54 protein-coding genes (2 of these 54 only partly in view) are annotated in these 55,692 nt (G+C 66.5%); 34 read left to right on the top strand and 20 right to left on the bottom strand.

The window, feature by feature from the left end; all coding sequences use genetic code 11:
- From yccS to ACSFBF_RS10920, 6 genes are all read left to right on the top strand, one after another.
- Positions 1–2,115: the 3' portion of a YccS family putative transporter gene (gene yccS, locus ACSFBF_RS10945; protein ID WP_435466780.1), read on the top strand. The gene continues 114 nt to the left of window position 1, outside the view; the window shows 2,115 of its 2,229 coding nt (coding positions 115–2,229); its start codon lies off the left edge, out of view; the stop codon is at positions 2,113–2,115.
- A 79-nt stretch (positions 2,116–2,194) separates the two neighbouring features.
- Complete coding sequence (locus ACSFBF_RS10940) at positions 2,195–2,560, top strand: hypothetical protein (RefSeq protein WP_435466778.1); 366 nt, start codon at positions 2,195–2,197, stop codon at positions 2,558–2,560.
- Positions 2,561–2,738: 178 nt separating this feature from the next.
- Complete coding sequence (locus tag ACSFBF_RS10935; RefSeq protein WP_435466776.1) at positions 2,739–3,437, top strand: Bax inhibitor-1/YccA family protein; 699 nt, start codon at positions 2,739–2,741, stop codon at positions 3,435–3,437.
- Between the two features lie 30 nt (positions 3,438–3,467).
- A complete protein-coding gene (locus ACSFBF_RS10930) occupies positions 3,468–4,010 on the top strand; it encodes an Rrf2 family transcriptional regulator (protein ID WP_093057401.1) in 543 nt (180 codons plus the stop codon).
- Between the two features lie 236 nt (positions 4,011–4,246).
- Positions 4,247–5,380, top strand: a complete 1,134-nt coding sequence (locus ACSFBF_RS10925; RefSeq protein ID WP_435466774.1) for an efflux RND transporter periplasmic adaptor subunit — start codon at positions 4,247–4,249, stop codon at positions 5,378–5,380.
- 13 nt (positions 5,381–5,393) lie between these two features.
- On the top strand, positions 5,394–8,519 hold the full coding sequence (locus ACSFBF_RS10920) for an efflux RND transporter permease subunit (RefSeq protein ID WP_435466772.1): 3,126 nt from the start codon (positions 5,394–5,396) through the stop codon (positions 8,517–8,519).
- A 5-nt stretch (positions 8,520–8,524) separates the two neighbouring features.
- Here ACSFBF_RS10920 and ACSFBF_RS10915 read toward each other — a convergent pair whose 3' ends face one another.
- Positions 8,525–9,427: a DMT family transporter gene (locus tag ACSFBF_RS10915; RefSeq protein WP_435466770.1), complete on the bottom strand. Its 903-nt coding sequence runs from the start codon at positions 9,425–9,427 to the stop codon at positions 8,525–8,527.
- 136 nt (positions 9,428–9,563) lie between these two features.
- Here ACSFBF_RS10915 and ACSFBF_RS10910 point away from each other — a divergent pair, with 136 nt between their 5' ends.
- Positions 9,564–10,007, top strand: coding sequence for an Lrp/AsnC family transcriptional regulator (locus ACSFBF_RS10910; RefSeq protein ID WP_435467403.1), 444 nt, complete (start codon positions 9,564–9,566; stop codon positions 10,005–10,007).
- Between the two features lie 3 nt (positions 10,008–10,010).
- Here ACSFBF_RS10910 and ACSFBF_RS10905 read toward each other — a convergent pair whose 3' ends face one another.
- The gene (locus tag ACSFBF_RS10905; RefSeq protein ID WP_435466768.1) at positions 10,011–10,637 is read right to left on the bottom strand and encodes a TetR/AcrR family transcriptional regulator; all 627 of its coding nucleotides are present in this window, start codon (positions 10,635–10,637) and stop codon (positions 10,011–10,013) included.
- A gap of 134 nt (positions 10,638–10,771) precedes the next feature.
- Between ACSFBF_RS10905 and ACSFBF_RS10900 the strand changes: the two genes are divergently transcribed.
- Positions 10,772–11,998, top strand: a complete 1,227-nt coding sequence (locus ACSFBF_RS10900; protein ID WP_435466766.1) for an ABA4-like family protein — start codon at positions 10,772–10,774, stop codon at positions 11,996–11,998.
- Here ACSFBF_RS10900 and ACSFBF_RS10895 read toward each other — a convergent pair.
- The 3 genes from ACSFBF_RS10895 to ACSFBF_RS10885 form a co-directional block, all read right to left on the bottom strand.
- Positions 11,983–12,747 carry a sulfite exporter TauE/SafE family protein gene (locus ACSFBF_RS10895; protein ID WP_435466764.1) on the bottom strand — a complete coding sequence of 255 codons (765 nt, stop codon included), beginning with the start codon at positions 12,745–12,747 and terminating at the stop codon, positions 11,983–11,985. The genes ACSFBF_RS10900 and ACSFBF_RS10895 overlap by 16 nt on opposite strands.
- Before the next feature lie 67 nt (positions 12,748–12,814).
- Positions 12,815–13,729 (bottom strand): LysR family transcriptional regulator, encoded by a 915-nt coding sequence (locus ACSFBF_RS10890; protein WP_435466762.1) that lies wholly within the window; start codon positions 13,727–13,729, stop codon positions 12,815–12,817.
- 10 nt (positions 13,730–13,739) lie between these two features.
- Positions 13,740–14,393 carry a MarR family winged helix-turn-helix transcriptional regulator gene (locus ACSFBF_RS10885; RefSeq protein ID WP_435466760.1) on the bottom strand — a complete coding sequence of 218 codons (654 nt, stop codon included), beginning with the start codon at positions 14,391–14,393 and terminating at the stop codon, positions 13,740–13,742.
- Between the two features lie 171 nt (positions 14,394–14,564).
- Between ACSFBF_RS10885 and ACSFBF_RS10880 the strand changes: the two genes are divergently transcribed.
- From ACSFBF_RS10880 to ACSFBF_RS10820, 13 genes are all read left to right on the top strand, one after another.
- Positions 14,565–15,590, top strand: a complete 1,026-nt coding sequence (locus tag ACSFBF_RS10880; protein WP_435466758.1) for an ABC transporter substrate-binding protein — start codon at positions 14,565–14,567, stop codon at positions 15,588–15,590.
- A 43-nt stretch (positions 15,591–15,633) separates the two neighbouring features.
- Positions 15,634–16,731 carry an ABC transporter ATP-binding protein gene (locus ACSFBF_RS10875; protein ID WP_435466756.1) on the top strand — a complete coding sequence of 366 codons (1,098 nt, stop codon included), beginning with the start codon at positions 15,634–15,636 and terminating at the stop codon, positions 16,729–16,731.
- Complete coding sequence (locus ACSFBF_RS10870) at positions 16,728–17,579, top strand: ABC transporter permease (RefSeq protein WP_435466754.1); 852 nt, start codon at positions 16,728–16,730, stop codon at positions 17,577–17,579. Before ACSFBF_RS10875 ends, ACSFBF_RS10870 begins: the two co-directional genes overlap by 4 nt.
- Positions 17,576–18,367: an ABC transporter permease gene (locus tag ACSFBF_RS10865; RefSeq protein WP_435466752.1), complete on the top strand. Its 792-nt coding sequence runs from the start codon at positions 17,576–17,578 to the stop codon at positions 18,365–18,367. The genes ACSFBF_RS10870 and ACSFBF_RS10865 overlap by 4 nt, the downstream gene beginning before the upstream one ends.
- Positions 18,368–18,421: 54 nt before the next feature.
- Complete coding sequence (locus ACSFBF_RS10860) at positions 18,422–19,246, top strand: polysaccharide deacetylase family protein (protein ID WP_093057392.1); 825 nt, start codon at positions 18,422–18,424, stop codon at positions 19,244–19,246.
- Complete coding sequence (locus tag ACSFBF_RS10855) at positions 19,243–19,992, top strand: SDR family NAD(P)-dependent oxidoreductase (protein ID WP_435466749.1); 750 nt, start codon at positions 19,243–19,245, stop codon at positions 19,990–19,992. The genes ACSFBF_RS10860 and ACSFBF_RS10855 overlap by 4 nt, the downstream gene beginning before the upstream one ends.
- 13 nt (positions 19,993–20,005) lie before the next feature.
- Positions 20,006–20,758: an SDR family NAD(P)-dependent oxidoreductase gene (locus tag ACSFBF_RS10850; protein WP_435466747.1), complete on the top strand. Its 753-nt coding sequence runs from the start codon at positions 20,006–20,008 to the stop codon at positions 20,756–20,758.
- 21 nt (positions 20,759–20,779) lie between these two features.
- Positions 20,780–22,156 carry an amidase gene (locus tag ACSFBF_RS10845; protein WP_435466745.1) on the top strand — a complete coding sequence of 459 codons (1,377 nt, stop codon included), beginning with the start codon at positions 20,780–20,782 and terminating at the stop codon, positions 22,154–22,156.
- 164 nt (positions 22,157–22,320) lie between these two features.
- Positions 22,321–23,112, top strand: coding sequence for a fumarylacetoacetate hydrolase family protein (locus ACSFBF_RS10840; RefSeq protein ID WP_435466743.1), 792 nt, complete (start codon positions 22,321–22,323; stop codon positions 23,110–23,112).
- Positions 23,113–23,186: 74 nt separating this feature from the next.
- Entirely contained in the window at positions 23,187–23,459 is a 273-nt protein-coding gene (locus tag ACSFBF_RS10835) for a hypothetical protein (RefSeq protein ID WP_093057387.1), read from the top strand.
- A 94-nt stretch (positions 23,460–23,553) separates the two neighbouring features.
- Complete coding sequence (locus ACSFBF_RS10830; RefSeq protein ID WP_435466741.1) at positions 23,554–25,749, top strand: TonB-dependent siderophore receptor; 2,196 nt, start codon at positions 23,554–23,556, stop codon at positions 25,747–25,749.
- A 138-nt stretch (positions 25,750–25,887) separates the two neighbouring features.
- Positions 25,888–26,286 (top strand): hypothetical protein, encoded by a 399-nt coding sequence (locus ACSFBF_RS10825; protein ID WP_435466739.1) that lies wholly within the window; start codon positions 25,888–25,890, stop codon positions 26,284–26,286.
- Between the two features lie 42 nt (positions 26,287–26,328).
- Positions 26,329–26,922 carry a response regulator gene (locus ACSFBF_RS10820; RefSeq protein WP_435466737.1) on the top strand — a complete coding sequence of 198 codons (594 nt, stop codon included), beginning with the start codon at positions 26,329–26,331 and terminating at the stop codon, positions 26,920–26,922.
- On the opposite strand, the gene ACSFBF_RS10815 is transcribed toward ACSFBF_RS10820, so the two are convergent.
- Positions 26,867–27,100: a hypothetical protein gene (locus tag ACSFBF_RS10815; RefSeq protein ID WP_435466735.1), complete on the bottom strand. Its 234-nt coding sequence runs from the start codon at positions 27,098–27,100 to the stop codon at positions 26,867–26,869. The two genes, ACSFBF_RS10820 and ACSFBF_RS10815, sit on opposite strands and share 56 nt — an antisense overlap.
- A gap of 86 nt (positions 27,101–27,186) precedes the next feature.
- Positions 27,187–27,966 carry a response regulator gene (locus tag ACSFBF_RS10810; protein WP_435466733.1) on the bottom strand — a complete coding sequence of 260 codons (780 nt, stop codon included), beginning with the start codon at positions 27,964–27,966 and terminating at the stop codon, positions 27,187–27,189.
- Positions 27,967–28,215: 249 nt separating this feature from the next.
- Here ACSFBF_RS10810 and ACSFBF_RS10805 point away from each other — a divergent pair, with 249 nt between their 5' ends.
- Together ACSFBF_RS10805 and ACSFBF_RS10800 are read left to right on the top strand one after the other, a co-directional pair.
- Positions 28,216–30,405, top strand: coding sequence for an ATP-binding protein (locus ACSFBF_RS10805; protein ID WP_435466731.1), 2,190 nt, complete (start codon positions 28,216–28,218; stop codon positions 30,403–30,405).
- A gap of 222 nt (positions 30,406–30,627) precedes the next feature.
- Complete coding sequence (locus ACSFBF_RS10800; protein ID WP_097198154.1) at positions 30,628–31,149, top strand: pilin; 522 nt, start codon at positions 30,628–30,630, stop codon at positions 31,147–31,149.
- Positions 31,150–31,157: 8 nt separating this feature from the next.
- On the opposite strand, the gene ACSFBF_RS10795 is transcribed toward ACSFBF_RS10800, so the two are convergent.
- From ACSFBF_RS10795 to ACSFBF_RS10785, 3 genes are all read right to left on the bottom strand, one after another.
- Positions 31,158–31,514 (bottom strand): hypothetical protein, encoded by a 357-nt coding sequence (locus tag ACSFBF_RS10795; protein WP_435466729.1) that lies wholly within the window; start codon positions 31,512–31,514, stop codon positions 31,158–31,160.
- A 38-nt stretch (positions 31,515–31,552) separates the two neighbouring features.
- Positions 31,553–32,062, bottom strand: a complete 510-nt coding sequence (locus ACSFBF_RS10790) for a hypothetical protein (RefSeq protein WP_435467401.1) — start codon at positions 32,060–32,062, stop codon at positions 31,553–31,555.
- A 68-nt stretch (positions 32,063–32,130) separates the two neighbouring features.
- Positions 32,131–32,424 carry a hypothetical protein gene (locus tag ACSFBF_RS10785; protein ID WP_435466727.1) on the bottom strand — a complete coding sequence of 98 codons (294 nt, stop codon included), beginning with the start codon at positions 32,422–32,424 and terminating at the stop codon, positions 32,131–32,133.
- A 195-nt stretch (positions 32,425–32,619) separates the two neighbouring features.
- On the opposite strand from ACSFBF_RS10785, the gene ACSFBF_RS10780 reads away from it, so the two are divergent.
- The 7 genes from ACSFBF_RS10780 (at position 32,620) to ACSFBF_RS10750 (ending at position 41,221) form a co-directional block, all read left to right on the top strand.
- Complete coding sequence (locus tag ACSFBF_RS10780) at positions 32,620–33,090, top strand: type IV pilin protein (RefSeq protein ID WP_435466725.1); 471 nt, start codon at positions 32,620–32,622, stop codon at positions 33,088–33,090.
- A complete protein-coding gene (locus ACSFBF_RS10775; protein ID WP_435466723.1) occupies positions 33,036–33,710 on the top strand; it encodes a GspH/FimT family pseudopilin in 675 nt (224 codons plus the stop codon). The genes ACSFBF_RS10780 and ACSFBF_RS10775 overlap by 55 nt, the downstream gene beginning before the upstream one ends.
- Positions 33,711–33,742: 32 nt before the next feature.
- On the top strand, positions 33,743–34,171 hold the full coding sequence (pilV, locus tag ACSFBF_RS10770) for a type IV pilus modification protein PilV (protein ID WP_435466721.1): 429 nt from the start codon (positions 33,743–33,745) through the stop codon (positions 34,169–34,171).
- Between the two features lie 8 nt (positions 34,172–34,179).
- Entirely contained in the window at positions 34,180–35,364 is a 1,185-nt protein-coding gene (locus ACSFBF_RS10765) for a PilW family protein (protein WP_435466719.1), read from the top strand.
- Entirely contained in the window at positions 35,358–35,972 is a 615-nt protein-coding gene (locus tag ACSFBF_RS10760) for a pilus assembly PilX family protein (RefSeq protein WP_435466717.1), read from the top strand. Before ACSFBF_RS10765 ends, ACSFBF_RS10760 begins: the two co-directional genes overlap by 7 nt.
- Positions 35,969–40,039: a pilus assembly protein gene (locus tag ACSFBF_RS10755; protein ID WP_435466715.1), complete on the top strand. Its 4,071-nt coding sequence runs from the start codon at positions 35,969–35,971 to the stop codon at positions 40,037–40,039. The genes ACSFBF_RS10760 and ACSFBF_RS10755 overlap by 4 nt, the downstream gene beginning before the upstream one ends.
- Before the next feature lie 504 nt (positions 40,040–40,543).
- Positions 40,544–41,221: a hypothetical protein gene (locus ACSFBF_RS10750; protein WP_435466713.1), complete on the top strand. Its 678-nt coding sequence runs from the start codon at positions 40,544–40,546 to the stop codon at positions 41,219–41,221.
- Positions 41,222–41,230: 9 nt separating this feature from the next.
- Here the strand turns inward: ACSFBF_RS10750 and ACSFBF_RS10745 are convergent, their stop codons facing one another.
- Together ACSFBF_RS10745 and ACSFBF_RS10740 are read right to left on the bottom strand one after the other, a co-directional pair.
- On the bottom strand, positions 41,231–43,357 hold the full coding sequence (locus ACSFBF_RS10745; RefSeq protein ID WP_435466711.1) for a type IV pilus secretin PilQ: 2,127 nt from the start codon (positions 43,355–43,357) through the stop codon (positions 41,231–41,233).
- Positions 43,358–43,513: 156 nt separating this feature from the next.
- Positions 43,514–44,674 carry a porin gene (locus tag ACSFBF_RS10740; protein WP_435466709.1) on the bottom strand — a complete coding sequence of 387 codons (1,161 nt, stop codon included), beginning with the start codon at positions 44,672–44,674 and terminating at the stop codon, positions 43,514–43,516.
- Between the two features lie 231 nt (positions 44,675–44,905).
- On the opposite strand from ACSFBF_RS10740, the gene ACSFBF_RS10735 reads away from it, so the two are divergent.
- From ACSFBF_RS10735 to ACSFBF_RS10720, 4 genes are read left to right on the top strand one after another with little or no spacing between them, the layout of a single operon-like run.
- The gene (locus ACSFBF_RS10735; protein ID WP_435466707.1) at positions 44,906–45,979 is read left to right on the top strand and encodes a hypothetical protein; all 1,074 of its coding nucleotides are present in this window, start codon (positions 44,906–44,908) and stop codon (positions 45,977–45,979) included.
- Between the two features lie 18 nt (positions 45,980–45,997).
- The gene (locus ACSFBF_RS10730) at positions 45,998–46,759 is read left to right on the top strand and encodes a nuclease-related domain-containing protein (protein WP_435466705.1); all 762 of its coding nucleotides are present in this window, start codon (positions 45,998–46,000) and stop codon (positions 46,757–46,759) included.
- 4 nt (positions 46,760–46,763) lie between these two features.
- Positions 46,764–47,453 (top strand): response regulator, encoded by a 690-nt coding sequence (locus ACSFBF_RS10725; RefSeq protein ID WP_093057365.1) that lies wholly within the window; start codon positions 46,764–46,766, stop codon positions 47,451–47,453.
- A 35-nt stretch (positions 47,454–47,488) separates the two neighbouring features.
- On the top strand, positions 47,489–49,873 hold the full coding sequence (locus tag ACSFBF_RS10720; protein WP_435466703.1) for an LPS-assembly protein LptD: 2,385 nt from the start codon (positions 47,489–47,491) through the stop codon (positions 49,871–49,873).
- A 22-nt stretch (positions 49,874–49,895) separates the two neighbouring features.
- Here the strand turns inward: ACSFBF_RS10720 and ACSFBF_RS10715 are convergent, their stop codons facing one another.
- The 8 genes from ACSFBF_RS10715 to ACSFBF_RS10680 all read right to left on the bottom strand — a co-directional run.
- Positions 49,896–50,738 carry an ABC transporter substrate-binding protein gene (locus ACSFBF_RS10715; protein WP_435466701.1) on the bottom strand — a complete coding sequence of 281 codons (843 nt, stop codon included), beginning with the start codon at positions 50,736–50,738 and terminating at the stop codon, positions 49,896–49,898.
- Positions 50,739–50,796: 58 nt separating this feature from the next.
- Positions 50,797–51,531 carry an amino acid ABC transporter ATP-binding protein gene (locus ACSFBF_RS10710; RefSeq protein ID WP_093077570.1) on the bottom strand — a complete coding sequence of 245 codons (735 nt, stop codon included), beginning with the start codon at positions 51,529–51,531 and terminating at the stop codon, positions 50,797–50,799.
- Positions 51,532–51,584: 53 nt separating this feature from the next.
- The gene (locus tag ACSFBF_RS10705) at positions 51,585–52,343 is read right to left on the bottom strand and encodes an amino acid ABC transporter permease (protein ID WP_435466699.1); all 759 of its coding nucleotides are present in this window, start codon (positions 52,341–52,343) and stop codon (positions 51,585–51,587) included.
- Positions 52,344–52,364: 21 nt separating this feature from the next.
- Positions 52,365–53,066, bottom strand: a complete 702-nt coding sequence (locus ACSFBF_RS10700) for an amino acid ABC transporter permease (protein ID WP_435466697.1) — start codon at positions 53,064–53,066, stop codon at positions 52,365–52,367.
- 37 nt (positions 53,067–53,103) lie between these two features.
- Positions 53,104–53,856 (bottom strand): SDR family oxidoreductase, encoded by a 753-nt coding sequence (locus ACSFBF_RS10695; RefSeq protein WP_435466695.1) that lies wholly within the window; start codon positions 53,854–53,856, stop codon positions 53,104–53,106.
- Between the two features lie 165 nt (positions 53,857–54,021).
- A complete protein-coding gene (locus tag ACSFBF_RS10690; protein ID WP_435466692.1) occupies positions 54,022–54,786 on the bottom strand; it encodes a LamB/YcsF family protein in 765 nt (254 codons plus the stop codon).
- Between the two features lie 21 nt (positions 54,787–54,807).
- The gene (locus ACSFBF_RS10685) at positions 54,808–55,203 is read right to left on the bottom strand and encodes an acetyl-CoA carboxylase biotin carboxyl carrier protein (RefSeq protein WP_435466690.1); all 396 of its coding nucleotides are present in this window, start codon (positions 55,201–55,203) and stop codon (positions 54,808–54,810) included.
- A 272-nt stretch (positions 55,204–55,475) separates the two neighbouring features.
- Positions 55,476–55,692, bottom strand: the 3' end of a protein-coding gene (locus ACSFBF_RS10680; RefSeq protein WP_435466688.1) for a 5-oxoprolinase subunit C family protein. The gene runs 767 nt beyond the window's last position; 217 of the gene's 984 nt are visible here — the last part of the coding sequence; the start codon falls outside the window, past its right edge — the gene reads right to left on this strand; the stop codon is at positions 55,476–55,478.

Genomic DNA, 55,692 nt, shown 5'->3' with positions numbered 1-55,692 from the left:
ACCGACCATCCCGATGCGGTGATTCCGCTGTTCCTCGGTGCCATCGCCAGCGCGCTCGCCGAGACCGACGACAGCTGGCGCGGCCGGCTGCGCGCGCAGGTGGTCACGCTGGGCTGCTTCGCGGCCATCGCGTTCGCGGTCGAGGCGGCGTTCGGCTTGCCACTGCTGTTCATCACCGGGCTTGCGCTCGCGGCCTTCTGCCTCACGATGCTCGGCGCGGTGGAAGCACGCTACAAGGCGATCGCCTACGCGACGCTGATCCTCGCGATGTACGCCACGCTCGGCATCGAGAACATGGGCGCGCACGGCGTGGCGCATCGCGGGCGCGAGCCCTTGCTGCTGCTGGCGGGTGCTGCGTGGTATGGCGTGTTCTCGGTGCTGTGGTGCGCGGCCTTTCCGGCGCAGCCTGTGCAGGCGCGGCTGGTGGCGCTGTTCACGGTGCTGGGCAATTTCGTGCGATTCAAGGCTTCGCTGTTCGAGCCGCTGCGCGGCATCGACATCGAGCGCAAGCGGCTCGCGCTGGCACAGCTCAATGCCGATGTGGTGGCGGAGATGAACGCGGCGAAGGAAAGCATCTTCCTGCGCATCGGCGCGCGTGCGCCGACCGGGCGCCTCTCGCGCTACCGCGGGCTCTACCTGATCGCACAGGACGTGCACGAGCGCGCCAGCTCCTCGCACGACGACTACAACGCGCTGGCCGACGCCTTCTTCCACAGCGACCTGCTCTACCGCTGCCAGCGCGTGCTGGGCCTGCAGGGGCTGGCCTGCCAGCGGCTGGCCGATTCGATCGCGCGGCGCGAGCCTTTCGAGGTGGGCACGGAGACGGTGCAGGCGCTGGCCGATCTGCGCAGCGCCATCGAGCACGAGCGCGCGCGGGCCGACACGCCCGGGCGGCTGGCGCTGCTGGCGTCGGTCGAGGCGCTGGCGCGCAATCTCGCGCTGCTCGACGGACAACTCGCAGGGGCCAGCCAGCCGTCGGCGCGCGCGGGCCGCACGGAGATGGGCCTGTTCGACCGCTCGCCGCGCTCATGGCGCGATGCGGTCGAGCGCGTGCGGCGCCAGCTCACCACGCGCTCGCCGCTGTTTCGCCACGCGCTGCGGCTGTCGGTGGCGCTGGTGGTGGGCTATGGCGTAATGCGCGCCATCCACCCGGCGCAGGGCTACTGGATTTTGCTGACCACGCTGTTCGTCTGCCAGCAGACCTACGGCGACACCATTTCGCGCATGGGGCAGCGCATTGCCGGCACTGCGCTCGGCGTGGTGGCCGGGTGGGCGCTGCTGCAGCTGTTTCCGCAGCCGCTGGTGCAGTCGGTGATCGCGGTGGTGGCGGGCGTGCTGTTCTTCGCGACCCGCACCACGCGCTACCTGCTGGCCACCGCCTCGATGACGCTGCTGGTGCTGATGTGCTTCAACCAGGTCGGCGACAGCGGCGTGCTGCTGGTGCCGCGGCTGGTCGACACCGCCATCGGCAGCGCCATTGCCGGGCTGGCCGTGCTGCTGGTGCTGCCGCACTGGCAGGCGCGGCGCATCAACGAGCTGGCCGCGGCCGCCATGCGCGGCCATGCCGGCTATCTGCGGCAGATCGTCGGGCAGTACCGCACCGGCGCGCGCGACCACCTCGACTACCGGCTGGCGCGGCGCAACGACCACAACGCGGATGCGGCGCTGTCCACGGCCGTGTCGGACATGTTCCGCGAGCCGGGCTACGTGCGGCCGCGCGCGGGGGTGGCGCTGCGCTTCCTGATCCGCTCGCACACGCTGCTGAGTTACCTCTCGGCCCTGGGCGCCCACCGCGCGGCGTTGCCTGACTCGGCGCAGATGGCGGTGCTGCGCACGGCAGCCGAAGGGGCGATCGCGGCACTGGAAGGGCTGGCGGCCGGGCTGGAAAAGGGCCTGATCGAAGCAACGGGCGATGCAGCCGCGGAATCGGCCACGCGCGCCGCGCTGGCCCAGGCCGTTGCCGTCAGCGTCGAGAACGGGGACGGCGGCGACCCGCAGGCGCGAACTTTCCACACCGAACTCGGTCTGATCTGGCTGCAGATAGACGCGTTGCGCACCCACGCACGCGAATGGCTGCAGCCCGAAGGCAGCGAAACCACGACCGCGCCAGCCTGAGCGAACATCCATGCGATCCGGTCGGTTGAAAGCGCCCGCCGCGAACACCCCACGGCGCGGCAGGTAAGATTACCCCTACATGTCCCGCTGGTTTGTCGCCACTGTCCTGTCCATCATGCTGTCCTGCTACGGCTTTGCCGTGCTCGCACACAGCGTGATTGGCGGTGGCCATTCGCACGACGAACAGCAGGAATCCGCCGCGCTGATAGTCAGTGCGGACTTCTCCGGTGCGGCGCCAGCAGGCGATGCCGACAAGGCATCGGACGACTCCCTCTCCGTCGACGAAGCCGGCTCCGAACACGCCGAACTGGTCGACGCACGCAACGGCACCCCCGTGCTGCTGCGCTTCACGGAACAGCCGCCGAAGCTCGGCCTGACCACCTCCGTCGCGCCGTTCCTCGCGCGACCCAAGCGGCCACCCCGCGCCGCGTCCTTCGTCGCCTAGGCCCCCAAAGGCTTAGCGCGACCGGGAGCCGCCACGGCTCCCGCCCTTTCGATCCGGGCTCTCCGCCATCCGGCGGCACCCGCATCGCAGCAACGGCATCTCTCATTTCCGGCCCTGTGCCCCTTGCATGCGCCATTGCGTGCAGCCAGCACCGGTCCAGCTTCAAGGAATCAACACAATGAACAACAGTCCCTCCACCTATCACGACGGCTTCAACCTCCCACTCGCCTCGGCGCAGGAGCGCAACCGCGTGCTGCGCAACACCTACTGGCTGCTCGCGCTGTCGATGGTGCCCACCGTGCTCGGCGCCTGGATCGGCGTTTCCACCGGCTTCTCGCGCGCCATGTCGCCGGGCATCGGCCTGATGGTGTTCCTCGGCGGCGCCTTCGGCTTCATGTACGCCATCGAGAAGACCAAGGAATCGGCCGCCGGCGTGCCGGTGCTGCTGGCCTTCACCTTCTTCATGGGCCTGATGCTGTCGCGCCTGGTGGGCTCCGTGCTCGGCCTGGCCAACGGCGCCAGCCTGGTGATGACGGCGTTTGCCGGCACCGGCGCGATCTTCTTCGGCATGGCCACGCTGTCGTCGGTCATCAAGCGCGACCTCTCGGCCATGGGCAAGTGGCTCTTCATCGGCGCGATCCTGCTGCTGGTGGCGGGCATCGCCAACTTCTTCATCCAGTCGAGCGCGCTGATGATGACGCTGTCGGTCGCGGCCATCGGCATCTTCTCGGCCTTCATCCTGCACGACCTCAAGCGCGTGAAGGACGGCCTGGAGACCAACTACATCTCCGCCACGCTGGGTGTGTATCTCAGCATCTACAACGTCTTCCAGTCGCTGCTGGCCCTGCTGGGCATCGCGGGCGGCCGGGACGAGTAATTCCCCACGAAGGAAGGAAAGGAACATCCCATGCGCCTCACCACCAAGGGCCGCTTCGCGGTCACCGCGATGATCGACATCGCCCTGCACGGCCGTTCGGGCCCTGTCACGCTGGCCTCCATCAGCCTGCGCCAGCGCGTGTCGCTGTCGTACCTGGAGCTGCTGTTCGGCAAGCTGCGCCGCGCCAGCCTGGTCGAATCGACCCGCGGCCCCGGCGGCGGCTATTCGCTCAGCCGCAAGGCAGCGGAGATTTCGGTGGCCGACATCGTCCTCTCGATCGAGGAACACGATGCCGAATCCACCCGCCGGCGCGACGCCGACGCGCCGGGCGAGACCGGCCGCTGCGAAATCGACGAACTCTGGGCCACCGTGAACTTGCGGGCGGTCGAGTTCCTCAAGTCGATCTCGCTGCAAAGCCTGGTCGACGAGCAAAAGGCCAAGGGCGTGCAAGCCGCGGTGCGGACCGAGACTCGGCGCACGCCGACCGGCCAGCCGGCCACGCGCAAGCCTTTTGTGGTCGACGCGCCCAACTCGGTGTTCGCACTGGGACGGCGTCAGCAAAGCGCCAGCTAGCTCCGAGCCAGCCAACGCATCGCGGCCCATGCGGCAGGGCCCGCCGCCACGGATCGATGTGGCGGCGGGCTCGCGCCTGCATGGGCTTTTGTCGTTGGTTTTCCCTCCGGGAAACCTCAGGAATCCTTCATGTTGCGATGCAGCGCGAAGGCACAATGCACCATAACAGTGCAAAACAATGTATGTGCGCGATCCGGACGATTCCGGCTCGCGCCGCACCGCGTTCCCGAACAGTCATGACCTTCAAGCTCCTGCTCCCTCTTTCCCTGCTCGTGCTCGCCGCATGCGGCGCCAGGCAGGCCCCCGACACCGACGCCGCGCCGCCCGAAGTCGGCGTGATGGCATTGCACGCGAGCGACGTGCCGGTGCTTACCGAACTCCCGGGCCGCACGGCCGCATTCCGCGTGTCCGAGGTGCGGCCGCAGGTGAATGGCATCGTGCGCAAGCGCCTGTTCGAGGAAGGCAGCATGGTCCGCGCGGGCCAGGTGCTGTACGAGATCGAGCCCGGCCCGTTCGAGGCGGCGCACGAACAGGCACAGGCCGCGCTCGCCACTTCGCAGGCCAGCATCGCGAGCCTGCGCGGCAAGGCCGAGCGCTTCGGCGAACTGGTAAAGGCCAACGCCGTGAGCAGGCAAGAGCATGAAGAGGCCCAGGCCGCACTCGTGCAGGCCCAGGCTGGCGTGAAAGCCGCGCAGGCGGCCGTGAAGGCGGCGCGCATCAACCTCGAATTCACACGCATCGTCGCGCCCATCGCGGGCCGCATCGGCCGCTCCAGCGTGACCGAAGGCGCGCTGGTGGTGCAAGGCCAGGCGACGGCGCTGGCAACCATCCAGCGGATCGACCCGATCTACGTCGACGTGGTGCAGTCGAGCCTCGAACTCACGCGGCTCAAGCGTCGCTTCATCTCGGGCGACATGGCGCCCGCGAGCACGCGCGTGAGCCTGCGCACGGAAGACGGCCTGCCCTACCCCCATGCCGGCACATTGAAGTTCACCGAAGTGGGCGTCGATGCCGCGACCGGCTCGGTCACGCTGCGCGCGGAATTCCCGAATCCGCAGGGGCTGCTTCTGCCCGGCATGTACGTGCGCGCGCAGGTCGAGGCCGGCGTGGAGCGGCAGGCCATCCTCGCGCCGCAGCGCGGAGTGGCGCGTAACGAAAAGGGCGAGCCGACCGCGCTGGTGGTGGGCGCGGGCGACAAGGTCGAGCTGCGCGCGCTCGAAGTGCGCAGCGCGGCGGGCGACCAGTGGATCGTGACCAGCGGGCTGCGCGAAGGCGACCGGCTCGTGGTCGACGGCCTGCAGCGCGCGCATCCGGGCGACAAGGTGAAGCCGGTGCCGGTGTCGGCTGCAACGCCCTCTTCGGCAGATTGAGAAGGCGCACCCCGTGATCGCCAACTTCTTCATCCAGCGGCCCGTTTTCGCCTGGGTCATCGCCATCCTCATCATGCTGGCCGGCGGCGTGGCCATTCGCACGCTGCCGGTGTCGCAGTACCCGGACATTGCACCGCCCACCGTCGTGGTCTCCGCCAACTACCCCGGTGCCTCGGCGCAGGCGGTGGAAAGCAGCGTCACGCAGGTCATCGAGCAGCAGTTGAAGGGCATCGACGGCCTGATGTACTTCAAGTCGACGAGCAGTGCGGCCGGCTGGGCCGAGATCAACGTCACCTTCCGCCAGGGCATCGACCCCGACACCGCCCAGGTGCAGGTGCAGAACAAGGTCAGCCAGGCCACGAGCCGCCTGCCGCAGGCGGTGCAGCAGCAGGGCGTGACGGTCGCGAAGTCGCAGAACAACTTCCTGCTGATCGTGGCGCTCTACGACCAGACCGACCGCCGCACCGACACCGACGTGGCCGACTGGATGGCCAGCAACCTGCGTGACCCCATCAGCCGCGTCGACGGCGTGGGCTCGGTGCAGGCCTTCGGCGCGGCGTATGCGATGCGCATCTGGCTCGACCCGCACCGGCTCGCGAGCTACCAGCTGATGCCTTCGGACGTGACCGCCGCCGTCGCCTCGCAGAACACGCAAGTGTCGGTCGGCGAAATCGGTGCGCGGCCCTCGTCCGCGAAGCAGCAGCTCAACGCCACCGTGACGGCACTGTCGCGGCTGCAGACGCCCGAGCAGTTCCGCGACATCGTGCTGAAGACACAGCCCGACGGCGCCGTGGTGCGCCTGGGCGACGTGGCGCGCGTGGAGATGGGCAGCGAGTCGTACTCCGAGACCACGCGCCTGAATGGCCACCCCGCCGCCGGTGCCGCCGTCATGCTGGCGCCGGGCGCGAACGCGCTGACCACTGCCAACGCAGTGAAGGCGCGCATCGCCGAGATGGAGTCTTCGTTGCCTGCCGGCCTGCGCGTGGCCTACGCGGAAGACACGACGCGCTTCGTGAAGATCTCGATCAAGTCGGTCATCAAGACGCTGCTCGAGGCCATCGCGCTGGTGGTGGTCGTGATGTTCCTGTTCTTGCAGAACTGGCGCGCCACGGTGATTCCGGCCATTACCGTGCCGGTGGTGCTGCTGGGCACCTTCGGCGTGCTCGCGGCTTTCGGCTATTCGATCAACGTGCTCACGCTGTTCGGCATGGTGCTGGCCATCGGCCTGCTGGTGGACGACGCCATCGTGGTGGTGGAGAACGTCGAGCGCGTAATGCACGAAGAGGGGCTCGATGCGAAGGCCGCCACCATCAAGTCGATGAAGGAAATCACCGGCGCGCTGGTCGGCATCGCGGTGGTGGTGTCGGCGGTGTTCCTGCCGATGACCTTCTTCGGCGGCTCGGTGGGCGTGATCTACCGGCAGTTCTCGGTGACGATCATCGCGTCGATGGCGCTGTCGGTGGTGGTGGCCATCGTGCTGATTCCGGCGCTGTGCGCGCGCTTCCTGAAGGCCGGCGTGCCGCCGCGCACGCGCGGCTTTCTCGGCGCCTTCAACCGGCACTTCGACGCGGCGCAGGGCCGCTACGTGGGGCTGCTGGGCCGCATCCTGCGCAAGCCGCTGCGCTTTGCGGCCGTGTATGCGGCCATCGTGGCGGGCATGGGCCTGCTGTATCTCGGACTGCCCGGCGGCTTCCTGCCGGAGGAAGACCAGGGCAGCGTGATGGTGCAGCTCACGCTGCCGGCCGGCGCCACGCAAGGCCGCACCGACGAAGTGAACCGCGCGGTCGAAAAACACTTCCTGGAAACCGAGAAGGACACGACCGACACCATCTTCACGATCTCGGGCTGGAGCTACGGCGGCTCTGGGCAGAACATGGGCATGGCCTTCGTCTCGCTCAAGGATTGGTCGGAACGCAAGGATGCTGACAAGCGCGCCCACGCCATCGTCGAACGCGCCGGCACCGCGCTCGCGAAGCAGCAGCGCGACGCCGAGGTCTACGGCATGGTGCCGCCGCCCATCGAGGGGCTGGGCGAATCCAACGGCTTCGAGTTCTGGCTGCAGGACACCTCGGGCATGGGATCGCAGCGGCTGGTGCAGGCGCGCGAATCGCTGCTGCGCGACGCGAAGAAAGACCCGCGCCTGCAGTCCGTGCGCGCCAACAGCGTGGCCGGCACGTCGCAGCTGCAGATCGACATCGACCAGATCAAGGCCTCGGCCCTGCGGCTGTCGCTGGACGACGTGAACACCACGCTGGGCATTGCCTGGGGCGGCAGCTACGTCAACGACTTCATCGACCGTGGCCGCGTGAAGCGCGTGTACGTTCAGGCCGACGCGCCCTACCGCTCGGCCCCCGACGACATGCGGCAATGGTTCGTGCGCGGCAGCATCGGCGCGATGACGCCGTTCTCGGCCTTCGCCACCACGCGCTGGTCGCAGGGCACATCGCAGCTGGAGCGCTACAACGGCCTGCCCGCAGTGCAGATCCAGGGCTCGGCCGCGCAGGGCACGAGCTCGGGCACGGCGATGGCGGCTGTCGAAACCATCGCGAAGAAGCAGCGCGGCACGGGCCACGCATGGAGCGGGCTGTCTTACCAGGAGCGGCTGTCGGGCGGACAGGCGCCATTGCTGTTCGCGCTGTCGATCCTCGTGGTGTTTCTCTGCCTGGCCGCGCTGTACGAGAGCTGGTCTGTGCCGTTCTCGGTGATGCTGGTGATTCCGCTCGGCGTGCTCGGCGCGGTGATCGCGGCGGCGCTGCGCGGACTGTCGAACGACATCTACTTCCAGGTCGGCCTGCTCGCGACCATCGGGCTGTCGGCGAAGAACGCGATCCTGATCATCGAGTTCGCAGAAGCCGCGCTGCGCCGTGGCGTGCAGCTTCTTGACGCGGTGGCCGAAGGCGCGCGCCTGCGGCTGCGGCCGATCCTTATGACATCGCTGGCCTTCCTGGCCGGCGTGATACCGCTGGCGCTGGCCACCGGCGCGGGCTCGGCGAGCCAGGTGGCCATCGGCACGGGCGTGTTCGGCGGCGTGCTGGCCGCGACGGCGTTGGGGATCTTCTTCGTGCCGCTGTTCTATCTGCTGGTGAAGCGGGCTGCGGCCCGGCTCTACAGGCGGGGTGGCGTCGTGACGGCGTCCTGACTCGGTCAGCGCTCGTCGGTGGCAGGCGAGCGCTTCGGCACGCCCGGCAGGGTCCATCCGAAGGTCATGCCCGCCGCGGCGATCAGGATGGCCGCGGCACCCACCACTTGCAATGCGCCCAGCCGCTGGCCGAAGGCGACGTAGTCGACGCCGATGGCCACCAGCGGATAGATGAACGACAGCGCGCCGGCCACGGGCGTCGACAGCTTCTGCAGCGCCCCGTACAGCAGCACGAACACCAGCCCCGTGTAGACCACGCCCATGGCCAGGTGCACGCCCCACGTGGCCGCATCGGTGGGCAGCGTCTTCAGCTGCGCGAACGGCGCGAGCATCACGATGCCCACGCAGACCTGGATCAGTGCGATGAGGTGCGGCGCAACGCCGTCGAGCTTCTTCGCGACGAGGGCCGCCACCGCGTAGCAGAAGGCCGCGCCCAGCGCCATCAGCACGCCGATGAAGTAGGACGAGCCACCGGCACCGCCCCCGGACTTGGCCTGCGCCACCAGCACCACGCCAGCGAAGGCGATGCACAGCCACACGGCCTTCATCGCGGTCAGCCGTTCCGACAGCAGCAGCGCACCGAGCGCGACCAGCATGAACGGCTGCGTGTTGTAGACCGCCGTAGCGATCGAGATCGATGCGTGCGAGAAGGAGGCAAAGATCAGCACCCAGTTGACGACCAGCGCCACGCCGCCGAATGCAGCCAGTGCAAACTGGCGCAGCGTCAGGCCGCGCCGCAGCAGCCCCAGCGCGAGGCACACAACCAGCAGCGAGGCCGCGCCGAACACGCAGCGCCAGAACAGCAGGTCGGGCAGCGGCTGTCCGGAGCGCACGACGAACCATCCGATGGTTCCGGAAATCACCATGGCCGCGCTCATCTCCAGCGCGCCGCGAAGCTGTGTCTGCATGTCTGTCTCGAATGGCAGAAAGGAAGGAGCAAGCGTGCCACGTCTGGCGCGGATTGGATATGCTTTGAATAAGGCAACTACCGCTGATGGCCTTTCAAAACAAGCCATCGTGGCCCATTCACCGGAGATCGGCAACATGCTCGACGCAATCGACGAAACCATCGTTCAGGCATTGGCAGGCAACGCGCGGATGTCGCTGAAAGAACTGGCCCACCACGTGGGGCTGTCGTCGCCCAGCGTGTCCGAGCGGCTGCGACGGCTCGAAGAGCGCGACGTGATCCGCGGCTACACGCTGGACGTGAACCTGAAGGCGCTGGGCTACCAGTTCCAGGCCATCGTGCGCATCCGCCCATTGCCGGGGCAACTGCAGGCGGTGCAGAAGCTGATCGAGGCCACGCCCGAGTTCTGCGAGTGCGACAAGGTCACGGGCGAAGACTGTTTCGTCGCGCGGCTGTTTTTGCAATCGCTCGAACAACTCGACGGCATTCTCGACCGCATCGCGAACAAGGCCGAGACCAACACCTCCATCGTGAAGGCGCAAACGATCCGCAGACGGCTGCCGCCCTTTCCGGCTCAGTGAAGGTCAGGGCCAGAACTGCTTCAGTATTTCCGGCAGCATGCTCTCGACAAAATCGTTCGTGCACGCGTTGCCGGCCTGCTCGCCAAACTTCTCGTCCAGCGCAAGATGCGCAAAGCCGTGTACGACGGACCAGGCGCCCAGCGCAGCGGCCTGCATCGCGCGGCTCGGTGGCTTCTTGCTGCTCCAGCCGTTGTAGTCGCGGACTGCCTGCTCCAGTTCGGCGAATGCCGCATCGCCGGCCACCTGCAGGCGGAGATCTTGCGTCAACCGGTCCTTGCGGAACATGAGCTGAAAGCGCGCCGGGTAGGCCAGCGCGAACCGCACATAACCCATGCCCTGCCCGCGCAAGCGACGCGCGGGGTCGGTGCCACCCGTTTCCGTGCCGGCGCGCAGGCAGCGCGTGAGTTCCTCGAAGCCCAGGATCGCCACCTCGGTCAGCAGACCGGCCGCGCTGCCGAAGTGATGCATGGGCGCGGCCGCCGATACGCCGGCGCGCCGCGCCGCCTCGCGCAGGGTGAAGCCCTCGATGCCGCGCTCGGCCAGCAGGGCTTCGGTAGCCCCGATCAGCGCCGCGTGCAGATCGCCGTGGTGGTAGGGCGCGGGGGCTTCCTCTGTTTTCTTTGCCGCCATGGCTGGTTGCTGCTTTCGGTCTTCAAAGGGTGGACTCTACCTTCTAAAGAATCTGCTGGCGCTTTTATCTAAACACTGTCAAGATTATGCCATGCCAATCCTGGCGAGCCCCATTTCTTACTGGAGGCCCTTGTATGTTCGACTCACTTTTCAGCGCAGGCAGCACCATCGCCCTCCCGGCCTGGGCGGCGCTCGGCGCAGCCCCATGGCTCGGGCGTGCCAAGCCGGTCATCTGGGCAACGACAGGCCTCGTCATTCCCGTCGGCCTGGGGCTGGCGTACTGGTGGCTGATGGCGACGTACTGGTCCGTGGCCGGTGGCGGCTACAGCTCGCTGTCGGCGGTGCATGCGCTGTTCCAGCATCCGGGCCTGCTCACCGCCGGATGGTTCCACTACCTCGCCTTCGACCTGTTCGTGGGCACATGGATCGCACGCGAAGGAGAGCGCGCGGGCATCGCGCCGGTGCTGCTCATTCCCTGCTTCGCCCTCACCTTCCTGTTCGGGCCTGTCGGCCTGCTGGCCTTCCTGGCGCTGCGGGTTGCGCCCGCATGCATGGCGCTGGCGCGCGAAGTGCATCGGCGGCAACCGCAGTTGACTTGGTTCGGCGGCCTGCTGCTCGCGGTGATGGTGCCAGCCCTCGTGGCTGCATGGCTCGATCCGCGCACGCTGAACGGCGTCGGCGTATGGGTCAAGCCGCTGAAGTTCATGGCTTCGGTCAGCCTCTACGCGCTGACCACCGCATGGCTGCTCGGCGACCTGCCGCGCGAGCGGCGCGGTGGCCGCATCGAACGCACCATCGTCGCGGTGGTGATCGCCATGGGCGTCTTCGAGGTCGGCTACATCACGCTGCAAGGCGCCCTCGGGCAGGCCTCGCACTTCAATGAAGACTCGACCTTCCACATCGTCATGTACAGCCTGATGGGCGTGGGTGCGCTGTCACTCAACGCCACGGCATTGCCGCTCGCGTGGCTGTTCGCGCGCCACGGCGATGCGCTGGCAGCGCCTTACCGGCTGGCCGTGGTGCTGGGGCTGGTCCTGACCTTCGTCGCCGGAGCGGGCGCGGGCATCGCGATCAGCCAGCACGGCGGATCGACCATCGGCGCCATCGCAGGCGGCGCAACGCTCCCCCTGTTCGGCTGGTCAGCCACCGGCGGAGATCTGCGCGTGCCGCACTTCCTCGGCGTGCACGCACAACAGCTGCTGCCGCTGGCGGGTGCGCTCATCAGCGTGTCGCTCATGCCATGGGGCCGTGCGGCAGTCTGGCTCCTGACGGGCCTCTACGCGGGGCTGATTCTGCGGATGTTCAGTCTGGCCTATGCGGGCGTGCCGCTGATTCCCCTCGGCCTTCAGGCCGCGGCATAGCGGTAGATCAGGAAGGTGCCCGAGCACAACACGGCGAGCGCCACCACCCTGAGAAACTGCTCCCGCGACAGGCGCAGCGTGATGCGCCGGCCGACCGCGGTGCCCACGAGCATGGCCGGAAACAGCAACGCCGCCAGCCACAGGATCGACGTCTGCGCGTACACGCCGGCCAGCAGGAAGAGCACGGCCCGCGTGAGCGTGCTGAGCCCGATCAGCGTCGATTGGGTCACGCGGACCTGCTCCTTCGCCGCGATACGCCCCGACAGGTAGATCGCATAGATGAAACCACCGCTGCCGAACATCGCCGAGAAGATGCCGCCCACGAAACCGAAAGGCACGGCCGCGCGCGGCGACAGGCGGGACACGGGCTTGATGCCGCTGAGCGAATACAGCGCATAGGCCACAGCAAAGATGCCCAGCGCCAGCAGCATCACCTGCGGCCGTCCGAGCAGCAGCAACGCCGCTCCGACAAGGCTGCCCAGCGCCAATACCGGCACCAGCCGCCGCAGCTCGCCAGTGTCAGCCGAACGCGCGTCGCGGCTCACGTTGACCACGGCTGCGAAGAAGTCGAGCAGAGCCAGAAGCGGCACGACGCTCGCCACCGGAATGAAGTTGGCCAGTACCGGCCCCGCAATCAACGCGGTGCCGAAGCCCGCAATGCCGAAGATGACGTAGGCGGCGACGACGCCCGCGCAGACGATGGCGAACTGCAGGGGCGTGACTGGCAAGGCACCGAAGAAAGAATCCATGCCTACGAATCTAGGGACTTCGGGCCTTGCACGCCAATGCCGAATGGGGCGCCCTTCGATCTCGAAATCAGCTGGATCCGCCGCGCGGCGCCTGCATGGCGGTGCGCAGCGAACCGACCAGGTCTTGCGCAAGCCGCGTGGCATCGTCCGCGCGCCACAGCACCAGCACGGTGGTGCTGACATCGTCGCCGTGCAGCGCAAGCAGCTTCACGCCCTCGGGCGCCATGCGTCCCATCGACTCGGGCACGATCGCAATGCCGAAACCCGCCTGCACCAGCGCCAGCTGCGACCATTTGCGCGAACGCACCTGCGCGCCCGTCGGATGATAGCCCTGTGCGCGACACAGCTCGGCCACGCGATGGCTCAGGCCGCCGCGTTCAAGATGCGGTGTCGCAACGAAGGGCTCGTGGCGCAGTTCGGTGATAGCCACGTGCTCCCGGCTGGCCAAAGCATGCGCGGCCGGTACGGCCACCACCAGCGGCTCGGAGAAGAGCGGCGCCTGCCGCACGCCTGGGTAGCGGCGCAGCACTGGTTCACGCGCCAGGCCGACGTCGGCGTCGCCTTGTTCGATGTCCAGCGCCTGATGCTCCGACGCGCGCTGCGACACCTCGATGGAAACGCCCGGATGGCGCTGCGCATGGTCCTTCAGGCATTCGAGCAAGCCATGCGTCAAGGGCACCGAGCTCGAATGCAGCAACTGCACCGTGCCCTCGATGCCGCGCTGCGCATGACGCGCGCCGACGGCCGCGCTCTCGAGGGCCGCAAGAATGCGCCGCGCGTCGGCGTACAGCGAACGGCCCGCGGGCGTCATCTCCAGATGCCGCGCATCGCGCTCCAGCAGCGGCACCTGCAGATCGCGCTCCATCTCCTTGACCTGCCGGCTCAGGGCCGACTGCGCAATGAAGAGGCGCTCGGCCGCAAGGCTGAAGCTGCCCGCATCGACGATGTCGACGAAATAGCGCAGCTGCTTGTGCGTGAGCATGGCGGGTCGGTCAGTCGCTCTTCGTGCGCAAGGCCTGGCCGGGCTCGGGGCCAGTCTCGGGCGCATTGCCCGTCATCATCTGGCTCAGCAGGTTCGAGAGCACGTCGCGCTGCGGCGCATCGAACATGCGCAGCAAATGCAACTCGGCCGCCGCGTGCCGCGGCATCGCTTCATCGGCCAGGCGAATGCCCTTTGCGGTGAGCTTGACCAGCACGCCGCGCCCGTCGTTCGGATCGATCGAGCGCTTGATCCAGCCTTCCTTCTCCAGCCGCTTCAGCAGGTTCGACAAACCACCCGAGGTAAAGAGAAGCGTGCTCTGCAGGCGCGACGGCGACAGCCTGTAGGGCGCGCCCGCCACGCGCAAGGTGGCGAGCACCGCGTACTCCTGGTACTTCATGCCGAAGGGCTCCAGCACCTGGTTCAGCGTGCGCAGCACCACCTCTTCGAGCCGCAGCAGCCGGCCGACCACGGACTTGCCGCTGCTGTCGATGTCAGGCCGCTCGCGCTTCCATTGCTGGATGCCGCGCTCGACCAGGTCGGCGCCGCCTTCCATCGGCGTTTCATCGGCCGGGACCACAGACTCGGCGGCCTCGGCGGCATCGTCGCGATGCCTCGCATCGCCTTGGGGCGGACGTCGATTCGACGCTTCTTTCTTGTGCGGCATGACGTGCTTTCCATCCAGGTTGATGCCAATGCGCTGCCATTGTGGTGCAGAGCGACGGCGCGGGTTGGTCCCTATCTTAAATGCCTTGCATTTATCTTTTGCGAAAGATAAAGTGAATTCCAACGCAGCCATACGGCCCTTCGTTCCGGGTTTTCCCCACAGGAGCTCTTCATGAAAACCATGTTCTCGCGCTGTCTCGTTTCCGGCTTGGTGGCCGTTCTTTTCGCAGGCACTGCACAGGCCGAGGAGCTCGTCGTGGGCATCTTCGGCGGCTCCTTCGCCGACGACTCCAAGACCTGCCATATCGCGTCGTTCGAGAAGAAAACGGGGGCCAAGGTCGCGCTCAAGCTGGGCAGTTCCTCGCAGTTCGCGGCCGCGATCCGCGCAACCGGCGGCAAGTCGGACTTCGACGTGGTCTACATCGACAACTCGCTCGCCGCGCAGCTCAAGAACGAGAAGCTGCTCGAGACCATCGACAAGAGCAAGCTCACGAACGCCGCCGAAGTGTCGCCGCGCGCGCTCGACAAGGACGGCCAATACGTCGTGTTCATGACCGGCGCGACCGTCATCGTCTACGACACCAAGCAGATCAAGACACCGCCCACCTCCTGGGCCGACCTTGCAAAGCCCGAGTACGACGGCAAGCTCGCCATCGGCGACATCAGCGGCACCTCGGGCTCGCAGTTCCTGATGGCGCTCAACCGCATGAAGGGCGGCACGCTCGCGAACATGGACGCGGGGTTCGCGGCCATCAAGCCGATCGCGAAGTCGTCGGTCACGCTCTACACGCAGGCTGACCAGATCGTGTCGCTGTTCGAACGCCAGGAGATCGCTGCGGCCGTGTGGTACCCCGACCGTGCCGGCTCGGCCATCGACAAGGGGCTGCCGCTGGCCATCGTCTATCCGAAGGAAGGCGCGGTGGGCATCCTGCCCGCACTGGTGATCCCGAAGGGCGCGAAGTCGCCTGCGCTCGCGCTCAAGTACATCGACGAGGTTCTGTCCAAAGAGGGCCAGACCTGCTTCGCGGAGCGCAAGTACGCGGGTCCGGTCAACACGCAGGTCAAGCTCAGCGACAAGGCCGCGAAGATCGTTCCCTACAAGGAGACCTTCGACAACCTCTGGCTGCCCGACCCCGAGGCCGTGGCCAAGTCGCTGCCCGACTGGACCAAGCGCTGGCAGCGCGAAGTGGCTCGCTGATCCACCGCGACCGCCACAACCGCAACCTCCAGGACCGACCGACATGCCGGCACTCACGCTCGACCGTCTCGAGAAACGCTACCCGGGTCCCACGGGCCACATTGCCGCACAGTCGGTCTCGCTGTCCGTCCACGACGGCGAGTTCATCTCCCTGCTCGGCCCCTCGGGCTGTGGCAAGACCACCGTGCTGCGCATGGTGGCCGGGCTGATCGAGCCGACGGGCGGGCGCATCCTCGTCGACGGCCGCGACGTGACGGCGCTGCCCACCAACAGGCGCAACATCGGCCTGGTCTTCCAGTCGTACGCACTGTTCCCGCACATGAGCGTGTTCGAGAACGTCGCCTTCGGCCTGCGTCGCCAGGGCGTACAAGGCAGCGAACTGAAGCAGCGCGTCGATCAGGCGCTGGCCAGCGTTCGCCTCTCCGCGCTCGGCGACCGCATGCCCAGGCAACTGTCGGGCGGCCAGCAGCAGCGCGTGGCAGTGGCGCGTTCGATCGCGCCGCGCCCCAGCATCCTGCTGTTCGACGAACCGCTGTCGAACCTCGACGCCTCGCTGCGCGACGAGATGCAGATCGAGCTCAAGCGCCTGCAGCGCGAGGTGGGCATCACCACGCTGTTCGTCACGCACGACCAGGGCGAGGCGATGTCGATGTCCGATCGCGTGTGCGTGCTCGCGCACGGCGTGGTGCAGCAGTTCGATACGCCCGAGGCCATCTACCACCGCCCTGCCACCGGCTTCGTCGCGAGCTTTATCGGCCGCCCCAACCGTCTCGCGGGCCGCGTGGTGCGCTCGCCCGAAGGCGCGGCCGCGGTGCAGTTGAACGATGGCCCGGTGCTTGCGGCCACGGCTGCCGATGGCATGGCCCAGGGCACGGCGGTCGACGTGGTGGTCCGCCAGGAAGACATCCGCTTCGCCGACGCGGCGGCGTCGAATGGCCCGACGCTTTCGGGCCGGGTGGCCATGCGCTCCTTTGTCGGCTCGCGCGTGCAATACCTGCTGGCCTTCGGCGGCACCGAGCTCATCGCCGAGGCGCTCACCAATGGCCCGCACGCCGGCCTGGCGGTCGACGCACCGGTGCGGGTGAGCGTCGAGCCGCAGCACGTCTACGTGACACCCACGGCAAGCCAGGCCACCGTATGACGCCGCGCAAGATCACCGGCACTCTGCTGGCGTCGCCACTGCTGCTGCTCCTGCTGCTGGCCTTCGTCGCGCCGGTGCTGCTGATGGTGCCGCTGAGCCTGCACCCCTACGTGCCCGGCACCGGCATCGCCGCCGGCTGGACGCTCGAGAACTACACCAGCATCGTCACCGACGAGTACTACCGCGAGGTGGTCGTGCGTACGCTGGTGCTGGGCTTCGGCGTCACCGCCATCTGCCTGCTGCTGGGCTACCCGCTGGCCTACTACATCGCGAATGCAGGCCCGAAGATGCGCCTGACGCTCACCATGCTCGTCATCTTCCCGATGCTGCTGAACCTGGTGGTGCGCTCCTTCGGCTGGATCGCGCTGCTCGCCAACCGCGGGCTGGTGAACAACCTGCTCATCGACATCGGCCTGATCGAGCGGCCGATCAAGATGATGTTCAACCTGTTCGGCCTGCTGGTCGGCATGTCACACATCTTCCTGCCATTCATGGTGCTGATGCTGGTGCCGGCCATCCAGGCGATCTCCAAGGACGTGCAGGCGGCCGCATACACGCTGGCCGCAAGCCGGCTGCGCGTGTTCTGGTCGATCACGCTGCCGATGAGCGCGCCGGGCATCCTGTCGGGCTCCATCCTGGTGTTCGTGTTGACCATCAGCGCGCTGGTCACGCCGCGCATGCTGGGCGGGCCCACCTACAAGGTGATGGCCACGCTGATCTACGACGACTTCCTGCAGACGCTCGACTGGCCCGCAGGCGCCGCGATGTCCTTCGCGCTCACCGCGCTCACGCTGGTGGTCATCGGCCTGTCGAGCCGCGTGCTCAGGCGCTGGGGAGGCAACGCATGAGCATCGAAGGCAAGAAGGCGCCGTTCCTCGCGGCCACGGCCATCGCGGTGGTCGTGTTCCTGCAGATTCCCGTGCTGGTGGTAATGCTCGCGGCCTTCAGCAAGACGGCCTACCTCACGATCCCGCCCAAGGGCCTGACCTTTCACTGGTTCGACGTGGTGCTGCGCGACCCCGAGTACCTCAGCGCCGCCTGGACCAGCCTGTGGCTCGCCACCGCCTCGACCGCCGCCGCGCTGGTGCTGGGCCTCATTGCCGCCTACGCCATTCACCGCCGCATGGTGCCCGGTGCGAGCGTGCTCACGTCGCTGTTCATGGCGCCGCTGATCCTGCCTTCGGTGGTGCTCGGCGTTGCGCTGCTGCAGTACTACACGATGACTGGCCTGCGCGGCAACTCGCTGGGCCTGTGGCTCGCGCACGTGGTCATCACCGTGCCCTACGTGGTGCGCGCGAGCCTGGGCAGCCTGTCGGCGGTCGACGAGTCGCTCGAGGACGCGGCACGCGTGCTGGGTGCCGACGGCTTCACGAGCTTTCGGCTGGTCACGCTGCCGCTGGTGAAGCCCGGCCTCGTCGCTGGCGGCCTCTTCGCCTTCATCACCTCGCTCGACAACGTGCCGGTCTCGGTGTTCCTGCTGTCCGCGAGCCAGACCACGCTGCCCGTGAAGATCTTCACCTCGGTCGAGCAGGGCGTGGACCCGAGCGTGGCCGCCGTCTCCACCCTGCTGATCGTGACCACCGGCGTCGTGCTGCTGCTGGCCGAGCGATGGACGGGCTTCCACAAGCACGTCTGAGCGCGCCCTGTTTCTTACCTCATTCTCTTACCCCATTTGCCAAGGAGTTTTTCGATGCCGACCACGAGCAAAGGCTTCCCGCTCATGCTGACCTTCGACCTCGACGCGGAGACCATGTGGACCGGCCGCGACCCCGCCAACGCGCAGCGCCCCATCCTCATGTCGCAGGGCGCCTATGGCTGGAAGGTCGGCATGCCGCGCATCCTCGCGCTGCTGGCGCGCTACGACATCAGCGCCACCTTCTTCATTCCCGGCGAAGTGGCCGACAAGCACCCGGACCTGGTACGCGAAGTGGTCGACAAGGGTCACGAGGTGGCGCACCACAGCTACAGCCACCGCTGGATCGTCAACCTCAGCCCCGCGGAAGAACGCGAGGAAATGGAGCGCGGCATGGAAACGCTCACCCGCCTGGCCGGCACCCGCCCACGCGGCTGGCGCTCGCCGGCGGCGGAATTCAGCAGCATCACGCTCGACCTGCTCAAGGAGTACGGCTTCGACTACTCGTCGAACTTCTTCGATGACGACTCGCCCTATCTGCTGGAAATCGGCGGGCAGCGAACCGACATCGTGGAGCTGCCCTTTCGCTGGGTGCTCGACGACGCGCCCTTCTTCCAGTACTCGATCACGCTGCCGGGCCGCACGCTGCAGGCACCCTCTGCCGTGCTCGAGGCATGGACGAGCGAGTTCGACATGCTCTACGCCGAAGACCGCATGATGATGGTCGGCATGCACCCGCAGATCATCGGCCAGCCATCGCGGCTCAAGGTGCTCGAAGGGCTCATCGAGCATGCGCTGGCGCACTCGGGTGTGTGGATCGACCGTTGCGACCGCATCTCCGACGACATGCGCCCGCGCCTGAAGGCGGCGGTCAAGGCATGACCACCGCCTTGCGCTTCGTGGTGAGCGGTGGCGCGAGCGGTATCGGCTTCGCGGTGGCACGGCTCGCGGTGGAACGTGGCGCGCGCGTCGTACTGCTGGACCTTGATGCGCCACGGCTGCAGGCATGCGTCGCGGCCTTGGGCGACGCGGCGCTGCCGCTGGTGTGCGACGTGACCGATGCATCGGCCGTGAAGGCGGCGGTGAACCATGCCGCCCAGTGGCTCGGCGGCATCGACGCGCTGGTCAACTCGGCCGGTGTCGATTCGCTCAAACCGCTGGAGCAGACCGACGACGCCGAGTGGGCCCACACGCTGGCCGTCAACCTCACGGGGCCGATGCTGATGTGCCGTGCCGCCATGCCGCACCTGCGCGCGGCAGGCGGCGGCAGCATCGTCAACATCTCGTCGGGCGCCGGCCTGCGGCCGCTGCCGAACCGCACCGCCTACTGCGCCACCAAGGCGGCCGTCATCATGTTCGGCAAGGCACTGTCCATTGAAGCGGCGGTCGACGGCATTCGCGTCAACGCGGTGTGCCCCGGCGCCATCGACACGCCTCTGTTTCGCACCAGCTACGAGCACAGCGACGACCCGGCACGCGCGCTCAACGAGATCCGCCAACGCTATGCACTGGGCCGTGTCGCCACGCCCGAGGAAGTGGCCGAGGCCGTGCTCTACCTGAGCGGCCCCGGTGCCAGCTACATCACCGGCACCGCGCTGGCCGTTGACGGCGGACGCACCTTCCACTGAAGGATCAAATGCCATGAGTTTCGACCATCGCATCGCCGTCGTCACCGGAGGCGGCCAGGGCATTGGCGCCGCCACGGTGCTCGACTTTCTGGACCAGGGCGCGCGCGTCGCCGTGCTGGACCTCGACTGCACCCCGCTCGCGCAGCAGCTTGCGACCAGGCCCGAAGCCGCCGCGCGCTGCTTGCGCGTGTCGGGCAACTGCACCGATGCCGCCGTCGTCTCGGCCTTCTTCGACCAGGTCGAAAAGGAACTGGGCCCGGTCGACATCCTGTTCAACAACGTGGGCCAGAGCGCGCGCGAACGCGGCGGCCTGTTCACCGAATCGGACGAGGCCGTGTGGCGCTTCGTCATCGAGGTGTCGCTGCTCACGACCATGCGCGCTGCGCGCCGCATCGCGCCCGGCATGAAGGCACGCGGCTTCGGGCGCATCGTCAACATGAGCACCGACGCAGCCTTTGCCGGCGACGTGGGTCTGGCCGACTACGCCGCCGCCAAGATGGGCGTGGTGGGCTTCACGCGCTCGTTGGCTCGCGAGCTCGCGCCGCACGGAGTGACCGTGAATGCGGTGTGCCCCGGCGCCATCCGCACACGCGCGCACGACAGGCTGCACCCCGAGGTGCTCGCGAAGATCGTGGCCGACACGCCCGCCGGCTTCGTCGGCTCGCCCGAGGACGTGGCTGCCACGGTGCGTTTCCTCGCGAGTGACGAAGCGCGCTTCATCACCGGCCAGACGCTGCTGATCGACGGCGGCCGCTGGATGCTCTGACCTCTTTTCAAGGACACGACCATGGACCTGATGGACCACAGCGCACGCGAGCTCGCCTCACTGATCCGCACCAAGGAGGCCTCGCCCGTGGAGGCGGTGCGCGATGCGCTCTCGCGCATCGAGGCGCGTCGCGAACTCAATGCCTTCATCACCGTGACCGGCGAGCAGGCGCTCGAAGCCGCGCGCCGTGCCGAGGCCGCCGTGATGGCCGGCGAGACACTCGGCCCATTGCACGGCGTGCCGTATTCGGTGAAAGACCTGACGCTCACGGCCGGTGTGCGCACCACCATGGGCTCGGCCATCTACGAAGACTTCGTGCCGAAGGAAAACGCCGTGGCCGTGGCGCGCGCCAAGGCTGCAGGCGCCATCCTCATCGGCAAGACGACCACGCCCGAGTTCGGCCACAAGCAGGTAGCAACCGCGCCGATCTTCGGCCGCACGCTGAACCCGATCGATGCGCGCTACACGCCTGGTGCGTCGAGCAGCGGCGCGGCGGTGGCAGTAGCGGCGGGCCTCGGCTCGCTCGCGCTCGGCACCGACGGCGGTGGCTCCATTCGCATTCCGGCTTCGTGCTGCGGCATCGTAGGGCTCAAGGCCACGCTGGGCGTGGTGCCGAACCTGCAGGCGCCGGATCTGTTCTCGGCCAATTCCTTCACCGGTCCGATGGCGCGCGACGTGGCCGACACGCAGTTGCTGTTCGATGTCATCAAAGGCTTCGACGCGCGCGATCCCTATGGGTTGGGCGGGCCGGTGCCGCAGCGTGCGATGCCCACGTCGCTGCGCGGCCTGCGCGTGGCGTGGTTGCCCACGGCCGGCAACCCGATCGACCCCGAAGTCGAGGCCGTGACGATGGCGGCCGTGCAGGCGATGGAACGCGAAGGCGCCATCGTCGAAACCGTGCAGCTGAACTTCGTGGCGCTCGAACGCCACTTCCTCGTGGTGCTGCAGTCGATGCTGGCCGCGCGCGTGGGCGCCAACCTCGAGCGCTTTGGCGACCGGCTCGACGCCACGCTGATCGACGCCGTACAAAAGGGCCGCCGCCACAGCGCGGTGGACCTGCACGACGCCACCTTCGCCAAGACCCGCTGTTTCACTGAATTGCAGACACTCTTCAAACGCTTCGACGTGCTGGTGTCGCCCACCGTCTCGGCGCCGCCGCTGCCCATCGACATGGATGTGAGCGGCGAAGTGGAGATCGGCGGCAGGCCCGCCGGCACCATCCGCGGCGCCTGGTATCCGTACACCTACCCGATGAACCTGACGGGCCATCCCGCGCTCTCGATGCCCTGCGGCAAGAGCGCAATCGGCCTGCCCATCGGGTTGCAGCTGGCGGGCCGCTGGTACGACGACGACCACCTGCTGGCCATCGCACGGCTCGTCGAGTGTGCGCTCGGCTGAAATTTTCTCCTCGTCCGACTCGCGCACGAGGCTTGGCGGGCGCCAGGTGGGTTCCGTCCTGTTTTTGCGTAGATGCGTACGGTTGGGCGGCGGTTCGCCGTCCCAGAATGAACCGGCCGTGCGAGGTACGGCACGCGCATTCCACAAAAGCCAAGGAGACCCTCATGATCACTTCCCGTCGCGGCCTGCTGGCCGGTTCCGCCGCCATGGCCACAGGCGCCATTGCCGGTTGTGCATTGCCTGCAGGCGCCAGCCGCACGCAGGCAACGCCGTTCGATGTCGCCGCATCGACCATTCCGATCGTCGGCAGCGAGCAGGTCTATCCGGTGCGCCGCATCTACTGCATCGGCCGCAACTACGAGGCCCATGCGCGCGAGATGGGCTCTGACCCGAGCCGCGAGCCGCCCTTCTTCTTCCAGAAGCCGGCCGACGCGATCCAGGTCGTGACACCCGGCGTGGTGGCCGACCACCCCTACCCGTCGCTCACGAAGAACTACCACTACGAGGTTGAACTGGTGGTCGCGCTGGCCAAGGGCGGGCGCAACATCCCGGCGAGCTCGGCGCTCGACTGCGTGTACGGCTATTCGCTCGGCCTCGACATGACGCGCCGCGACCTGCAGCGCGAGATGGGCGACCAGAAGAAGCCGTGGGAAATCGGCAAGAGCTTCGACCATTCGGCGCCCGTCGGGCCGATCCACCCGGTGGCGAAGGTCGGGCACTTCACCGACGGCGCGATCTGGCTCAAGGTGAACGGGCAGACGAAGCAGAGCGCCACGCTCAAGCACATGATCTGGTCGGTGGCCGAGCAGATCAGCCGGCTGTCGCAGGCATTCGAGCTGAAGCCGGGCGACATCATCTACTCGGGCACGCCGGAGAACGTCGGGCCGGTGGTGCGCGGCGACCTGATCGAGATCCATATCGACCGGCTGCCGGAGCTGTCGGTGCGGATCGTCTGAAGCGGAGGCGGCCCCACCATTTTTCCTACCAGATTGGTCTTGATCATCGGGGCTCCTGCATCTCCAGAGCCACCATGTCCCAGCCTCCGCAAGCCACCTACATCGACGACCTGCACGCCCCGCAGGTGTTCGCGGACGAAGTCTCTGGCTACTGGGTCAACGCGGGCTGTGTGCACATCACCTTCGATGCCAGCCGCGTCGACCACAGCTCCGACCGGTGCCCGGTCCATCGGGCCGCGGTGCTGCGCGTGACGCTGCCGATACCCATTGCGCAGGTGCTCGCGGTCAGCCTCTACGACTTCCTGAAGCAGCGCGGGCTGGCGCCGGCGCCTGGCAACGGGCACTGAGGGAAGCAAGCAGCACCCGACGGCGGGTGGCCTCCAAGATTTCTCCGAGATTCGACTTTAAAATGAGAAGCATTCTTATTTGCGAAGTGAGTCAATGTTGAATCCTGGACGCCAGAACACCGCCGGCACCGTCACGGTCCCCTCCCCGACTTCATTCAGGCGCAGCGCATTCGGCCCGCCCGCGCGCGCCACGCTGCTGGTGCTGTGGGCGGCCACCCAGATCGGTCGCGCGCACGCGCAGGAGGCACAACAAGGCAAGGAAGCCGCCTCCTCGCTGCCGACCGTCACGGTCACGGCCGAATCGCAGGACGACTCGCAGCAGCACCTCGGCGCCAAGGTGAGCAGCGGCGCGCTCGGTGCGCGCTCGCAGCTTGAAACGCCCTTCTCCACCACCGTCGTGACCAGCGAGGACATGGCCGAGCGCCAGGTCTCGAAGCTGGGCGACGTGTTCGCGCTCGACGCGTCGGTGTCCGATAACAGCGGCGCCTACAGCAGCTGGGCCAGCTACATCACGGTGCGCGGCCTGCCGCTGGACTGGCAGAACGCCTACCGCATCAACGGCCAGCCCTTTCTCAGCTACGCCATCACCATGCCCTACGAGCACTTCGAGCAGATCGAACTGCTCAAGGGCTCGTCGGGCTTCATGTACGGCTTTGGCTCGCCGGGCGGCATCGTCAACTACGTGACGAAGAAGCCGACCGACACACCAGTGCGCAGCATCGAGGTCGGCTACAAGACCGCCGGCATCTGGAGCGAGCACGTCGACCTGGGCGGGCGCTTCGGCACCGACGACCGCTTCGGCTACCGGCTCAACGCCACGCACGAGGAAGGCAAGACCTACAACGACGGCAACATCCGCCGCGACTCGGTGTCGCTCGGGCTCGACGCGAAGCTCACCGACAAGCTCACCTGGACCTTCGACTCGCTCTACCAGAAGCGCACCTCCACCGGCCAGACGCCATCGATCTACCTGGGCAGCTATACGGGCACGAGCCTGCCGTCCACGATCAGCGCCAACAACGCGAGCCTTGTGGGCCCTGGCCAGCACCTTGCCACCGACTTCAGGCTCTATTCGACCGGCCTGCAGTACCAGCTGTCACCCGACTGGACACTCAGCACCAGCTACAGCCACAGCAGCGCCACGCGCAGCCGCAACGAAGGCATTGCCTACCTGCATGACGCCGGCGGCAGCTACGACGACTACCGCTCCGACAGCGAAGAAGGCCACCGCTTCAACCAGTGGCAGGCCATGGCCACGGGCAAGCTGCGCACCGGCGACTTCGAGCACCAGGTAACGCTGGGCGCGTCGTGGCAGAAGCAGGTCAACTACTACAGCAGCAACGCCGTCTACCAGCTGGTGGGCACCGGCAGCATCTTCGGACAGAACACCAACAGCTACAACAGCGTGACGAACCTCACGCCCTACCGCAACAGCGATATCACGCAGCGCGCGGTGTTCGCGAGCGACACGCTGAAGCTGTCCGAGAAGTGGTCGGTGCTGGCCGGCCTGCGCAGCACCACCTACGAACAGGTCGGCTACGACACCACGGGCCTGCAGAACTCCACCTACCGAAAGAGTGGCGTGATCACGCCCACGCTGGCGCTGATGTACAAGCCCGCGCCCGACACCACGCTGTACACCAGCTATGTCGAATCGCTGGAGCCCGGCAGCACGGTGAGCAACCTCTACGCCAACGACGGCGCGCTGCTCAACCCGCTGAAGAGCCGCCAGTACGAACTGGGCGTGAAGACCGAGCGCGAACGCTGGAGCGCCACGGCCGCGCTGTTCCGCATCGAGCGTGGCGCCGAATACGCCAACAGCGCCAACGTGCTGGTGCAGGACGGCCAGTCGATCTACCAGGGCCTGGAACTCGGAGCTTCCACGCGGCTGGGCTCGCAATGGCAGATCGGCGGCAACCTGATGCTGCTCGACAGCTCGTACGAGCGCGGCAGCAGCTACGTCGGCAACCGCATGGCGGGTGCGCCGAAGCTGGTGGCAACGGCGCAGGTGTCGTACGCAGTGGCGCAGGTGCCGGGCCTCAAGCTGTCGGCCGACATGAAGTACACGGGCAACACCATGCTGAATGCGGCGAACCAGCTGACCGTGCCCGGCTACACCATCGCCAACATCGGCGCGAGCTACACGACGCGCATCAGCGGGCGCAACACGACCTTCCGCGCGGCCATCAACAACGTGGCGAACCGGAAGTACTGGGAATACCAGTACGACAACTACATCAAGCCCGGCGACCCGCGCACCTTCAGCCTGAGCGCCAAGCTCGACTTCTAAGCCTTCTCGCAGTCTCTGCTTCCTTGGCCGGCCGCCGTCTTCGACGGCGCGCCGGCTTTTGAATTACTGCAGCGGCCGATGGCCATCGGGGGGTCGGCATCCAATTTTTCTCCCCCTTTGAAGTTCACGATACGGGTCATGAACACCACCCCGCATCGCAACCCACACGGCGCATCGCACGCGCTGCGCTTCACCGGCCTGCCGGCGTTGGCGCATGCGGATAGCCACTCCCCGGGACTCACCATGCAAGCACGCTGGAGCAGAACACAGCCCGCCCTCGTCGCTGCGCCGCGGCTGAAGAAGTCCTTCTGGCTGTCGCTTCTTGCGGGCCTGCTGGCCTTCGGCGCGCTGGCGTTCGGTGTCTTCATGGCCGCGAGCGACACCGGCTGCGCAGCGCGTGAAGCCGGTGCTTCGGGCAACTACAGCCAATCGACGCTCGCGCCGATCACATCGGCCGGCACGGGCACAGCCAACAGCGGCAGTTGCAAGCGCAAACAGGAGCCCGGCCGCCTCGAGCATCCGAAGACGATGCTTTAGCACGCCCGCTTGCGACAGCCCACTTCAGAAGAAAGCACTTCCGTGTTCGATACCAAGCTCCTTGGTGGCGCCTCGCGGGTGCTCCGGCCACAGCCTTTTTTCAGTGCCCTTGTGGTGGAAAGTGATCCCGCCGTCGCGAGCCGCCTGAATAGCGTCCTGGGCGTCCTCGCGCCGGGACGGTGCGTGGTGCTTGTGCCCACGCGCGAAGAGGCCGATGCGATGCTCGCCACGCTGTCCTTCGACCTGGTGTTTGTCGATATGCAGCTCTATCCGATCGGCGACGGCGCGTCACTGATCGCCCACGTGCGTGCAATACAGCCACGCGCCCAGATCATTGCCCTGTCGGACACGGACGACCGTGAGCTGGCCCTGTCCGCATTCGCCTCGGGGGCGGTGGGTTACTTGCTGAGCGAAGCGGAAGACGCCGAGATCGCCCACACGCTGCGCGCCCTGACGAGCGGCGGCGCCGTGCTGGACCCGCGCGTGGCGCGCCACGTGCTGGCCATGTTCGCCGAGACGCTCGCGGTGCCAATCCGCGCCAACGACTTCCACGCGGACGGCGCCTTCCGCAAGCTCGAGCTCAGATCCCGGACCCCGGCGATTCCCGAGGGAACACGCCACGCTCTTCCGGGCTGACGCCGACACGAAGGCGCTTCTTCTCGCGCGGCAGCTCGTGCTCGACGAGGCAACGCCGGGCAAGGAGGAACGCCAGACGCCGGGCGTCCCAGGCCAGGAACATCGCCAGCAGCGCGACATCGCACACGGCCAGCGCGATCAGGGTGCGCCAATCCCACAGCCAGTCGAACGAAGTCATGAGTCGGTAGAGGTGATGAATGCGAAGTCCCGAGACTGAGCCCTTCGCATTGCCTGCGAATTTCACCGTGTTGCGGTGATCGCGGCTCAGGCTTCGCGCGTGCGCGTTACGGCGGGCACGAACATGTAGCCCTCGTTGCGCACGGTGCGGATCAGGTCGGCGCGCGTCTCGCCAAAGGCCAGCTTGCGGCGCAGGCGGCTGATCTGCACGTCGATGGCGCGGTCGTACGAATCGCTTTCGGCGCCGAGCGCGTACTGCACCAGCTGGTCGCGCGTGAGCACCCGCCGCGGGTGCTGCACCAGCGCGCGCAGCAGGCGGAACTCGCCGTCGGAGAGGTCCACCGGGCGGTCTTGCGGGTCATGCAGCAGGCGGGTTTCGAGGTCCATGCGCCAGCCGGCGAAGTACAGCATCTCGGGCTGCTGCGCCTCTTGCGCCGTGGCCGTGCCGGAAGGCGGCGGCACGGATTGTTGCGCCGGCAACCCGACAGCGGCCGCATGCGCGGTGCGGCGCAGCACGGTGCGGATGCGCGCCAGCAGTTCGCGCGGATTGCAGGGCTTGGCCAGGTAGTCTTCCGCGCCGATCTCCAAGCCCACGATGCGGTCGATGTCCGTGCCCACGGCCGACAGCATGATCACGGGCGGCCCGCCGATGCGCTGCAGCTCGCGCAGCGCGCTCAGACCGTCTTCGCCGGGCATCATCACGTCGAGCACGATCAGCGCGTAATCGGCCTGCGCGAGCCGCTCGCGCATTTCCGCGGGATGGCCGGCCGCATCGACATGGAAGCCGTGCTTCTCCAGGAAGGACGCCACCAGGCTGCGGATGCCGGCGTCGTCGTCGACGATGAGGATGCGGGTAGACAGGTTCACGTTACGGCGTATCGGGTAGCGGATCATAGGCCGGGCGCGGCCTCCGCCCGAAGCCCCGCGAGCCGTGAAATAAATTGCAATACGCTGAAATCCGGCTGCAACATCCGCTTCACAGACTCGTGCGCTCGAACATTTGCGCATGCTCTGGCCTCGCGCATGCGCGCTGACAGCTGGGAGAAAAAAGATGGGAACGCAAAGATCGAGCCACGGTGGCGTGACATCGCTTCCCGTCCGTGCCAGCATCAACCCATGAACTCCCAAGGTACCGCGCGCCGCTGGTCGGGCCCACCGCTCGCATGGCAGATCATGGGCCTGCTGCTGGGCGGGCTGGTGGTGGCGCAAGTCGTGACACTGGCGCTGACCGTGCTTCTCCCGCCGCAACCACAGCGCCAATGGGAGATGGGCGACATCGCGCGCGTGCTGTCGGGCCGGAGCGCCGAGGGCCGCAACGCGAACCTGCTGCAGCGCACGCTGCAGGCGAACGCGCCCCAACCCAAGGGACAAGGCTGGCTGACCTCCGAACGCTCGCGGCGCGACCTGGCGCAACTGCTGACACGCGACGAGGCCGAGGTGCGGTTGTACTTCTTCACGCCGCTGCCGTTCGCTGGCGCCACAGGTCCGGTTGCCACGACGGGTGATGGGCATGACGCAACACAGGCCGCGCCGCGCCGCATTGCCGACACCTTTTCCGGAGCCGGCTTTCTGCGGGTCCAGGCGAGGGGTGGGCCGGGGGGCGGCGGTGGACCGGGAGGACCCGGTGGGCCTGGAGGCATGGGATTTCCGGGAGGAATGGGAGGCCCGAGGGGAAACCAGATGGGCGCTCCGCCGTCACCACCGCCCGGCAGCGCGACAACGAATCCCGCGACGGGCAATGCGCCGGCCACCACGCCGGATGCACCAGCCGGTACATCCGCCCCCACGCCCGCGGCCGGAAACCCTCCAGGCAGCACGGTAACGGCTCCCCCCGGTAGCGGCGCAGGCCCCACCGGCGCACCGCCATCGCCCGGGTCGGCAGCACCGAACACAGCAACCACGCCGGGCTCGGCGACTGCACCAGGCTCAACGACTGCGCCGGGCGCGCCCGGTGCCGCCCCTTCACCGGGCCTCTCGTCTGCAGCGCCGCCATCGGGCCCTGCTCAAGGCCAGCCCGGAGCCCCTTCCATCCAGTCAGGGCCCTCGATGCGAGCCTTGCCGCCGGTCATCGAAAGCCACCCACGCCGCGAGGCGCCTGCCAGGGCTGAAGCACCCGTTGCGCCCCCTCCCGCGCTGTCGCCGCGCGCCGAGCCCGCCACGCGGCCGTCCTCGGCCAGCACACCACCGGCGACGGCGGCTGCACCGCCACGTGTCATCGCCCCCGCCGAACCGCCGCGCGCATCCGCAGACACCGACACGACGATCACGACGCCCATTGCAACCACCGACAACGAACGCCCCGCCGCGCGCGGCCTCTTCGGGCTCGCGCCCGCACCGTTCGTCGAAGGCGACTTCATCGCCGCGGTCTACACGCCCGAAGGCAGCTGGGTGGTCGTGCAGCCGGTGCCTGAGTCCTTTCCGAATGCTTGGCAGCGCCGCGTGCTCCTGTGGTTCCTGATCGCCGCGGCGATCGTCGCCCCCGCAGGCTGGCTGTTCTCGCGCCGGCTAGTGCGGCCGATTGCCGGCTTCGCGCTCGCGGCCGACCAACTGGGCCGCGACCCTGCGGCGCCGGTGCTGGCACTGGAGGGCCCCGCCGAGATCGGCCGTGCAGCACAGGCCTTCAACCGTATGCAGGCGCGGCTGCGCAGCTTCGTCGACGACCGCACGGTGATGATCGGCGCCATCAGCCACGACCTGCGCACGCCCCTCACGCGGCTGCGCTTTCGCATCGAGGACGTGCCCGACGACGTGCGCGCCGGCATGCTCGAAGACGTCCAGGAGATGGAGCTGATGATCGGCTCCGTGCTCAGCTTCATCCGCGATGCCTCGGTGGTGAGTGCGCGCGAGCGCATGGACCTCTCGAGCCTCGTCGAAGACGTGGTCGAGCAGGCCATCTTCGTTGGCAAGAACGTGCAGTTGCGACGCGTCGAGAGCGCGCAGGTGGAGGTCGACCCGATCGGCATGCGCCGCGTGCTCGACAACCTGATCGAGAACGCCGTCAAGTATGGGCTCCTGGCTCGCGTGCGCCTGCTCACCGACGGGCACGACGCCGTGGTCGAGATCGGCGACCGTGGACCGGGGCTGCCCGCCAACGAAATCGAGCAGGTGTTCAAGCCGTTCTATCGCACTGCGCAGGCTCGCTCCTCGCGCTCTGCGGGCAGCGGACTTGGTCTGGCTGTGTGCCGCTCCATCGCGCGCGCGCACGGCGGCGACGTGGTGCTGAAGTCGGGCTCACATGGTCTTGTTGCGCAGGTTCGCGTGCCGCTGGCGCTCGAGGCGCAACGGCTGGCGTTAGCGGCGCACTGAGCAAAGCTGGCGCACGCGCAATGACACCACCCTTCAGATGCCATGGCACGCGCCGCCGCGCGTCATAACGAAGCGGCACGAACGGGTCCGCGCCTTTACCTCCTGAAACACCTGTTGAAACACGCATGAACCACCGCAAGACGGGTGGCATGCGGACTGCAGAAAGAAGCACGTCCCGGTGAATTTTTCCGGGCGCACTTTCTCAACCGCAGGAGTTTCACAATGAACCATCGTTCCTTCGCACGCAATGTGCAAAAGGGTTTCACCCTCATCGAGTTGATGATCGTCGTGGCGATCATCGGCATTCTGGCTGCCGTGGCGCTGCCTGCTTATCAGGACTACACGGTGCGTGCCAAGGTCACCGAAGGCCTGTCGCTCGCAGATTCGGCCAAGACCGCAATTTCCGAGAATGCCGCCAATGGCGCTCCCTTTAGTTCCGGCTGGACTGCTCCAGGCGCAACGAAGAATGTCGCAAGCGTCGCCATAGATCAGACCACCGGTACGATCACGATCACCTATGACAGCTCAATCGACAGTGGCGCCACGCTGACGCTGGTTCCCGTGGATGGTTCGACGGCCAGCGGTACTGCGCTGGCTGGCACGTCAACCGCTTCGACCATTCCGTCAAGTGGCTCCATCACCTGGATCTGCGCATCGACGGGCAGCACCACCGCCAATGCGGCTGCGCAAGCCAAGAAGGGTTCGATCAAGGACAAGTACGTCCCCGCAAACTGCCGTACCTGATACGCATCTCACGGAGAAAAGCCGCCCTCGGGCGGCTTTTTGACGTCTGCTCCCGGATGACGAAATTCCTGCGCTTTGGCCTTCAGATATGCGGTTTCCATCAGCGCCTCGCACTTTCCCGCACCCGCAGTCTCGTAACAGCAGCGCTGAAAGATCTGATACACGTCGAGCGCCGTGCGAGCCGCCAGTCGCTCGCCTGTTGCCGACGATGGCGCTTCGGCGCATTCATAGAGATCAGGCGTTCCCGCTGTATTGCATTTCTGCTGCGCGACGATCACGTAGCGAGCCACGACGCTTGCACCGAAGTCGGCCGACTCGTCGTCCGGCACATGCGAATCCCCACAACCTGCCAGCACCACGAGCATGAGAGCGGAACAGGCGATCCGAACGGACGAGCGCACAGCTACGGCTCGCCGCATCCCGCCCTCATGCCTTGAATCTGCTGGCAGGCCACCGGATGCCCCAGCGAAGCCGCCTTGGCGATCCACATGATCGCGAGGCTGTCGTCCTTCGGCACGCCCAGGCCCGATGCATGGCAGTTGCCGAGCCACTGCATGGCGTCGGCATTACCTTGCGCGGCCGCCAGATCGAGCCAGTAGACCGCCGCATCGAATCGGCCCGCGACGAAGAACATCTCGCCGACATCGGCCTGAGCGTTCGCATCGCCGCTGTCGGCCTTCACGATCATGTGCAGGTCTTCGTCAGACAGATCGAGCTTGATCAGGCCGGCGATCTGCGCAAAGGCGAGCATCGCCCGTCCCCGCGCGTCTTCCTTGTGCTTGGCGATAGTGCCGTCGGACACGCGACGCCACAGCGTGCGCTTGCTGATGCCGGTCATCGCGATGGCGGCCTCGAGGCTGATGGCGTCCGACCTCAGCTCCGGGCCGCCCTCAGGTGCGAGGCCGTCGTGCACATACGGCAACGTCTCGCTCTCAGTCGCCTTCCGGCGTCGGCTGCTGCGAGGCAACCGCTGCCGTACCGTCATTTCCGGGGTGCACTGCCAGGGGGTGGTGGTGGCCTGCCGCCGTCTTGCGCGGGCTTGGTGAAGCCGGCCTTGGTCATGCACGCGGTCATCGCCGTCTGATCGGGGCCGCCGTTCGAATCCTTGGCCACACTGGCCGCGCAGGCCTTCAACGCAGCATCAACAGCTGAGTTGCCGCCAGTGCCGCCGGTGCTTGCACCGCTGCTTTCCGTGGTCGTCGACGCAGCCCAAGCCTCGGCCGAACATCCCACCAGACACGCCATCCCGAGGGACAGCAACATCTTCTTTTTCATCGATCACTTCTCCTGAACATCGGTCGATCCGATGCAGCAGTGATGCTGGGCAACAAAGTCGGAGAAACGTCGGATTCACTGCCCCCACGCGCACACAAACCCCAACGCATCAGCCAGCTTTCTCCCAAATTGCGTGTTCGACTCGGCGTCCAGGAAGTTTCCGATTGTTTCCGGTACACGAGGAGAAGAACCACCATGACGCGGCTGCAGAAGAAGCCTCAAGAGCTCCGCGCGCGAGCGCTCGGCTTCACCTTGATCGAGGTGATGGTCACCGTGGCGATCGTGGCGATCCTGGCGGCCCTCGCCCTGCCCTCCTACACGGACTACATCCGGCGTGGCCGCATCCCGGAGGCGACCTCCAACCTCTCTGCCAGCAACGCAAAGATGGAGCAGTGGTTCCAGGATGCCAAGAGCTACTACGCCACCGGCTCCACCAGTGCATGCGGCGTGAGCATCTCGAATACCAACCTGAAGTACTTCACGCTCACCTGCTCGCCCAGTTCGTCCACGAGCTACACCATCACTGCCACCGGCACGTCTGCCATGGCTGGCTTCGTCTACACCATCGACCAGGACGGCACCCGGACTACCACCATCACCGGCGTGTCGGGATGGACCGCAACCTCGTCGAGCTGCTGGATCACAACCAGGGGCGGGAGCTGCTGATGCGCACGCGGCAGCCTTCGACCGCGGGGTTCAGCTTGATCGAGTTGATGGTGGCTATCTCGGTCCTGGCGATCCTGACTTTGCTGGCCGCACCCGGGTTCAGTGACTGGACACGCAACAACCGCCTGCGCAGCACGGCCGAGTCGCTGCGTTCCGATCTGCAGACGGCCAGGGCGGAAGCCATCCGCCGCAACACCGGCACGCGATTGCAGTTCGTCAGCTCACTGGACGCCAGTTGCGCGTTGAGCACCAGCGTGGCGATCTGGGTGGTGAACGCCGGCATCTCCCAAACACCGGCCGGCGCCTGCGGCAACACCCCGAGCGCCACCAGTACGCCCTACCTGATCAGCAAGAGCCCGATCGAATCCAGCAAGAGCTCGGATCTGGTGCTCACCGCAACGCGCAGCACCGTGGGCTTCGATGCACTGGGCCGCCAGTCGGCCACGACCAACCCGACCTTTTCCGTTGCAACACTGACGGTGCAGCTGACCAGCGCCAGCGGCACCTGCGTCGCCTCCGGCGGCTCGGTACGCTGCCTGAACGTGATCGTCTCGCCGGGCGGTGATGCCCGCATCTGCGACCCCGCGCGCAGCGGGAGCACCGACCCCATGACCTGCTGACCATGCCGCGCCGCCAAACACCTTCATCCCCCATGGGCGGCTTCACCCTCATCGAGGTGATGGCCGCGCTGCTCATCTTCGCCATCGGCCTGCTGGGCATCACCGGCCTCTATGCCAGCGCAGCGCGCACCGCTACTGGTGCCGAATTCCGTACAACCGCCGCCATGCTCGCCAGCGACCTGATCAGCCGCATGTGGATGAGCGACCGCACGGCAGCCACCCTCCAGGCCAACTACGGGAGCACGGCCGCCGGCACGGGCTACACGAGCTGGAAGGCCGCCGTCGACAAATCGAGCCTGCCGGGCATCAGCAGCCTGCCGCCAACCGTCACTTTCAGCACGGTAGCCGGCGGCGGCAGCTCGGCTGTCAGCAGCAGTCTGGCCACCATCACCATCTACTGGAAGGGCCCGGGTGACAGCAGCGCCCACCAGTACGTGGCCATGGCCCAGATGAAGCCGTGAGAACCTTCATGCCCATCCCATGCCCCATTCGCAGCCAGCGCGGCTTCAGCATCATCGAACTCATGGTCGGTCTGCTGGTCGGCATGCTGGCAGTGCTGATCGTTGTGCAGTTGCTGTACTCCACAAGCACACAGCAGCGGCTGACCAGTACCAGCGGCGACGCTGAAATCAACGCCGCCACGGCCACCCACATCCTGGCGCGTGAACTGAGCCAGGCCGGCCTGGGCATCAGTGCCTACACGCTGCTGGGCTGCAGTCTCACGTACACCACGACCTCGGACAGCAAGAGCGTCACGCTGTCGTCGCTGGCCCCGGTCACGGTCAATCCCGGCACTTCGCTGGTGCCCGCGGGTGACACCAGCACCGACACACTCCTTGTCGTCAGCGGCAGCTCAGCCAGCCCCACCGAAGGGGACGCCCTCGCGGGCACCAGCACTGCCACCAGCTACACCGTGACCACCCCGTCGTCCTTCGCCACGGGTGACTGGGTGATGGCCGCCTCGACCACGCGCGACAGCACTTCTTCCTGCGCCATGACTCTCGGCAAGGTGACTGCCATTGCGAGCTATGTGCTGACTGTGTCCAGCGGCACCGCGGGCCTGGCGTCAGCGGAGGCCGCCGTCTACAACCTGGGGGCCGCCCCTGTCATCCATGCCTATGCGATCCGCAACGGCAACCTCACCATGTGCGACTACGCGGCCTACAACTGCGGCGACGCCAGCTACACCACCACGCTCAACAGCAGCGTCTGGGTCCCGGTGGCCAGCCACGTCGCCAGCCTGCGGGCCCAGTACGGCCGCGACACCAGCGACCTGAGCACGCCGAAGATGGACGGCGTGGTCGACAGCTACGACCAGATCACTCCCGGCAGCACGAGCGATACCTCGGGCCTGTCCAGCTACTGTGGCTGGCTGCGAGTGGTTGGCCTGCGGCTCGCGGTGGTCTCGCGCAGCCAGCAATACGACAAGGACGCGGTCACCACCACCGCGCCCACCTGGTCCGGCAGCAGCGCCAACACCAGCACCACCAGCGCGCTGACCACCGTGACGCCCACCGCTCTGGCGATTGACCTCAGCACCAACTCGGAGTGGAAGCACTACCGCTACAAGACCATCGAGACCACGGTGCCGCTGCGCGACATCATCTGGAACGGCAACCAGGTCACCTACCAGAGCGGAGACGTCGCATGCTGAGCCCGCAGCGCAGGCAGAGTGGCTTCGTCATGATCATCGTCCTGATTGCGCTGGCGATCATGAGCATGGCCGCGATCGGCCTCATGCGCACCGTCTCCAGTTCGGCGAGCATCGCCGGCAATCTGGCCTTCGAACAGGCGGCGGCCACCTCTGCCGACCAGGCGGTGGAGACGGCGGTGACCTGGCTGGAGAACAACAGCGGACAGACCAGTTCCAGCACCGCCAGCACTTGTTCGACAGGAACCTCCGTGCTGGCCTGCAACCAGGCGAGCTATGGCTACGCCGCCACACGCACCGACCCCAGCAGCACGCAGTCCTGGTCGCAGCTGTGGACCCAATTGGTCAGTGCGGGCTACACCGCCATCCAACTGAGCCAGGACAGCTCGGGCAATACCGCTGCCTACCTGATCCAGCGCATGTGCGCCAGCACAGGCGATGCGTCATCCACCAACGGTTGTGGCAGTTCACCCATGACCGTGAACACCGGCGGAAGCAAGAAGTCCGGCAGCACTCAAACGTCCAGTACCCAGGTTTATTACCGCATCACCGTCAAGGTGAGCGGGCCGCGCAATACCGTCTCTTTCACGCAAGCCATGGTCGCCCTATGAATATGTTCCTTCCCGGCCGCAGGTCGATCGCCGGCCGCTGGCGTGCCCATGTGGGCACCTATGTGGGCGCCCTGGCGCTGATCCTCGGAGCACCCGCCTTCGGTGCTCTCACCGACCTGGCTACGGCCCCGCTGGAGACATCTTCGGCCACGCTGGTCAAGCCCAACATCATGTTCATCCTGGACAACTCCGGCAGCATGAGCTCTGCCTACCTCCCGGACTGGGCAGACGACTACAGCGCCAGCAGCTATCCGTACCTCTACCGCAACAGCCGCTTCAACGGCATCTACTACGACCCGTCGGTCACCTATACGCCGCCTGTCAACTACGCCAGCACCAGCTACACCAGCATGACCTCGGCCAACACGTCGGCATGGGCCAAGGTGCCAACCGACGGCTTCGGCATCATTTCCACGGGCACGACCGACCTCACTGGAACAAGCACGCCCGCCACGTACTACACCTTCATTCCTGGCGAGTACTGCTCCTCGGCCAACCTGCGCACCTGCAACAAGCAGAGCGCGGCCACCACCGCCTATGCCTACCCGGCCTACCTGCGCTGGTGCACCACTTCCGCACTGAGCACCTGCCAGGCCGTCTACGTCGACAGCACCTCCGCGCCGGCCACCTACAAGTACCCGCGGTATCCGGGCATAAGCTCCACCGCAACGATCGTCATCAGCGGATCGGGCAGCACGAGCATCAGCGGCATCACGGTCAACGGCGTGCAGATTCTCTCGGCCACTACCTCGGCCAGCACGTCGTCCACCACGGTAGCCACCAACATCGTCACAGCCATCAACAACTGCACCAGCAGCAAGACCGGCAACTGCGGCATTGCCGGCTACAGCGCCAGCCGCAGCGGCAGTACCGTGACCATCACCTCGCCCAAAGGCGCCGATGCCTATGGCTATTCGCCTGTGGTCACGCAATCCGGCAGCATGACGGCCACCGTCACCGCCTTCAGCGGAGGCACGCCGGGCAGCTGGGTGCAGACCACCATCAGCAGCAGCACAACGTCCTATGCCTACCCCGGCACGAGCGCCCGCTCCACGACGCGCACCGACTGCACCACCAACAGCACCACCTGCACCTATGCGGAGGAGATGACCAACTTCGCCAACTGGTGGGCTTACTACCACACCCGCATGCAAGCGATGAAGAGCGCCACGACCCTCGCCTTCAGCGGGCTGACTTCCAGCTACCGGCTGGGCTACATGACCATCAACAAGGTCAGCAGTTCGACGGATTTCCTGAACATCGCCGACAACACCACCACCAGCGGCGGGCAGAAGTCGCTGTGGTACGGCAAGCTCCTGGCGGCCCAGGCCAGCGGCACCACGCCGCTTCGCACCGCACTGTCGAATGCCGGCCGCTACTACGCCGCCAAGGTTTCCTCCATCAATGGCGTCACGACCACCGATCCGATGCAGTACGCATGCCAGCGCAACTACACGCTGCTGTCGACCGACGGCTACTGGAACGAGACCGCAACGCCCTACAAAGTCGACGGCACGACCGCCATCGGCGATCAGGACGGCAGCGAGTCCCGCCCCTATCTCGATGGCAATGCAGTGTCCAACACCTTGGCCGACACGGCAGAGTACTACTACGTCACCGATCTGCGCTCATCCACTTTGAGCAACGCGACAAACACGAGCGGCACGGACGTCTCCAGCAACAGCTATTCCAACAAGCGCCAGAACATGGTGACATCCACCATCGGCCTTGGCGCCTCGGGCTACATGCTGTTCGACGCGGACTATGCGAACGCCACGAGCGGCGACTACTACGACATCGCCAACGGCACCGCTACCAGCAGCACGACGCAGGCTGCGGGGGTATGCAACTGGCAGAGTTCCGGCAGCTGCAACTGGCCCACGCCGGTCAGCAACACTCAAACCGCCATCGACGACCTCTGGCATGCCGCCGTCAACGGCCGGGGCGGCTACTACAGCGCCTCGAATGCATCCGACATCAAGACCAGCCTGACCAACTTCCTCAACACCGTGGACGCCACGACCAGCAGCTCCGCAGCGGTCACGCAAAGCGCCGCCGTGCTGACCTCCACCTCGACTGGCTACACCTTCTCGACCACCTATTGTTCCGGCAAGTGGTTTGGCGAATTGGCGCGCTATGCAGTCAATTCCAGCACCGGGGTCACCTCCACCACGCCGGACTGGGCCGAGTCGGGCGCGGGCTCCGACTGCTCGAGCACTTCGGGCAGCCTCACCACCACGGCACTGCTGGACAACGTCGGCTACGCCTCGCGCACCATCTTCACCTACGACGCCAGCACCGCGACGAAGCTCAGTTTTTCCTGGGATGCGCTCACGACAACGATGCAGGGCTACTTCAAGATCGCGTCGATCAGCTCGCTGTCCCAGCTGTGCAGTTCAGGCAGCGCCTGTCTGGCGACGGCATCCCAGGTGGACAGTTCCACCGCCGGCACCACCACCGGCGCGGGCGCAGTGAACCTGGTGAACTACCTGCGCGGCGACCGCAGCAATGAAGGCTCCACCAACACCAAGTACTACCGTTCGCGCACCCACGTTCTGGGCGACGTCGTCAACTCCACACCGGTGTACATCAAGGCCCCCTCGCGCAGCTACAGCGACTCGGGTTATGCCACCTTCAAGTCCACCTACGCCTCGCGCCAGGGCATGGTCTATGTGGGTTCCAACGACGGCATGCTGCATGCCTTCAATGCCGACACGGGCGCCGAGACCTGGGCGTACATCCCCTCGGTTCTGCTGCCCAATCTGTACAAGCTGGCGGACAAGAACTATGCATCCAACCACGTCTACTTCGTGGACGGCCAGATCACGCAAGCCGACGTCTACTACAACAGTGCCTGGCACACCATCATCGTGGGTGGCCTGGGCGATGGCGGCCGCGCATACTTCGCGCTGGACGTGACGAACCCGGCCTCTCCGACGGTGCTGTGGGAGTTCAGTTCGAGCAGCACGCTCACGCCCAATCTGTACGACGTGGACCTGGGCTACACCTATGGCGCCCCGGTGATCACCAAACTGTCGGACGGAACCTGGGCGGTCATCCTCAGCTCGGGCTACAACAACGTCTCCGACGGTGACGGCAAGGGCCACCTGTGGGTGAGAAACGCCATGACCGGCGCGCTGATCAAGAAGATAGACAACGGCATGGGCAGCAACGCAAGCGGTAGCACGGTGACCGGCTGTTCCGTCGTGCCTTGTCCCAGCGGCCTGGCGAAGATCAGCGGCTGGACCAGCAGTTCCACCGACAACACGACCACCCAGCTTTACGGCGGCGACCTGTTCGGCAATCTCTGGCGCTTCGACATCAGCGCCCTGGCCTCCAGCAGTGGCAGCGCCACGGTGCAACTTCTGGCCACGCTATCGGACAGCTCGGGCAACCGCCAGCCCATCACCACCGCGCCGGAACTGGGGCTGGTGAGCAGCCAGCACGTGGTCTTCGTCGGCACCGGCTCCTACCTGGGCGTGACCGATATCACGACAACACAGGTGCAGTCCATGTACGCCATCAAGGACTCGCTGAGCGGCAGCTCCACCACCAGCGCCATCTACAGCAACCCGCGCAGCAATGCATGCAGCACGGGAACGGTGACCAACTGCTTCGTCAAACTGACACTCACCGATTCCTCCGGGGTGCGCACGGCTGCCAGTTCAGTGAGCTACACCACCAATTTCAGCACCATGTACGGCTGGTTCGTGGACATGCCCGAGTCGGGCGAACGCGTCGACGAGGATCCGGTGCTTTCTTCCGGCACGCTGGTCTACGTCTCCAACACGCCCAGCACCTCGGGCGCCTGCAGCACCGGCGGCTCCAGCTACATCAACTACGTCAACTACGCCACCGGCCTGGCGGTGTCGGGCGCCAGCAATACGGGCGTGCTGCTGTCGAGCTCCGGCTTGTCGAGTTCGGCTGCACTCGCGGTGACCAGCAGCGGCAAGACCGTCGCCACCACCAAGGACTCCACCGGTGCCGTGACGACAACCACCATTCCGGTCTCCTCCTCGAGCAGCACACGCCGCCTCTCGTGGCGGCGGCTGACCGATGGGCAGTGAAGAAGAGCATTGCCGACTGCACGCAAGGCGGCCCCCTCAAGATGTCTCCCACATCGCCGCGCAGACTCGCCGGCATGTGCACTCCTGCAGCTTCGCGCCCATGGATCCGCCTGCGCTGGCGATTGCCTTGCGTGGGCCTGTTCGGGCACCCCGTTGAGGGGCACTGGCTGTGGGAGCCTGACACGCCGTCGGTGCGTGCCGCATTCCAGGCGGCCGTGGAGGCCGGCAACAGAGCTCACGGTGCAGGGACGCACTGGGTGGAGCAGGAGGGAGAAGCCGGACCGGCGGGTGCCACCGTTGCCCACCGAGCGCCAGGGGAGGATCACATGATCGGGTGATTGCGGCCGGACGGCACCCTCCGAGAATCGCGAACGGGAAGAAGACCTCCATCGCACCTCAAGGAGAACGGCGATGCCACCTTATGTCTGCGCCTGCGGTCTCAAGTGCTGGGACCCGCGGATTCCCCCGTTGCATTGCACGCAGCGCCCCCAGTGCGGTCCCTTCGTGGACGAAGGCACCATGCCGGAGGACGTGGCGCCCGATCCTCCCCACCCGCCGCCCGACTTGCCGCCGCCTCCCGAGGGAGCCTTGGCCATTCAGGCCCCGACCAATGCGATCGCGCTGATCCCCGTCGCGCACCAGCCCATACCGGTCGGCCTGCTGTCCATGCCGGTGGAAATAATCCAGCTGATCCTGTTCAACCTTGGCCCCGCGCTGATTCCGGCGCTGGGCGCGCTGCGCTGCAGCAGCCATTGGACGCGCAACATGACCATGGATGCACTCGCAATCGACCCGCACCTTTCCTCTGTGCCGATCTTCGCCAACATGCTCTTCACATTCCAGGCGCAGTGGCAGCGACATCTGACGACCATTGATCGGCAGCTTACCGTGCAACCCCGAGGGAGCATGGCAGACCTCGTCTCGCTGGCGAGAAAGCTCACTGCCCTTCGCAAGGAATGCCTGATGCTCGTCAGCCAGCTGGAGGGTCTCCTGTCGAGCATAGACAAGATGTGCGGCTTGCTCGACCGTGGCGACCCCATGCGTCGCGCGACGATCACGTCCAATCTCATCATGCTCAGGGACCGGGCGAGGGCCATGAAAGATCAGATCGCGGCAAAGGCGACGGCGCTGGGACTGAAGCTGAAGACCACGAAAGACAAGCAATCCCTGAAGCGCCTGTAGCGATCCGGCTCAACGCGCCGCGTTCCGATCCGAAATCATCTTCGGGCTGATGAAGATCAGCATCTCGGTCTTGTTGTTGACCCGGCTGCGGGAGCGGAACAGCGCGCCGACCACCGGCAGTTCGCCCAGCACCGGCACGCGCGATTCCGAGTTGGTGTCCGTCAACTCGAAGACCCCGCCGATGACGACGGTGCCGCCGTTCTCCACGAGCACCTCGGTCTGGATGTGCTTGGTGTTGATGGCATAGCCCGCGGTGGTCGACTGCCCCACCGTGTCCTTGTTGACGTCGAGCGCCAGGATGATGTTGCCCTCGGGCGTGATCTGCGGCGTTACCTCCAGCTTGAGGTTGGCCTTGCGGAACGCGATGGACGTGGCGCCGCTCGATGTCGCTACCTGGTAGGGCAGTTCGGTGCCCTGCTCGATCAGCGCCTTGGTCTGGTCGGCCGTCACCACGCGCGGGCTCGACACCACCTTGCCCTTGCCGTCCGCCTCCAGCGCGGAGATTTCGAGGTTGAGCATCTTCGTCAGGCTCGAATTGAACAGCGACAGCGCGAAGGTGCCGACTGCATCGCCGGTCGTGCTGGTCGCGGGCAGGTTGACGAAGCTGGTGCTCGAGTAAGTGTTGGTGCTGGTCGTGGTGGTCACGCCGCCGGTCGTGCTCGAACTGACGGAAGGCGTCACGCCCACCGACGAGTTCGAATTGACGGAGCCGCCGCCGAGCTTGACACCCAGCGACTTGCTGAAGGTATCGGTCGCCTCGACGAAGCGCGCCTCGATCAGCACCTGGCGCACCGGCACGTCGAGCTTCTGCAGGAGGTCAGCCACCTGCGACAGCCGCGAGGGAATGTCTGTCACGAAGAGCTGGTTGGTGCGCACCTCGGCCAGCACGCTGCCGCGTGAACTCAGGATGCGGGTGGTCGAGCCCGAGCTGCCACCGCCGCCGCCGCTGCTTCCGGTACCGGTAAGGCCTTGCGCCACGGTGGCCGCCTTCGCATAGTTGAGCTGGAAGGACTGCGTGCGCAGCTGCTCCAGTCCCTGCAGCGTGGCCTGCGCCTCGTACTTGATCTTTTCCTTGGCGTTGAGCTCGTCTTCCGGCGCGATGCGCAGCACGCTGCCGCTCTTGCGCATACCGAGGTTCTTCGCCTCCAGGATGATCTCGAGCGCCTGGTCCCAGGGCACGTCCTTCAGGCGCAGCGTGAGCGTGCCGCTGACGGAGTCTGAAGTGACGATGTTGAAGTTGGTGAAGTCCGCAATCACCTGCAGCAGCGAGCGGATCTCGATGTTCTGGAAGTTCAGCGACAGCTTCTCGCCGCTGTAGCCCGAGCCTTGCGCGAGCTTGTTGGGGTTTTCCTTGCGCGGACGCACCTCCACCACGAACTGGCTGTTGCTCTGGTAGGCGCTGTGCTCCCATTCGCCGCGCGGGTCGATCACCATGCGCACGCGGTCGCCGGACTGCTGCATGCTCACCGACTGAACCGGCGTGCCGAAGTCGGACACGTCGAGCCGGCGGTTCAGCCCCTCGGGCAACGACGACTTGGTGAACTCGACCACGAGGCCCTTGCCCTGCTGGCGGATGTCCACGCCCACCTGGTCGTTGGGCAGCGACACGATCACGCGGCCGGCACCCTCGGTGCCCAGGCGGAAATCGACGTCGCGCAATGGCAGCACGTCGCGGTTGCGGTTCTCGGCAAACTCGAACGGCGTGGAGGCCACCAGTGCGGGGCCCGCCGCGGGTTGCAGCACCACCAGCAGCGACTTGCCGCGCAGCTCGGTCGTGTAGGCGGTCGCCTGCTTCAGGTTGAGCACGAGGCGCGAGCGCTCGCCCGCCTGCACCACGTTGACGGAGCGCAGGTTGCCCTGGCTGATGTCGATGGCTTCCCGGCCCAGGCGGCTGGTCATGCCAGGAAAGTCGAGCGCGATGCGCGCCGGCGACTGGATGGCGAAGCCGTTGGGCGCTGCGGCTAACGGTTCGGAAAAATCGACACGCAGCACTTCGCTGCCTGCCTGCACGGAGCCCGTGACTGATTCAATTCTGTTCTGCGCCTGCGCCTGCGCCGCTGCAAGCGACCCGAGGGCGACGAGCAAGAAAACGGACGCGCGCAACCAGCGCGCGAGCACGAATGACTGTTTTTTCATTTCACCTGCCTTGAAACTGCGGCTCCATCTCCTCGCTGCCCTGAGGTCCCTCCCGAGCGCAGCGATGCCCCGGCGCCGCGCAGTCCATGCTGCGCAGCGGGGGCGGGCAACGCGGCCGCTTGCTGGCCGCGCTGCCCCCTTCACGTCCTCACGTCATCAGAACGCGTGGCGGATACCGAAGTCGTAGCCGGTAGAAGAACGCGGCAGGCCCGTGTAGGCCGTGCCCGTGCTGCCATAGCCCGTGGTGCTGGCCGACACCAGGCTGCCCGTGTAGTTCACGTCGTTGCGGTTGTTCACGCGCGCCACCGTCGCATACAGCGCCGTGCGCTTGGACAGGTTGTGCACGTAGCCCACTGCGAACTTGCGTGCCATCGGGTCTTCGCCCGTGATGCCTGCCGTGCCTTCGTTGTAGCGCACTTGCGAGTACGCCACGCGGATCAGGCCTGCGCCCACCGGCACGGTCGCGCCGATCAGGTAGCCGTTGTAGGTGTCGTGCGTGTCAACCGCTGCCGCGTAGTCGAACTTGTTCTTCACGTTCGACAGCTCGCCGAACAGCTTGACGGGACCGAAGTCGTACGAAGCGCCCAGGTTGATGGTCTGCACCCTGCGTTCCAGCGCGGTGGTGTCCACGACGGTGCTCTGGCCCACGGCCAGTGCCACGTCCAGGGGACCGTTGGCATAGCCGAAGCGGCCACCGACGTAGCGGCCAGCCGTGCTGCTGGAAGCTGCAGTGGTGCTGGTGGCGTCGGTGCTGGCGTTCTCATGCAGGCTGTACTGCACCTGGCCGTAGAAGCCGCCCAGGTTCGGCGGCAGGAAGTAGCCCACCGAGTTGCTGGCGCGAACGTAGTTGGCGTTGTTGATGGTGGTGTTGCCGCTGACGGTGCTGATGACGTTGGTGCCCGAGCCGTTGGTGCCGAACGGATCGAAGACGGTGTCGTTCCAGAAGGTGGCGGTGTAGTCACGGCCCAGGCGCAGCTCGCCGAAGCCACCCGACAGGCTCACGGTGGAGCGGCGAGCGAAGGTGGAGATGCCGGTGGCGCCGTCGTCGTTGGTGATGGGTGCTTCGAGCCAGAAGCTCGCTGCCAGCCCGCCGCCGAGGTCTTCGGTGCCGCGGAAGCCGATGCGGCTGGAGTTGTAGGCCGAGTTGCCCAGGCTGGTCTTGCTTTGCTTGACCGACGCGCCGGTGGTCGTGTCGCGCGAGGTGGTCGACTGGTAGGTCAGGCCAGCGTCCACGACGCCGAACAACGTGACGGACGATTGGGCAGAAGCCAGGCCGCAGACGGCCAGGGCAGCGAATGCCGTGAGGGTTTTCTTCATTCAGGGTTCTCCAGTTTCAGGTCTGATGCGGCCGTTCGGTATCGACCGGCTGTACGCATGGTTTCGCCCAAATCAGGAGGAATTTGGTGGTTCCGTTTTCTGCCGCTTCGAGTGTTGTGCGCGTACATCACACACGCGCAAGCCTCATGCGGCAGGGCCATTGCACCGTCCTTCAAATTTCTCCCAGATCGCCTGAAAAGATCCACGCATGACGAAGCTGGAGACTCACAGGTGAAGCGCTCACGAATCCTGATGGCGGCGATTTGCGGTGCCTTGGCCATCGCATGCGCCAGCACGAGCATCGCGATGGTTCACTCCACCTCCGTGCTTGCGGCGGGCATGTTCGTCGACCACAAGGTGCGCACGCAGGCGCAGGCAAACACGCAGCAGCAACACTGGTGGGCCAGCTTCGAGGACACGGCGATGAACCAGCTGATGGCCGCATCGGGCAGCGCCAACGAATCGGGCGTGGCCGCGACCTACATCGCGCTCAAGGTAAAGACGCTTGAGCTGCTCTATCTGGAGAACACGCGCTCCGCCGTCGTGCGGCAAACCGTGCTCATCCAGGGCACCACGCAGCCGCACGACGACTTTGCGAAGCAGCTTGCGGCGCGGCACGCCAGCGCGGAAACGACCATCGGCAAGCTGCAGGCGCAGCGCGCGAGCTACATCTCCTATCTGGCAAAGCAATGCCACATGTCGGAAGCCGCATTGAACGAAATGCTCGCCGACGCATTGCAGGACAAGTCGCTGCCCCGCTTCGCAGCCGAGGTACCGCGCGAGCTCCCGATGGCGGTGCTTGCCAACAGGAACGACGTCAACCTGGCCGCCGCACTCTATGGCGCCGACCCGAGCGCGATGCCCGACGGCGTGATCGAAGCGGCGAATGAAGTGCAACAGAACATCGACGTGCCCGGCAATCCCCTCTACGTGCACGCGGTCGCGCAGGCACGCGAGCAGGTTTCAGAAGCACTGCGCCGCCTGCAGGCGCAGAGCGACATCGCGAACACCGCGTACGCGCGCGTCGCGAATGCAAGGGCCGAGTTCGAATCGTCGAAGCAGCGCCGCGACCGCGGCGAGATCTCCGAAGTGCAGCTGATGGAGGACTTCCAGGGCCTGCTGCTCGACCTGCACGTGCTGGCCGCGGCCAACGGCGAGCTGGCGCTCGCGTGGGTCGTCTTCATGGGAAGCATCGGAAACAGCCCGTCTATCGACTCAATCGCGGGCCCGCAATCCGCGCAAGCCGAACAAGCGGATCAATTGCCGTTTCTGCACAAAGTCTCCCGAAAGTTGCGCAATCCTTGAAGTTCGAAGGAGCCTTACATGACCACTGCCTTGCATAAAGTCCCCACCCGCCCCGTGCTGAAGCTGGCCGGCCACGGACACCCGAAGCCCGACACCGCCGCACCCGTGCGCCGCGCATGCTCGGCGGACGGCGAGCAAGCGAACAACACCACGGCGACCACGCTGGCCATCCAGCAACTCGTCAGCACGTTCCAGCCCGCATTCGATCGGATGCATGTGCTTCGGGACCTCGTCATCCCCATGTACGAAGGCAGCGCCGTGCCCACGGCCCGCTTCGACGTGGCACTGGTATGCGAGGCCGGCGTGTACCTGTTCGAGGTGAAGGGCTGGCGCAACGCAGTGGTGTATCGCAAGACCGCAGCCCAGGCGCTGCCGCGCTGGTTCCTGCGCCAGACCGGGCATTCGCTGGCGCGCGAGGTGAAAGACCCGGCCTGGCAGTGCGGCCGCAAGACCACGCACCTGCGCAGCCTGCTGCCGCCCGACCTGCGGGTGCAGTACTTCGTGCTGCTGCCGTTCGAAGGCGTGGAGCTGCAGGGCGTGATGCCGTCCGTCGTCATCACTCCGCAGGACCTGCCCTACATCGCGCGCGTGGCGCGCAACAACGGGCGCACCGAGCAGGGCTATCCGATGCTCGACGACGACGCCATCGACCGCACGCTGCGGCTGCTGACCGGCCTGCAGGGCAACCTGACGGTCGACGACCACATGAGGAACAGCCGCGAAAAGAGCGCGCAGGCCCCGGTCAGGCCGGCGCACCCGGGCGTCCTGAAGCTGCAATGACGCGATGAGCCGGATCCTGCTGGTGGAGGAAGGGCGCGACGCCGCGTCGGTGCTGCTCGACGAACTGCACCGCGCCGGGCACGAGGTCGACCACATCGACGACGGCGCGGTCGCGCTGCATCGCATCCTGACTTCGCCGCCCGCGCTCACCCTGCTCGACGTTCAGCTGCCGCACGTCAACGGCCTGCAGATACTGGAGAAGATTCGCGCACGCAGCGACCACCCGATCATCATGCTGACGGCGCTCGCGCACGAGGCCGACCGGCTGCGCGGCTTCGAGCTCGGCGCGGACGACTACGTGTGCAAGCCCTTTTCCCCGAGGGAAGTCGTGGTGCGCATCCACACGGTGCTGCGGCGCTATGCGCAGCGGCGCATCGTTGCGCGCCCTTCGGTGCCGATCACCTTCGGGGCCGTGCGCGGCTGCGCGATTCTCGATGGGCACTACCTGCCGCTGACGCGCCGCGAGTCGCTGCTGCTGCGCGCGCTCTCGCAGGAGCCCGGGCGGGTGCTGACGCGCTCGAAGCTGCTCGAAGCCGCGTTCCCGGAGGCGCTCGACGTCAACGAACGCGTGGTCGACACCCACATCAAGAACCTCAGAAAGAAGCTGGCCACCGTCTCGACCGAGCACGACTGGATCCGTTCGGTCTATGGCGTCGGCTTTGCATGGGAATCGCAGGCCAGGCAAGACGCCTGACCCGACGCCGGCTTGCTTCCTGGAAATCCTCTCACATGAAATTACGCTGGCGCGGTTTTCCGCGGCCGCCAATGGTGTTGCTGTCGCTGCTCCTGCTGCGTGCGCAGACGGCCCCGGCACAGGAAACATGGACCGAGGCGCCGATGACGCTGCGCCGCACGCCAGAGCTCGCGGAGACCATCGCGCCGACCGAGCGCAGCACGCGCCCCAGCCTGGTCGACGGTGACAAGCTCAGCGGTCGGCCCGACCTCGAAGTGGTGGTCGAGGGCAATGCCTCATTGCGACGCGGCGACACGCGTATCACCGCCGACCGGCTCGAATACCAGCCGCCGGGCGACCTGGCCACGGCCACCGGCAACGTGCACCTGAACCAGGCCGGCAACGTGTACGAAGGCCCCGAGCTGCACCTGAAGGTCGAGAGCTTCGAGGGCTTCTTCAACCACGTGCGCTACACGCTGCTGGCCAACGGCGGGCATGGCGAGGCCGATCGCATCGACTTCGTCGATCCGAAGGTATCGGTGGCGCGGCACGCCACCTACACCACCTGCCTGCGCGACAACTACTCGAGCTGGGTGCCCGCGTGGATGCTCACGGCGGTCACGATGACCACCGACACCGACACCAACCTCGCGACCGCCACCGATGCGCAGATCAGCTTTCTCGGCGTGACCACGCCCTCGATACCGTCGGTGAGCTTTCCGCTGAGCAACGCGCGCCAGAGCGGCCTGCTGCCACCGGTGATCGGCTACGACACCACCAACGGCTTCGAGTACCTGCAGCCCTACTACTGGAACATCGCACCCAACCGCGACCTCACGCTGTACCCCGAGATCATGACCAGCCGCGGCGTGAACCTGGGCACCGAGTTCCGCTACCTCGAGAAAACCTACAGCGGCCAGATCCGCGTGGACGAGATGCCCAGCGACAGCCTGCGCGGCATCAACCGATGGGGCCTGTGGGCCAAGCACAACCAGCAGTTCGATCCCAAGCCCTTCGGGCTCGACTCGCTCAGCACCTCGTTCAATATCAACCGCGTGAGCGACGACGATTACTGGCGCGACTTCTCGCACACGCCCACGCTGACCTCGCGCACGCTCACCAACGAGTTCGACCTCAACTGGACCAAGGGCGACTGGAGCGGCCAGGCGCGCACCCTCTCCTACCAGACGCTGCAGTACGCGGCCTCGCCGATCACGCCCTCGTACAACCGCGTGCCGCAGATCACGGCCAACTACAACAAGTACGACTGGCACGGCTTCGATGTGTCGGGCACGCTGGACTACTCGCGCTTCGAGATCGATTCCGCCTACTCGCCCACGCTCAACGGCATCAAGCAGCCCAACGGCGAGCGCATGGTCGGCAACCTGCAGATCAGCCGGCCGTGGGTCACGCCGGGCGGTTACGTGATTCCGAAGCTGCTGCTGCACACCGCCGCTTATCAGCTCGATTCGGCGCTGGCCAGCGGCGCGACCTCCATCACCAGCGTGGTGCCGACCGTGAGCCTCGACAGCGGCCTGGTGTTCGAGCGCGACACCAACCTGTTCGGGCGCGCATGGCGGCAGACGCTGGAGCCGCGCGCTTTCTACGTGCACACGCCCTACCGCGACCAGAGCCAGCTGCCCGTGTACGACACGGCCGCCAACGACATCAGCTTTGCCACGCTTTACACCGAGAACGCGTTCTCGGGCAACGACCGCGTCTCGGACACCAACACGCTGACCACGGGCGTGAGCACGCGCCTGATCGACCCGACCACGGGCGCCGAGTCGGCGCGCTTCGGCATCGCGCAGCGCTTTCGCTTCAGCGACCAGAACGTCACGCTGCCCAGCGGCACCGCCGTAACCGACCGCACGGGCGACTTCATCGTCGGCGGGCTGGTGCACTGGAACCCGAAATGGAGCGTGGACGGCATCGCGCAATACAACATGGACACCGCCAAGACATCGAGCGACGCGCTCACCCTGCGCTACACGCCCGCGCCGTACCACACGCTCACCGCGGCCTTCCGCTACCAGGCGGACAGCAGCTCGACCGCGGACGACGGCACGAAGACGGTGGACTTCAACTGGCAGTGGCCGCTGAGCGAGCTGACGAGGGGCCTCTTCGGCAACAAGTCGCCCACGGACCCGGGACGCTGGTACGCAGTGGGGCGGCTGAGCTACAGCCTGCACGATCACGCAATGTCGGACAGCCTGATCGGCGCGGAATACAACGCCTGCTGCTGGGTGGGCCGTGTCGTGCTCGAACGGCTGGTAACGGGCCGCACGACGCCCGACACGCGGCTGATGTTCCAGATCCAGTTCAACGGCTTCGGCAACATCGGCTCGAACCCGACGAGCACGCTGCTGCAGAACATCCAGGGCTATCAGCCGCTGAACGCGCCTACGCAGGAGCCGAGCCGCTTCACCAACTACGACTAGTGCGGCTCAGCTCAGGCCGGCTTCAGGGCAGCAGTTCGAACTTCAGGTCGGCCAGCGGCATGACCTTCTCTTCGCGCACCATCTTGTATTCGGTGTTCGGGCCCAGCCACTTGGCCCAGAGGCGGTCGAGCTCGCCCGACTTCTCCAGCGCGTAGAGGGCTGCATTCACCTTGGACAGCAGCACGGGCTCGTCCTTCTTCATGCCGATGCCGATGGGCTGGAGCACCATCGGGTCCTTGATCATCTTCAGCGCGACGCCTTCGGTCTTCGACTGGTTGACCAGCTTGGTGATGGTCATGGTGTTGGCGACCATGCCGACCGACTTGTTCTGCTGCACCGCCATGAAGGCCGAGCCCGTGTCCTGAAACGTGACCGGCTCAGAGCCGTTCATCTTGATCGACATCTCGGAGGTGGAGCCCTTGGTCGAGCTCAGGCGCTTGCCCTTGAAGTCGGCCTTGGCCGTGCCGGGGTCGGAAGCCTTCACGGCCAGCATTTCCTTGGCCACGTAGTACGGGTCGCTGAACTGGATCTGCTCACCGCGGCTCTTGGTGTAGGCCAGATTGGCGATGGTCACGTCGACACGGCCCAGCTTCACTTCGGGCACGCGCGCTTCCACCGACAGCGGCGTCACCTTGGCGGTGAGGCCCAGCTCCTTGGCGAGCGCGTTGCACAGGTCGACGTCGTGGCCCACCATTTCGCGCGTCTTGGGGTCCGGTGCCGCGAAGGGAGGAACGTCGGCGAAGGTGCCGCACTTGAGCTCCTTGCGCTGGTTGATGTCGCTCCACTGGTCGGCGTGCGCGAGCAGCGAGGCCGCGCTGAGACAGGTGCCGAGAATGGCGAGGCGGAAGACGGACTTGTTAGACATGGTGAGCTCCTGGGAGATTGCGAAAAGGTGAACAAACGGTGAGCGACGGGGACTGGACTCAATGCGCGCGCAGGTCCGACAGGAAGCGCTGCGCGCGTGGATGCTGCGGACTGCCGAAGAAGGTCTCGGGGTCGGCTTTCTCGAGGATGCGGCCCGCGTCCATGAACCAGACGCGGTCGGCCACCTCGCGGGCGAAGTTCATTTCGTGGGTGACGCACATCATGGTCATGCCGTCGTTGGCAAGCCCGCGCATCACCGACAGCACCTCGCCCACCATCTCGGGATCGAGCGCGCTGGTGGGTTCATCGAACAGCATGGCCGGCGGCTCCATTGCCAGCGCGCGGGCAATCGCCACGCGCTGCTGCTGGCCGCCCGACAGCTGCGCCGGGTACGCACCCGCCTTGTTCGACAGCCCGACGCGTTCGAGCAGTTGCCCGGCCTTGGCCTTCGCGTCGGCGCGCTTCACGCCGAGCACGCGCATCGGCGACAGCATGATGTTCTCCAGCACCGAAAGGTGCGGAAACAGGTTGAAGCTCTGGAACACGAAGCCGATGCGGCTGCGCAGCTTGTTCAGTGCCGCGCTGCCCATGGGCGCATGGATGTCATGGCCGTCGAACAGCAGCTGCCCCGACTTCACCTCTTCCAGCCGGTTCACGGTGCGGATCAGCGTGGACTTGCCTGAGCCCGAGGGCCCGCAGACCACGACGACCTCGCCCTTCTTCACCTCGGCGTTGATGTCGGCCAGCGCCTGGTAGTCGCCGTACCACTTGTTGATGTTCGAGAACAGGATCATGGTGTCGTCCTTGGCGGCCACGGGCCTGCCTGCGGGGTGTGGAGCGGGCGCATTCATGGCTGCGTCACCACGGGGGTCGGAAGCGGCACGCCGTCTTCGGCGGCCTTCACCGGCGCGGCGCCAAGCCGCTTGTGCGCGATGCGCCGCTCCAGCCATTGCGCCAGCTGGGTCAGGCTGAAGCAGACCACGTAGTAGGTCATCGCGAGGATGAAGAACACCTGGAACGGCTTGGTCAGCAACTGGTTGTTGATCTGGTTCGCCGCGAAGGTGAGTTCCTGCACGTTGATCACGTAGCCCAGCGTGGTCTCCTTGATGGTGGAGATGAACTGGCTCAGCATGCTCGGCAGCATGTTGTAAAGCGCCTGCGGCAGGATCACGAACCACATGGTGCCCAGGTGGCTGTGGCCGAGCGCACGCGCCGCCTCGCTCTGGCCCTTGGGCAGCGACTGGATGCCGGCGCGCACCACCTCGGAGAGGTAGGCGCCCTCGTAGATCACCAGCGTGCACAGCATGGTGGTGAAGCCCGAAACCTCGCGCCCGATGAGGATGGGCACCAGGAAGTAGACCCACAGGATCACCATCAGCAGCGGCACGCCGCGCACCACGTACACCAGCACGGTGGCGGGCCAGCGCAGCAGGCGCCAGGGCGAGAGCCGCGCCAGCGCGAGCAGCACCGACAACGGAAAGGCCAGCACGATACCCAGCACCGACAGGATCAGGGTGGCGACGATGCCACCGAGCGGGCCGGTGGGGTACTGGCCGACCAGCAGCAGCAGCCAGTTGTCGCGGAGAATTTCGTAGACGCTGTACATCGTGGGTCCCGGCTGTTTTCTTTACCTTGCACCGACGATGCGGTAGCGCCGCGACAACCAGCCGCCCACCGCCATGATGAGCAGCGAGCACACCAGGTACAGCACGGTGGCCACGCTGTAGGCCTCGAAGGTGCGAAAGCTCTGGCTCTCGATTTCCTTCACCGCGTGCGTCAGTTCGGCCACGCCGATGGCCATGGCCAGGCTGCTGTTCTTGAACAGCGACACGCTGTGGTTCACCAGCGCCGGCACCGCGTTGCGGATGGCCTGCGGCAGCATCACGTGGCGCATGGAGCCGATGTAGCCGTGGCCGAGCGCGCGCGCGGCCTCGGCCTGCCCCGACGGAATGGCGCGCAGGCCCGAGCGCATGTCTTCGCTGAAGTAGGCGGCCTGGCACAGGCCAAGCGCGACGATCGACAGCAGCCTCTCGGCGTTGTGCACCGACAGCCAGCCCTGCAGCGCATCGGGCAGCAGGCTGAAGATGCCGAAGTACCAGAACATGAGCTGCACCAGCGTAGGCACATTGCGGTGGTAGGAGACATAGCCGGCCACGATGCGTTCGGCAATGCGGTTCGGCGTGAGCCGCACCACCAGCAGCACGATGGCCATGGTCATCGCCAGCAGCCAGGAGCCGGCCGCGATCTTCAGCGTCTCCAGCAGGCCGTGCAGCAGCATGTCGCCGAACTCCGGCTTCAGCAGGATCGCCAGCAGGTCGAAGTCCTTCATGCGCTGTTCCTTTGCGTGGCGTGCATGGAGCGGGGGCTCAATCGCGCGGCGTTTCCGGCCGCGTGGTCGAGAGGCCGCCGGGCACCTGCAGCGTGGGCGTGATTTCCATGTGGCCCACGTTCACCGCAATGGGCGCAGCAATGGCGAAGGCGATGGCGTTGGCGATGTCTTCGGCCTGCGGCAGTTCGTAGCCTTCGACGAAGCGTTTGTAGGTTTCTTCGGAGTCGCCGTGCACGTGCGCGAAGATGTCGGTGGCCACGCGCCCCGGGCAGATTTCGGTGACGCGCACGCGCTTGCCGAAGCAGTCGATGCGCAGCTGGCGCGACAGCATGCTCACGGCCGCCTTGGTCGCGTGGTAGGTGCTGTTGCCGCCGAAGTTGTAGGCCGCGGCAATGGAGCTGATGTTGACCACGTGTCCGCGATCACGCGCCGCCATGCCGGGCACCACGAGCCGGCACAGATGCAGCACGGCACGCAGGTTGACGTCCACCAGCAGGTCGATGCCCTCGGCGTCGGCCTTGAGGATGGAGCCGGGGCGGTCCACTCCGGCGTTGTTGACCAGCACGTCGAACTCGACTTCCTTCGCGAGGCGCGTGACGGCGGCGAGGTCGCTCACATCGATGGCGTGCGGTATGCAGCCGGTGCGCGCGGCCAGGTCGGCCAGTTTGTCGGCGCTGCGCGCCAGTGCGTGGACCTTCAGGCCTTCTTTGCTCAAGCGCTCGACGACGGCGGCGCCGATGCCTGAAGAGGCTCCGGTCACCAGCGCGGTCTTGTAGTCGGAAAACGGCATATCGGGTTCTTTCGTTAAGGGGCAGATGACTGCCTGGAATTCACTGTAGCCAGCGCCTGTTCGCGGCGCCAAGACGGATTGACTGTGGAGCGATAAGCCCCCCTTATGTCGCCCGGCATCTGTGCATATGAGTAAGGGTAAGCACCATGTTCGTGCCCCGATGCATCAGGTCGATTGCCTGGAGATGGGCACCACGCGCCCCGCCTGCTCGACCACGCCACGCACGGCGCGGGCCAGGTCGACGGCGCCGAGTGTGTCGCCGTGCAGCAGGATCGAATGCACGCGCATCGGTATCTTCTTGCCGGTGCTGCTGGTGACGGTGCCCTCTTCGAGAAGCTGGCGCACGCGCGCAAGCACCGCGTCGCGCTCGTGGATGACGGCGCCGGGAAGCTTGCGAGGCACCAGCAGGCCGTCGTCGCCGCAGGCGCGGTCGGCCAGGAAGGTGGTGCGCACGCGCAGGCCGCAGCGCTCGGCCGCGCCTTCGATGGCGCGGCTGGCGGAGGTGCTGACGGTGAGCGAGGGATCGAAATCGGCCACGGCACGCACCAGCGGCTCGGCCAGCGCGGCGTCGGCCGCGGCCATGTTGCCGAGTGCTCCGTGGAAGCTCATGTGCGTCATGCGGTGGCCGGCGGTGCGGGCCATGCCTTCCAGGGCACTCAACTGGTAGAGCACGTACGCCACCAGTTCCTTGGTCTCTATCTGCATCGGCCGGCGCCCGAACCCCATGAGGTCGGGAAAGCCCACGTGCGCGCCCACATCGACGCCGCGCTGGCGCGCCATGCGCACGGTGCGATCCATGATGACCGGGTCGCCCGCGTGGAAGCCGCAGGCCACGTTGGCGGAAGAAACGATGTCGAGCAGGGCTTCGTCCTCGCCCATGCGCCAGGGGCCGAAGCCTTCGCCGAGGTCTGCATTCAGATCGATGTCCATCGTGAATCCTTGTCTCGTTCGTCAGAGGGGGTGCAGGTCGAACAGCGGTGTGCCGTAGCCGACTGCGAGGCTGTCCGCCACGTGGACGTTGTCCACGATGCCGGCCTGCGGTGCTGTCACGGGGAGCAGCAGGGGGCCGATCTTCAGCAGGCCGATGGTCTGGCCGGCTTCCACGCGCTGGCCGGTGCGCACCAGCGGTGTGGTGGCCAGTGGATGGCCTTGCAGGAATATGCCGAGCGAAGGAGCGGGGATCTTCAGGAGTTCGGGCTCGGCTTCTTCATCCGGCAGTTCGATGATTTCGTCGCCCTGCCTTCCGAGGCGCAGGGTGCCTTGTGGCGTGCGCAGTTCGAGCAGGCCTATGTCGGTGCCTCTCAGCCAGTCGGCGAGTTGCGGAGTGCGCAGTGTGGTGTCCTGCATGTCAGTTTTTTCCGGGGTGCGTGCGAAGAACACCGGGTACTCCCCTCCGCGAATGTCCCCCGCCTTCGGCTCCTCCTTTATTTCGCTGCGGGGAGCACCCGGTGCTCTTCGCACGAGGACACGCCGTTGGCTTGCGGCTGATCAACCAGTGCTCTGAACGATCACGCCGATGGGGTGCCTTGCGCAGCGAAATAAAGGAGGAGGCCGAAGGCCGGGGGACATTCGCGGAGCAAGGTACCCCGTCGGCGTGATCGCGCCATGGACAACGAATCTCAGACATGAGGCGCCCCCCGATGCAGTTCCACCACTCGCGCCACCTTGTCGAGCCATGCGCGCACTTCGTCGAGCGCGGCCAGGGCCTCGTCCCAGGTGGTTTCGATGAAGCGCATGCGGCTGCCGATGGGCGCCTGGCCGAGGCGCCACATGTCGGCCTCGATCACGGTGCCGAACTTGGGGTAGCCACCCGAAGGCTGGGCGTCGCGCATCTGG

The sequence above is a fragment of the Variovorax nivicola genome, from assembly GCF_051216475.1.
Lineage (GTDB): Bacteria > Pseudomonadota > Gammaproteobacteria > Burkholderiales > Burkholderiaceae_C > Variovorax.
This window is presented reverse-complemented; position numbering and strand designations above follow the sequence as displayed.

What these genes read in the sequence shown, in the direction of transcription:
- ACSFBF_RS10940 (WP_435466778.1), top strand. Translation starts at nt 2,195, where the DNA reads ATGTCCCGCTGGTTTGTCGCCACTGTCCTGTCCATCATGCTGTCCTGC.
- ACSFBF_RS10935 (WP_435466776.1), top strand. Translation starts at nt 2,739, where the DNA reads ATGAACAACAGTCCCTCCACCTATCACGACGGCTTCAACCTCCCACTC.
- ACSFBF_RS10930 (WP_093057401.1), top strand. Translation starts at nt 3,468, where the DNA reads ATGCGCCTCACCACCAAGGGCCGCTTCGCGGTCACCGCGATGATCGAC.
- ACSFBF_RS10925 (WP_435466774.1), top strand. Translation starts at nt 4,247, where the DNA reads ATGACCTTCAAGCTCCTGCTCCCTCTTTCCCTGCTCGTGCTCGCCGCA.
- ACSFBF_RS10915 (WP_435466770.1), bottom strand. Translation starts at nt 9,427, where the DNA reads ATGCAGACACAGCTTCGCGGCGCGCTGGAGATGAGCGCGGCCATGGTG.
- ACSFBF_RS10910 (WP_435467403.1), top strand. Translation starts at nt 9,564, where the DNA reads ATGCTCGACGCAATCGACGAAACCATCGTTCAGGCATTGGCAGGCAAC.
- ACSFBF_RS10905 (WP_435466768.1), bottom strand. Translation starts at nt 10,637, where the DNA reads ATGGCGGCAAAGAAAACAGAGGAAGCCCCCGCGCCCTACCACCACGGC.
- ACSFBF_RS10900 (WP_435466766.1), top strand. Translation starts at nt 10,772, where the DNA reads ATGTTCGACTCACTTTTCAGCGCAGGCAGCACCATCGCCCTCCCGGCC.
- ACSFBF_RS10895 (WP_435466764.1), bottom strand. Translation starts at nt 12,747, where the DNA reads ATGGATTCTTTCTTCGGTGCCTTGCCAGTCACGCCCCTGCAGTTCGCC.
- ACSFBF_RS10890 (WP_435466762.1), bottom strand. Translation starts at nt 13,729, where the DNA reads ATGCTCACGCACAAGCAGCTGCGCTATTTCGTCGACATCGTCGATGCG.
- ACSFBF_RS10885 (WP_435466760.1), bottom strand. Translation starts at nt 14,393, where the DNA reads ATGCCGCACAAGAAAGAAGCGTCGAATCGACGTCCGCCCCAAGGCGAT.
- ACSFBF_RS10880 (WP_435466758.1), top strand. Translation starts at nt 14,565, where the DNA reads ATGAAAACCATGTTCTCGCGCTGTCTCGTTTCCGGCTTGGTGGCCGTT.
- ACSFBF_RS10875 (WP_435466756.1), top strand. Translation starts at nt 15,634, where the DNA reads ATGCCGGCACTCACGCTCGACCGTCTCGAGAAACGCTACCCGGGTCCC.
- ACSFBF_RS10870 (WP_435466754.1), top strand. Translation starts at nt 16,728, where the DNA reads ATGACGCCGCGCAAGATCACCGGCACTCTGCTGGCGTCGCCACTGCTG.
- ACSFBF_RS10865 (WP_435466752.1), top strand. Translation starts at nt 17,576, where the DNA reads ATGAGCATCGAAGGCAAGAAGGCGCCGTTCCTCGCGGCCACGGCCATC.
- ACSFBF_RS10860 (WP_093057392.1), top strand. Translation starts at nt 18,422, where the DNA reads ATGCCGACCACGAGCAAAGGCTTCCCGCTCATGCTGACCTTCGACCTC.
- ACSFBF_RS10855 (WP_435466749.1), top strand. Translation starts at nt 19,243, where the DNA reads ATGACCACCGCCTTGCGCTTCGTGGTGAGCGGTGGCGCGAGCGGTATC.
- ACSFBF_RS10850 (WP_435466747.1), top strand. Translation starts at nt 20,006, where the DNA reads ATGAGTTTCGACCATCGCATCGCCGTCGTCACCGGAGGCGGCCAGGGC.
- ACSFBF_RS10845 (WP_435466745.1), top strand. Translation starts at nt 20,780, where the DNA reads ATGGACCTGATGGACCACAGCGCACGCGAGCTCGCCTCACTGATCCGC.
- ACSFBF_RS10840 (WP_435466743.1), top strand. Translation starts at nt 22,321, where the DNA reads ATGATCACTTCCCGTCGCGGCCTGCTGGCCGGTTCCGCCGCCATGGCC.
- ACSFBF_RS10835 (WP_093057387.1), top strand. Translation starts at nt 23,187, where the DNA reads ATGTCCCAGCCTCCGCAAGCCACCTACATCGACGACCTGCACGCCCCG.
- ACSFBF_RS10830 (WP_435466741.1), top strand. Translation starts at nt 23,554, where the DNA reads ATGTTGAATCCTGGACGCCAGAACACCGCCGGCACCGTCACGGTCCCC.
- ACSFBF_RS10825 (WP_435466739.1), top strand. Translation starts at nt 25,888, where the DNA reads ATGAACACCACCCCGCATCGCAACCCACACGGCGCATCGCACGCGCTG.
- ACSFBF_RS10815 (WP_435466735.1), bottom strand. Translation starts at nt 27,100, where the DNA reads ATGACTTCGTTCGACTGGCTGTGGGATTGGCGCACCCTGATCGCGCTG.
- ACSFBF_RS10805 (WP_435466731.1), top strand. Translation starts at nt 28,216, where the DNA reads ATGAACTCCCAAGGTACCGCGCGCCGCTGGTCGGGCCCACCGCTCGCA.
- ACSFBF_RS10800 (WP_097198154.1), top strand. Translation starts at nt 30,628, where the DNA reads ATGAACCATCGTTCCTTCGCACGCAATGTGCAAAAGGGTTTCACCCTC.
- ACSFBF_RS10795 (WP_435466729.1), bottom strand. Translation starts at nt 31,514, where the DNA reads ATGCTCGTGGTGCTGGCAGGTTGTGGGGATTCGCATGTGCCGGACGAC.
- ACSFBF_RS10785 (WP_435466727.1), bottom strand. Translation starts at nt 32,424, where the DNA reads ATGAAAAAGAAGATGTTGCTGTCCCTCGGGATGGCGTGTCTGGTGGGA.
- ACSFBF_RS10780 (WP_435466725.1), top strand. Translation starts at nt 32,620, where the DNA reads ATGACGCGGCTGCAGAAGAAGCCTCAAGAGCTCCGCGCGCGAGCGCTC.
- ACSFBF_RS10775 (WP_435466723.1), top strand. Translation starts at nt 33,036, where the DNA reads ATGGACCGCAACCTCGTCGAGCTGCTGGATCACAACCAGGGGCGGGAG.
- pilV (WP_435466721.1), top strand. Translation starts at nt 33,743, where the DNA reads ATGGGCGGCTTCACCCTCATCGAGGTGATGGCCGCGCTGCTCATCTTC.
- ACSFBF_RS10765 (WP_435466719.1), top strand. Translation starts at nt 34,180, where the DNA reads ATGCCCATCCCATGCCCCATTCGCAGCCAGCGCGGCTTCAGCATCATC.
- ACSFBF_RS10760 (WP_435466717.1), top strand. Translation starts at nt 35,358, where the DNA reads ATGCTGAGCCCGCAGCGCAGGCAGAGTGGCTTCGTCATGATCATCGTC.
- ACSFBF_RS10755 (WP_435466715.1), top strand. Translation starts at nt 35,969, where the DNA reads ATGAATATGTTCCTTCCCGGCCGCAGGTCGATCGCCGGCCGCTGGCGT.
- ACSFBF_RS10745 (WP_435466711.1), bottom strand. Translation starts at nt 43,357, where the DNA reads ATGAAAAAACAGTCATTCGTGCTCGCGCGCTGGTTGCGCGCGTCCGTT.
- ACSFBF_RS10740 (WP_435466709.1), bottom strand. Translation starts at nt 44,674, where the DNA reads ATGAAGAAAACCCTCACGGCATTCGCTGCCCTGGCCGTCTGCGGCCTG.
- ACSFBF_RS10730 (WP_435466705.1), top strand. Translation starts at nt 45,998, where the DNA reads ATGACCACTGCCTTGCATAAAGTCCCCACCCGCCCCGTGCTGAAGCTG.
- ACSFBF_RS10725 (WP_093057365.1), top strand. Translation starts at nt 46,764, where the DNA reads ATGAGCCGGATCCTGCTGGTGGAGGAAGGGCGCGACGCCGCGTCGGTG.
- ACSFBF_RS10720 (WP_435466703.1), top strand. Translation starts at nt 47,489, where the DNA reads ATGAAATTACGCTGGCGCGGTTTTCCGCGGCCGCCAATGGTGTTGCTG.
- ACSFBF_RS10715 (WP_435466701.1), bottom strand. Translation starts at nt 50,738, where the DNA reads ATGTCTAACAAGTCCGTCTTCCGCCTCGCCATTCTCGGCACCTGTCTC.
- ACSFBF_RS10710 (WP_093077570.1), bottom strand. Translation starts at nt 51,531, where the DNA reads ATGATCCTGTTCTCGAACATCAACAAGTGGTACGGCGACTACCAGGCG.
- ACSFBF_RS10705 (WP_435466699.1), bottom strand. Translation starts at nt 52,343, where the DNA reads ATGTACAGCGTCTACGAAATTCTCCGCGACAACTGGCTGCTGCTGCTG.
- ACSFBF_RS10700 (WP_435466697.1), bottom strand. Translation starts at nt 53,066, where the DNA reads ATGAAGGACTTCGACCTGCTGGCGATCCTGCTGAAGCCGGAGTTCGGC.
- ACSFBF_RS10695 (WP_435466695.1), bottom strand. Translation starts at nt 53,856, where the DNA reads ATGCCGTTTTCCGACTACAAGACCGCGCTGGTGACCGGAGCCTCTTCA.
- ACSFBF_RS10690 (WP_435466692.1), bottom strand. Translation starts at nt 54,786, where the DNA reads ATGGACATCGATCTGAATGCAGACCTCGGCGAAGGCTTCGGCCCCTGG.
- ACSFBF_RS10685 (WP_435466690.1), bottom strand. Translation starts at nt 55,203, where the DNA reads ATGCAGGACACCACACTGCGCACTCCGCAACTCGCCGACTGGCTGAGA.